Source organism: Burkholderia sp. ZZQ-2, assembly GCF_050768715.1.
In the GTDB taxonomy this organism is placed as follows: Bacteria; Pseudomonadota; Gammaproteobacteria; order Burkholderiales; family Burkholderiaceae; genus Burkholderia; species Burkholderia cepacia.
In genome coordinates, this window is the sequence record NZ_LDVA01000260.1 from 1 (window position 1) to 56,701 (window position 56,701).

51 protein-coding genes are annotated in these 56,701 nt (G+C 66.3%); 38 read left to right on the plus strand and 13 right to left on the minus strand.

Going from position 1 to position 56,701, the window contains the following annotated elements; all coding sequences use genetic code 11:
* Positions 1-8 precede the first annotated feature (8 nt).
* Entirely contained in the window at positions 9-914 is a 906-nt protein-coding gene (locus ABY44_RS18195) for a choline sulfate utilization transcriptional regulator (RefSeq protein WP_027789721.1), read from the minus strand.
* A gap of 263 nt (positions 915-1,177) precedes the next feature.
* On the opposite strand from ABY44_RS18195, the gene betC reads away from it, so the two are divergent.
* From betC to ABY44_RS18220, 5 genes are all read left to right on the plus strand, one after another.
* On the plus strand, positions 1,178-2,713 hold the full coding sequence (gene betC / locus ABY44_RS18200) for a choline-sulfatase (RefSeq protein ID WP_027789720.1): 1,536 nt from the start codon (positions 1,178-1,180) through the stop codon (positions 2,711-2,713).
* Positions 2,714-2,758: 45 nt separating this feature from the next.
* A complete protein-coding gene (gene choX / locus ABY44_RS18205) occupies positions 2,759-3,724 on the plus strand; it encodes a choline ABC transporter substrate-binding protein (protein WP_060173693.1) in 966 nt (321 codons plus the stop codon).
* Between the two features lie 260 nt (positions 3,725-3,984).
* Positions 3,985-5,124 carry a porin gene (locus ABY44_RS18210; RefSeq protein WP_027789718.1) on the plus strand — a complete coding sequence of 380 codons (1,140 nt, stop codon included), beginning with the start codon at positions 3,985-3,987 and terminating at the stop codon, positions 5,122-5,124.
* Positions 5,125-5,485: 361 nt separating this feature from the next.
* Positions 5,486-6,898: a cysteine--tRNA ligase gene (gene cysS, locus ABY44_RS18215; protein WP_060173692.1), complete on the plus strand. Its 1,413-nt coding sequence runs from the start codon at positions 5,486-5,488 to the stop codon at positions 6,896-6,898.
* Positions 6,899-7,148: 250 nt separating this feature from the next.
* Positions 7,149-8,399, plus strand: a complete 1,251-nt coding sequence (locus tag ABY44_RS18220) for an MFS transporter (RefSeq protein ID WP_060173731.1) — start codon at positions 7,149-7,151, stop codon at positions 8,397-8,399.
* A gap of 6 nt (positions 8,400-8,405) precedes the next feature.
* Here ABY44_RS18220 and ABY44_RS18225 read toward each other — a convergent pair whose 3' ends face one another.
* From ABY44_RS18225 to ABY44_RS18245, 5 genes are all read right to left on the minus strand, one after another.
* Positions 8,406-8,768, minus strand: coding sequence for a YbjQ family protein (locus tag ABY44_RS18225; RefSeq protein ID WP_027789715.1), 363 nt, complete (start codon positions 8,766-8,768; stop codon positions 8,406-8,408).
* Positions 8,769-8,943: 175 nt separating this feature from the next.
* Positions 8,944-10,197: a M20/M25/M40 family metallo-hydrolase gene (locus ABY44_RS18230; protein WP_060173691.1), complete on the minus strand. Its 1,254-nt coding sequence runs from the start codon at positions 10,195-10,197 to the stop codon at positions 8,944-8,946.
* Positions 10,198-10,276: 79 nt separating this feature from the next.
* The gene (locus ABY44_RS18235; protein WP_060173690.1) at positions 10,277-11,989 is read right to left on the minus strand and encodes a M36 family metallopeptidase; all 1,713 of its coding nucleotides are present in this window, start codon (positions 11,987-11,989) and stop codon (positions 10,277-10,279) included.
* Between the two features lie 497 nt (positions 11,990-12,486).
* Positions 12,487-13,431, minus strand: a complete 945-nt coding sequence (locus ABY44_RS18240) for a GlxA family transcriptional regulator (RefSeq protein WP_021161470.1) — start codon at positions 13,429-13,431, stop codon at positions 12,487-12,489.
* An 88-nt stretch (positions 13,432-13,519) separates the two neighbouring features.
* Complete coding sequence (locus ABY44_RS18245; RefSeq protein WP_060173689.1) at positions 13,520-14,482, minus strand: helix-turn-helix domain-containing protein; 963 nt, start codon at positions 14,480-14,482, stop codon at positions 13,520-13,522.
* A gap of 244 nt (positions 14,483-14,726) precedes the next feature.
* Here ABY44_RS18245 and ABY44_RS18250 point away from each other — a divergent pair, with 244 nt between their 5' ends.
* The 7 genes from ABY44_RS18250 to ABY44_RS18280 all read left to right on the plus strand — a co-directional run bounded on the left by ABY44_RS18250 (position 14,727) and on the right by ABY44_RS18280 (position 20,223).
* Positions 14,727-15,884 (plus strand): amine dehydrogenase large subunit, encoded by a 1,158-nt coding sequence (locus ABY44_RS18250; protein WP_060173688.1) that lies wholly within the window; start codon positions 14,727-14,729, stop codon positions 15,882-15,884.
* A 7-nt stretch (positions 15,885-15,891) separates the two neighbouring features.
* A complete protein-coding gene (locus tag ABY44_RS18255; protein ID WP_060173687.1) occupies positions 15,892-16,446 on the plus strand; it encodes a MauE/DoxX family redox-associated membrane protein in 555 nt (184 codons plus the stop codon).
* Positions 16,443-17,069: a methylamine dehydrogenase accessory protein MauD gene (gene mauD, locus ABY44_RS18260; RefSeq protein ID WP_021161465.1), complete on the plus strand. Its 627-nt coding sequence runs from the start codon at positions 16,443-16,445 to the stop codon at positions 17,067-17,069. Before ABY44_RS18255 ends, mauD begins: the two co-directional genes overlap by 4 nt.
* A 39-nt stretch (positions 17,070-17,108) precedes the next feature.
* Positions 17,109-17,645: a methylamine dehydrogenase light chain gene (locus ABY44_RS18265; RefSeq protein WP_027789707.1), complete on the plus strand. Its 537-nt coding sequence runs from the start codon at positions 17,109-17,111 to the stop codon at positions 17,643-17,645.
* A complete protein-coding gene (locus tag ABY44_RS18270) occupies positions 17,642-18,142 on the plus strand; it encodes a c-type cytochrome (protein ID WP_060173686.1) in 501 nt (166 codons plus the stop codon). The genes ABY44_RS18265 and ABY44_RS18270 overlap by 4 nt, the downstream gene beginning before the upstream one ends.
* Before the next feature lie 101 nt (positions 18,143-18,243).
* Positions 18,244-18,684 (plus strand): c-type cytochrome, encoded by a 441-nt coding sequence (locus tag ABY44_RS18275; protein WP_226160763.1) that lies wholly within the window; start codon positions 18,244-18,246, stop codon positions 18,682-18,684.
* Between the two features lie 33 nt (positions 18,685-18,717).
* Positions 18,718-20,223, plus strand: coding sequence for an aldehyde dehydrogenase family protein (locus tag ABY44_RS18280; protein WP_060173685.1), 1,506 nt, complete (start codon positions 18,718-18,720; stop codon positions 20,221-20,223).
* Between the two features lie 252 nt (positions 20,224-20,475).
* Here the strand turns inward: ABY44_RS18280 and ABY44_RS18285 are convergent, their stop codons facing one another.
* Entirely contained in the window at positions 20,476-20,919 is a 444-nt protein-coding gene (locus ABY44_RS18285; RefSeq protein WP_060173730.1) for a DMT family transporter, read from the minus strand.
* Positions 20,920-21,041: 122 nt separating this feature from the next.
* Here ABY44_RS18285 and ABY44_RS18290 point away from each other — a divergent pair, with 122 nt between their 5' ends.
* Positions 21,042-21,941, plus strand: coding sequence for a LysR family transcriptional regulator (locus tag ABY44_RS18290; RefSeq protein WP_060173684.1), 900 nt, complete (start codon positions 21,042-21,044; stop codon positions 21,939-21,941).
* An 87-nt stretch (positions 21,942-22,028) separates the two neighbouring features.
* Here the strand turns inward: ABY44_RS18290 and ABY44_RS18295 are convergent, their stop codons facing one another.
* Positions 22,029-23,612, minus strand: a complete 1,584-nt coding sequence (locus ABY44_RS18295) for an isocitrate lyase (RefSeq protein WP_021161457.1) — start codon at positions 23,610-23,612, stop codon at positions 22,029-22,031.
* Positions 23,613-24,223: 611 nt separating this feature from the next.
* On the opposite strand from ABY44_RS18295, the gene ABY44_RS18300 reads away from it, so the two are divergent.
* The 6 genes from ABY44_RS18300 to ABY44_RS18325 all read left to right on the plus strand — a co-directional run bounded on the left by ABY44_RS18300 (position 24,224) and on the right by ABY44_RS18325 (position 29,958).
* Complete coding sequence (locus ABY44_RS18300) at positions 24,224-25,177, plus strand: choline ABC transporter substrate-binding protein (protein ID WP_060173682.1); 954 nt, start codon at positions 24,224-24,226, stop codon at positions 25,175-25,177.
* 79 nt (positions 25,178-25,256) lie between these two features.
* Positions 25,257-26,186, plus strand: a complete 930-nt coding sequence (locus tag ABY44_RS18305; protein WP_021161454.1) for a 3-keto-5-aminohexanoate cleavage protein — start codon at positions 25,257-25,259, stop codon at positions 26,184-26,186.
* Between the two features lie 87 nt (positions 26,187-26,273).
* Complete coding sequence (locus ABY44_RS18310) at positions 26,274-27,239, plus strand: L-carnitine dehydrogenase (protein WP_021161453.1); 966 nt, start codon at positions 26,274-26,276, stop codon at positions 27,237-27,239.
* A 21-nt stretch (positions 27,240-27,260) separates the two neighbouring features.
* Positions 27,261-27,749: a thioesterase family protein gene (locus ABY44_RS18315; protein WP_021161452.1), complete on the plus strand. Its 489-nt coding sequence runs from the start codon at positions 27,261-27,263 to the stop codon at positions 27,747-27,749.
* Positions 27,750-27,782: 33 nt separating this feature from the next.
* The gene (locus ABY44_RS18320) at positions 27,783-28,739 is read left to right on the plus strand and encodes an alpha/beta hydrolase (protein WP_060173681.1); all 957 of its coding nucleotides are present in this window, start codon (positions 27,783-27,785) and stop codon (positions 28,737-28,739) included.
* 22 nt (positions 28,740-28,761) lie between these two features.
* Entirely contained in the window at positions 28,762-29,958 is a 1,197-nt protein-coding gene (locus tag ABY44_RS18325) for a TauD/TfdA family dioxygenase (protein ID WP_059698387.1), read from the plus strand.
* 200 nt (positions 29,959-30,158) lie between these two features.
* On the opposite strand, the gene ABY44_RS18330 is transcribed toward ABY44_RS18325, so the two are convergent.
* From ABY44_RS18330 to ABY44_RS18340, 3 genes are all read right to left on the minus strand, one after another.
* Positions 30,159-30,458 carry a DUF4148 domain-containing protein gene (locus ABY44_RS18330; protein ID WP_027789696.1) on the minus strand — a complete coding sequence of 100 codons (300 nt, stop codon included), beginning with the start codon at positions 30,456-30,458 and terminating at the stop codon, positions 30,159-30,161.
* 214 nt (positions 30,459-30,672) lie between these two features.
* Positions 30,673-31,659, minus strand: a complete 987-nt coding sequence (locus tag ABY44_RS18335; RefSeq protein ID WP_059698541.1) for an oxidoreductase — start codon at positions 31,657-31,659, stop codon at positions 30,673-30,675.
* Between the two features lie 170 nt (positions 31,660-31,829).
* Complete coding sequence (locus ABY44_RS18340; RefSeq protein WP_021161446.1) at positions 31,830-32,120, minus strand: DUF3331 domain-containing protein; 291 nt, start codon at positions 32,118-32,120, stop codon at positions 31,830-31,832.
* Positions 32,121-32,784: 664 nt separating this feature from the next.
* Here ABY44_RS18340 and ABY44_RS18345 point away from each other — a divergent pair.
* The 9 genes from ABY44_RS18345 to ABY44_RS18385 all read left to right on the plus strand — a co-directional run bounded on the left by ABY44_RS18345 (position 32,785) and on the right by ABY44_RS18385 (position 42,007).
* A complete protein-coding gene (locus ABY44_RS18345) occupies positions 32,785-33,549 on the plus strand; it encodes an SDR family oxidoreductase (protein ID WP_059649711.1) in 765 nt (254 codons plus the stop codon).
* A gap of 42 nt (positions 33,550-33,591) precedes the next feature.
* Positions 33,592-34,434: an ureidoglycolate lyase gene (locus tag ABY44_RS18350; protein WP_059489478.1), complete on the plus strand. Its 843-nt coding sequence runs from the start codon at positions 33,592-33,594 to the stop codon at positions 34,432-34,434.
* 23 nt (positions 34,435-34,457) lie between these two features.
* Entirely contained in the window at positions 34,458-35,735 is a 1,278-nt protein-coding gene (locus ABY44_RS18355) for an L-fuconate dehydratase (RefSeq protein ID WP_060173680.1), read from the plus strand.
* Positions 35,736-35,778: 43 nt separating this feature from the next.
* Positions 35,779-36,555 carry an SDR family oxidoreductase gene (locus ABY44_RS18360; protein WP_060173679.1) on the plus strand — a complete coding sequence of 259 codons (777 nt, stop codon included), beginning with the start codon at positions 35,779-35,781 and terminating at the stop codon, positions 36,553-36,555.
* Positions 36,556-36,567: 12 nt separating this feature from the next.
* On the plus strand, positions 36,568-38,106 hold the full coding sequence (locus tag ABY44_RS18365) for a sugar ABC transporter ATP-binding protein (protein ID WP_060173678.1): 1,539 nt from the start codon (positions 36,568-36,570) through the stop codon (positions 38,104-38,106).
* Between the two features lie 31 nt (positions 38,107-38,137).
* Complete coding sequence (locus ABY44_RS18370; RefSeq protein ID WP_027789689.1) at positions 38,138-39,175, plus strand: ABC transporter permease; 1,038 nt, start codon at positions 38,138-38,140, stop codon at positions 39,173-39,175.
* Between the two features lie 79 nt (positions 39,176-39,254).
* On the plus strand, positions 39,255-40,196 hold the full coding sequence (locus tag ABY44_RS18375) for an ABC transporter substrate-binding protein (RefSeq protein WP_021161439.1): 942 nt from the start codon (positions 39,255-39,257) through the stop codon (positions 40,194-40,196).
* An 84-nt stretch (positions 40,197-40,280) separates the two neighbouring features.
* Positions 40,281-41,171 carry an amidohydrolase family protein gene (locus ABY44_RS18380; RefSeq protein WP_060173677.1) on the plus strand — a complete coding sequence of 297 codons (891 nt, stop codon included), beginning with the start codon at positions 40,281-40,283 and terminating at the stop codon, positions 41,169-41,171.
* A gap of 68 nt (positions 41,172-41,239) precedes the next feature.
* Positions 41,240-42,007: a FadR/GntR family transcriptional regulator gene (locus tag ABY44_RS18385; protein WP_060173676.1), complete on the plus strand. Its 768-nt coding sequence runs from the start codon at positions 41,240-41,242 to the stop codon at positions 42,005-42,007.
* A gap of 23 nt (positions 42,008-42,030) precedes the next feature.
* On the opposite strand, the gene ABY44_RS18390 is transcribed toward ABY44_RS18385, so the two are convergent.
* Both ABY44_RS18390 and ABY44_RS18395 read right to left on the minus strand, forming a co-directional pair.
* Complete coding sequence (locus ABY44_RS18390; RefSeq protein WP_060086181.1) at positions 42,031-43,272, minus strand: NAD(P)/FAD-dependent oxidoreductase; 1,242 nt, start codon at positions 43,270-43,272, stop codon at positions 42,031-42,033.
* Positions 43,273-43,414: 142 nt separating this feature from the next.
* Positions 43,415-44,752, minus strand: coding sequence for a hypothetical protein (locus ABY44_RS18395; RefSeq protein ID WP_431641546.1), 1,338 nt, complete (start codon positions 44,750-44,752; stop codon positions 43,415-43,417).
* A 547-nt stretch (positions 44,753-45,299) separates the two neighbouring features.
* Here ABY44_RS18395 and ABY44_RS18400 point away from each other — a divergent pair.
* The 10 genes from ABY44_RS18400 to ABY44_RS18445 all read left to right on the plus strand — a co-directional run bounded on the left by ABY44_RS18400 (position 45,300) and on the right by ABY44_RS18445 (position 56,475).
* The gene (locus tag ABY44_RS18400; RefSeq protein WP_059698373.1) at positions 45,300-46,013 is read left to right on the plus strand and encodes a YfiR family protein; all 714 of its coding nucleotides are present in this window, start codon (positions 45,300-45,302) and stop codon (positions 46,011-46,013) included.
* 32 nt (positions 46,014-46,045) lie between these two features.
* On the plus strand, positions 46,046-47,278 hold the full coding sequence (locus ABY44_RS18405; protein WP_226186953.1) for a diguanylate cyclase domain-containing protein: 1,233 nt from the start codon (positions 46,046-46,048) through the stop codon (positions 47,276-47,278).
* 85 nt (positions 47,279-47,363) lie between these two features.
* Positions 47,364-47,873 carry an OmpA family protein gene (locus tag ABY44_RS18410; RefSeq protein ID WP_060173673.1) on the plus strand — a complete coding sequence of 170 codons (510 nt, stop codon included), beginning with the start codon at positions 47,364-47,366 and terminating at the stop codon, positions 47,871-47,873.
* A 133-nt stretch (positions 47,874-48,006) separates the two neighbouring features.
* Positions 48,007-48,276, plus strand: coding sequence for a hypothetical protein (locus ABY44_RS18415; protein ID WP_124535164.1), 270 nt, complete (start codon positions 48,007-48,009; stop codon positions 48,274-48,276).
* Complete coding sequence (locus ABY44_RS18420; RefSeq protein ID WP_431641548.1) at positions 48,273-50,411, plus strand: type VI secretion system Vgr family protein; 2,139 nt, start codon at positions 48,273-48,275, stop codon at positions 50,409-50,411. Before ABY44_RS18415 ends, ABY44_RS18420 begins: the two co-directional genes overlap by 4 nt.
* A gap of 17 nt (positions 50,412-50,428) precedes the next feature.
* On the plus strand, positions 50,429-50,887 hold the full coding sequence (locus tag ABY44_RS18425) for a DcrB-related protein (RefSeq protein WP_059497124.1): 459 nt from the start codon (positions 50,429-50,431) through the stop codon (positions 50,885-50,887).
* Complete coding sequence (locus ABY44_RS18430) at positions 50,884-55,200, plus strand: RHS repeat-associated core domain-containing protein (protein WP_230948919.1); 4,317 nt, start codon at positions 50,884-50,886, stop codon at positions 55,198-55,200. Before ABY44_RS18425 ends, ABY44_RS18430 begins: the two co-directional genes overlap by 4 nt.
* Positions 55,197-55,640 carry a hypothetical protein gene (locus ABY44_RS18435; RefSeq protein WP_155637963.1) on the plus strand — a complete coding sequence of 148 codons (444 nt, stop codon included), beginning with the start codon at positions 55,197-55,199 and terminating at the stop codon, positions 55,638-55,640. The genes ABY44_RS18430 and ABY44_RS18435 overlap by 4 nt, the downstream gene beginning before the upstream one ends.
* 599 nt (positions 55,641-56,239) lie before the next feature.
* Positions 56,240-56,380 carry an RHS domain-containing protein gene (locus ABY44_RS18440; protein WP_081072857.1) on the plus strand — a complete coding sequence of 47 codons (141 nt, stop codon included), beginning with the start codon at positions 56,240-56,242 and terminating at the stop codon, positions 56,378-56,380.
* Positions 56,335-56,475, plus strand: coding sequence for an RHS repeat-associated core domain-containing protein (locus ABY44_RS18445; RefSeq protein ID WP_119336944.1), 141 nt, complete (start codon positions 56,335-56,337; stop codon positions 56,473-56,475). The genes ABY44_RS18440 and ABY44_RS18445 overlap by 46 nt, the downstream gene beginning before the upstream one ends.
* The last annotated feature ends 226 nt before the right edge of the window (positions 56,476-56,701 follow it).

The following is a 56,701-nucleotide window of genomic DNA, read 5'->3' on the forward strand; positions in this document are numbered from 1 at the left end:
AAGGCCGTTCAGGCCGGCGCGCACGCGTCGAGCAGCCAGCGCCGGAACACGTGGGTCGCGTCCGGTTCGGGCCGCTGCGGCGGCCGTACGAGGAAGTAGCCGCGCGACGTGACGACCGGCGCGTCGAGGAGCTTCACGAGCTGCCCGGACGCGACGAGTTCGTCGACGAGCGGCGCCCAGCCGAGCGCAACGCCTTCGCCGAGCAGCGCCGCATGGATCACGAGCGCATAGCTGTTGAAAGTCACGCCGCGCGCGGCGGCTGCCGTGTCGAGGCCGTGCGCGTCGAACCAGCCGGACCACGACAGCCAGCGCTCGGGGCGCGTCGGCTGCACGTGCAGCAGCGGCAACGCGAGCAGGTGATCGGCCCGGGCGACGTGCGGGTGCGCGTCGCGGAACGCGGGCGAGCACACGGGCGTGACCGATTCCGGAAAGAGCCGCGCGGCCGTGCACGACGGCCAGTGGCCGTCGCCGAACAGGATCGCGATGTCGCCGTGGTCGCGCTGCGCGTCGTAATCCTGCGACGTGACGACCCGCACGTCGACATCCGGCATCACGCGCTTCAGCCCGGCCAGGCGCGGCATCAACCAGTAGGTGGCGAAGCCGAAGTCGGTGACGATCGTGAGTGCGCCGTGCTCGCGGCGCGCCCGCAGTGTCGCGGTGGCGCCGCGCAGCGTGTCGAGGCTCAGCCGCACTGCTTCGTACAGGCACTCGCCGTCGGCCGTCAGCGTGACGCCGCGCGGGCTGCGCTCGAACAGCGGCACGCCCAGTTCGGCCTCGAGCTGGAACACCTGCTGGCTCACGGCCGGCTGGGTGGAGCCGAGCTCGCGCGCGGCGGCCGTGAAGCTCGCGAGCCGGGCAGCCGATTCGAACGCGCGCAGCGCCTGCATCGACGGTAACGGTTCGGATTTCGACATAAGTCCCTCTAATGGCCCCATAAGGGCCGGACGCCTTCCCGCGCGAATTCGGGCGGGCGATAGTGCATCGGACGGTGCGGCACACGTGCTTCACGGGCTGCTTCACATTCCGCTCCACGGGTGGCACGTAACACATTCCGCGATTCTAGCCAGCGCGGCGTGCCCGCGCGGCACTTTCGTCGGGCCGCTTCCGTCATGCCGGACGTCTCGCTGCGCGAGCGGCGCGCCGTTCCATTCGAACACCGTTTTCCCCACGACTGCCGATGACGAATCCGACACCCAACATCCTGATCCTGATGGCCGACCAGCTTACGCCGTTCGCGCTGCCGGCCTACGGCAATCGCGTCGCGCGCACGCCGACGCTGGACCGTCTCGCCGCGCAAGGCGTGGTGTTCGACGCCGCCTACTGCGCGAGCCCGCTGTGCGCGCCGTCGCGCTTTTCGCTGCTGACCGGCAAGCTGCCGTCGGGGATCGGCGCCTACGATAACGCCGCCGAATTGCCGGCGCAAACGCTGACGTTCGCGCACTATCTGCGCGCAGGCGGCTACCGGACGATGCTGTCCGGCAAGATGCACTTCTGCGGGCCCGACCAGTTGCACGGCTTCGAGGAGCGGCTCACGACCGACATCTATCCGGCCGATTTCGGCTGGGTGCCCGACTGGGACAGCCCGGCGGAGCGGCCGAGTTGGTATCACAACATGAGTTCGGTACTCGACGCGGGCCCGTGCGTGCGCACCAACCAGCTCGATTTCGACGACGAGGTCACGTTCGCCGCGAAGCAGAAGCTGTACGACGTCGCGCGCGAGCGGGCGGCCGGGCACGATGCGCGGCCGTTCTGCATGGTCGTGTCGCTGACCCATCCGCACGACCCGTATGCGATCACGCGCGAATACTGGGATCTCTATCGCGACGACGAGATCGACCTGCCGGCCGTGCGCCTCGACGCGGCGGAAAGCGACCCGCATTCGCAGCGGCTGCGCTTCGTCTGCGAGAACGACCGCACGCCGCCCACCGACGAGCAGATCCGCGCCGCACGTCGCGCGTACTACGGCGCAACCTCGTACGTCGACACGCAGTTCGGCAGCGTGCTGGCCGCGCTCGAACAGTGCGGATTCGCCGACGACACGATCGTGATCGTCACGTCCGACCACGGCGACATGCTCGGCGAACGCGGGCTCTGGTACAAGATGACGTTCTTCGAGGGCGGTTGCCGCGTGCCGCTGATCGTGCATGCGCCGGGCCGCTTCGGCGCCGCGCGCGTGCGCGGGCCGGTGTCGCACGTCGACCTGCTGCCGACGCTCGTCGACCTGGCCGGCGCCGCCCCCGCCGGCGGCTGGCCGGACCCCGTCGACGGTGCAAGCCTCGTGCCGCACCTGAACGGCACGCCGGCGCACGAAGTTGCGCTCGGCGAATACCTCGCGGAAGGTGCGGTCGCGCCGGTCGTGATGATCCGCAGCGGCGACTGGAAGTACGTGCATTGCCCGGCCGATCCCGACCAGCTCTATCACCTTGGCGACGACCCGCGCGAGCTGACGAACCTCGCCGGCACGCCGGAAGCCGCGGACGTGCTGGCCGCGTTCCGTGCGCAAGCCGCGCAGCGCTGGAACCTGCCCGAACTGGACCGGCAGGTGCGCGCGAGCCAGCGGCGCCGGCGCTTCCATTACGCGGCGACGACGCAGGGCCGCATCCACGCGTGGGACTGGCAGCCGTTCACCGACGCGAGCCAGCGCTACATGCGCAATCACATCGAACTCGACACGCTCGAGGCGATGGCGCGCTTTCCGCGCATCGGGCGCTGAGCGCCCCGCATCGCGATCACTGACGAACGACGGAGGAAGCGGACGATGGAACGGCAATGCAATGCAGCAATCCGGATCGGCGCGGCGCTGGCCGCGGCCGCCTGCGTGATGACGACGCAGGCCGCGCACGCGGCCGACCCGCAGACGTGCGGCGACGTGAAGATGGCCGCGCCCGGCTGGACCGACATCGATGCGACGAACGCGATGGCGGGCGTCGTGCTGAAGGCGCTCGGCTATCGGCAGGACGTGGCGAACCTGTCGGTGCCGATCACGTACCAGGGGCTCAAGAAAGGGCAGGTCGACGTGTTCCTCGGCAACTGGATGCCCGCGCAGGCGCCGCTCGTGAAGCCGTTCGTCGACGAGAAGTCGATCGACGTGCTGCACGCGAACCTGAGCGGCGCGAAGTTCACGCTCGCGGTGCCCGACTACGTGGCCGCCGCCGGCGTGCATACATTCGCCGATCTCGCGCGCCATGTGGACCGCTTCGGCGGCAAGATCTACGGGATCGAGCCCGGCGCGCCCGCGAACCAGAACATCAAGCGGCTGCTGTCCGACCATGCGCTCGGGGCCGCGAACTGGTCGCTCGTCGAATCGAGCGAGACGGGCATGCTCACGCAGGTCGAGCGCGCGGTGCGCGACAAGCGGTGGATCGTGTTCCTGGCCTGGGAGCCGCATCTGATGAACACGAAGTTCCACCTGACCTACCTGTCGGGCGGCGATGCGTATTTCGGCCCGAACTACGGCGGCGCGACGGTCAATACGGTCACGCGCGCCGGGTTCGCCGGCCAGTGCGCGAACCTCGCGCGGCTGTTCCGGCAGATGACGTTCTCCGTCGACGTCGAGAACCGGATGATCGCCGACATGCTCGACCACAAGACGTCGCCCGCGCTCGCGGCGCAGCGTGCGCTGAAATCCGACCCGGCGCTGGTTGCCGGCTGGCTGGACGGCGTGACGACGGCGGCCGGCGCTCCGGGCCTGCCGGCGGTGCGCGCGGCCCTCGACGGGCACTGATTCCCTCCTTCCGGGCGGCCGGTTTCGACCGCGCCGCCCGTCTACGTGTTTTCCCGAGCGGGTCGCATCGTGACCATTTGGTGTCGCCTTCAGACGGGTGACGCGAAATATGGGTTTGTATTTTTCGCCAATGGCTGCGTTATTGCGGAAAACGAAATGCCGAAGCCAGCGGGCGTACCGAATTCGAATCCACCGGCGCATCGCAGCACGCGCCGGGACGAGATTCTTTCCATCGAACGGTTCAGGGAGGGTGGTCGACAATGAAGCACACCAAAGTTGCCGTAGCCGCCGCGCTTGCATGCGCGGCCTGCGTGCCTGCCATCGGGCATGCGCAGAGCAGTGTGACGCTGTACGGGATTCTCGACGCGGGCATCACGTACGTGAACAACACGGGCGGCTCGCACGTGGTCAAGTTCGACGACGGCGTCGCGTACGGAAACCGTTTCGGCCTGAAGGGCACGGAAGACCTCGGCGGCGGCCTGAAGGCCGTGTTCACCCTCGAGAGCGGCTTCCGCCTCGGCACCGGGCAGCTCGGCTTCGGCGGCGCCGAATTCGGCCGGCAGGCGTATGTCGGCCTGCAGAACGACTGGGGCACGCTGTCGTTCGGCAACCAGCTCGACATCACGAACGAACTCGTGTCGATCTACAACATCTCCGCGTGGGGCAGCGGTTATGCGATCCACCAGGGCGACTTCGACCGCTTCAACGGCGACCGCCTGCCGAATTCGGTGAAGTTCCTGTCGAACGACCTCAGCGGCTTCAAGTTCGGCGCGATGTACTCGTTCGGCAACGTCGCCGGCAACTTCCACCGCAACAGCGCATGGAGCGCGGGCGCGAGCTTCACGAAGGGCGACTTCTCGATCGGCGCCGCGTACACGCGCCTGAACAACCCGAACGGCATCTATGCGTTCGACCCGTACGCGATGATCGGCACGCACACGTTCCTCGGCCAGCAGACCGTCACCGTCGATCCGGCGACCGGCGCACGCACCGACCTGTTCGCGAACACGCCGATGAACGTCGACAGCCAGGGCACGTTCGGCATCGGCTCGAGCTACACGATCGGAAAGCTGACGCTCGACGCCAACTTCTCGTACACGACGATCAAGGGTTTCGGCCAGTCGTCGCACATGCAAGTGTATGAAGGCGGCGGCCTGTACCAGTTCACGCCGGCGCTGAGCCTGATCGCGGGCTATCAGCACACGCGCTTCGAAGGCCATCACTGGAACCAGGGCACGGCGGGCCTGCATTACCTGCTGTCGAAGCGTACCGACGTGTATATCTCCGGCGATTACCTGCGTGCGTCGCAAGGCGTCGATGCGGTGGTCGGCTACAGCTTCACGCCGTCGACGACGCAGACGCAGGCCGACGTGCGGATCGGGATGCGCCATTCGTTCTGAGCGGGGTGGTGTGAGGTTGTGACGTCTTCAGCGAGGTCTCTCTTTGGCGCGAACCGAGGTTCGCGCTTTTTTTTGCCCGACTGAGGTGAGCGGGCACGAGAGCCGTCCGGTCAAGGCCCGCTGCCGGGCGACTGCCCGACGGTATTGACCGGTGCCGTCTATAGACGCTAGCATCGTCCCCATGCTTGATCGCGCCCGTTTCCTCTCTTCGCTGCTCCGCGCATGTTGTCAGAACGTGCCAGGGGGAAGTTGCGTCCAGCGAACTCGCTGAACATTCAAGCAATCGCCTTCCGGCCGCCTGTGATGCAAGACAGGCGGCCTTTTTGTTTTTTGGGCCGACACCTTCGGACGGAGAAACTCGATGCCGCTTGCGCTGTATGACACCTGGTCGCGTACCGTACGCCCGTTCACGCCAATCCGGGCCGGGCAGGTCGGCATGTACTGCTGCGGCCCCACGGTCTACGACGACGCCCACATCGGCAACCTGAGAACCTACGTGTTCGAGGATCTCCTGCGCCGCGTACTGGTGCGCAACGGATACGAGGTGCGGCACGTCGTCAACATCACCGACGTCGGCCACCTGACTTCGGATGCGGACGAAGGCGAAGACAAGATGGAAAAGGGCAGCCGCCGGACCGGCGAATCGGCGTGGGCCATCGCTCGGCGCTACACCGACGCTTTCGTGCGGGACTGGCGCGCGCTCCACCTGCTCGAGCCGACGGTCTGGTGCCGCGCCACGGATCACATCGCCGAACAGATCGCGTTCATCGATACGCTCGACCGGGGCGGCTACGTCTATCGCACGGACGACGGCCTCTACTTCGACACCAGTCGGCAGGACGACTACGGTTATCTCGCGCGGCTAGACCGCGCGGGGTTGCAGGCGGGCAAGCGGGTCGCGCTGGGCGACAAGCGGAGCATCACGGATTTTGCGTTGTGGAAGTTCAGCCCGGCCGGCGTCAAGCGGCAGATGGAATGGGACAGCCCGTGGGGGCGCGGCTTTCCGGGCTGGCATATCGAATGCTCGGCGATGTCGGCGAAGTATCTCGGGACGTTGTTCGATATCCATTGCGGCGGCGAGGATCACATCGCCGTGCATCACAGCAACGAGATCGCGCAGACACGGGCGGCCCACGGCACGAACCTCGCGAATTACTGGATGCACGGGCACTTCCTGACGCTCGACGCCGATACGAAGATGTCGAAGTCGAGCGGCGATTTCGTTCGTCTGCAGACCTTGCAGAGCCGGAATATCGACCCGCTCGCGTACCGTTACCTGTGCCTGACGGCCCATTACCGGAGCAAGCTGCATTTCACGTGGGCGTCGCTCGATGCCGCTCACACCGCGCTGAACCGGCTTCGGCACCTGTATGCCGGATGGCCGGATGGAGGGCACGTCGATGCGGATTTCGCCGCGCGATTCGACGCCGAAGTGAACGAGGACCTGAATCTGCCCAGGGCGCTCGCGGTGCTCTGGGATCTGGTCAGGAGCAACCTGCCACCCGCGACGCTGAAAGCGACCGTGGACAGCTTCGACGCCGTGCTGGGCCTCGGTCTGCGCGCATGGAGGCCGGTTGCGCCCGACATTCCGGAACACGTTCGCGGGTTGCTTGCGGAACGCGAGCGCGCGAGAGCGGACAAGGACTGGGTGCAGGCTGACCGGATACGGGAAGCGTTGAGCCAGCAGGGTTGGCGAGTCGAGGACACCCCGGAAGGTCAACGCCTGTTCGGCATCGCCGGCGGCGCGACCGATGAGGGCGTTCCGCCCCGCTGAAGCCCGCGGCCGCCTGCATCGGAAGATCCCGTGCCCGAGCCGCCATCCGGCGGCCGCGATGGACGCGGCCGCCGGATGCGTCGCTCCCCGAGTCCGCACGATGTTGCCGGCCACGTCCCCGGCCCGTTTTGCGCGCTTGGCATATCATCGCGATTTCGCCGCGTCCGTACCGTTGTCGCGCGCATGCATCGGCGTGCGCAGTCGCTTTCCCGAACGGTGCCGGCGTGCCGCGCCGACCGCCGAGACCTCGATGACCGACTCCGTGCCCGATCCCAGTCCTTTATCCCCGTTGCCCGCCAACCTGTTCCGTCACGCACCGTTCCAGCGCTTCTGGGGCACGCGCGTGATGTCTTCCCTGGCTTTCCAGATCCTGTCGGTTGCAATCGGGTGGTACGTCTACGCGCTCACGCACAGCGCGTTCGCACTCGGTCTCGTCGGCCTCGCGCAGTTCGTGCCGATGTTCGCGCTGACGCTCGTCGTCGGGCAGGTGGCCGACCGTTACGACCGCCGGCGCATCGCGACGATCTGCCAGGCCGTCGAGGCGCTGGCCGCCGGCGTGTTCCTGCTCGGTGCCGCGCAAGGATGGCTGGCCGCGCCGGCCGTGTATGCGCTCGCGGCGATCGTCGGCACGGCCCGCGCGTTCGAGTCGCCGTCGGTGTCGTCGCTGCTGCCGGCCGTCGTGCCGCGCAGCGACCTGCCGCGCGCGACCGCGTTGTCGACCTCGGCGAACCAGGCCGCGCAGATTCTCGGGCCCGCGTTCGGCGGGCTGCTGTATGGCATCGGCGCGCCCGTCGCGTTCGGCACGAGTGTCGTCGCGTTCGCGGTCGCGGCGGTGTTGAGCGGTACGATTCCGCTGCGCGGCGCGCCGCCCGCGCGCGAACCGGTGACGCTCCGTTCGGTGTTTTCAGGCATCGCATTCATCCGGCGCGAACCGGCGATCCTCGGCGCGCTGTCGCTCGACCTGTTCGCGGTGCTGTTCGGCGGCGCGACCGCGCTGTTGCCGATCTACGCGCGCGACATCCTGCAGGTCGGGCCATGGGGGCTCGGCGCGTTGCGCGCGGCGCCGGCGGTCGGCGCGCTCGCGGGCACGCTGTGGCTCACGCGCTTTCCGCTCAGGGGCCGGCCCGGCCGCGCGATGTTCGGCGGCGTGATCGCATTCGGCATCGCGACGATCGTGTTCGGGCTGTCGAGGAATTTCGTGTTGTCGCTCGTCGCGCTGGCGGCGCTCGGCGCATCGGACGTGGTGAGCGTCGTCGTGCGCCTGTCGCTCGTGCAGCTGCGCACGCCCGACGACATGCTCGGCCGTGTGAGTGCCGTCAACTCGCTGTTCATCGGCACGTCGAATCAACTCGGCGAATTCGAATCGGGCGTGACGGCTGCATGGTGGGGCGCGCCGGCCGCGATCGTCGTCGGCGGCGCGGCGACGATCGCCGTTGCACTCACGTGGATGCGGCTGTTCCCGCAGCTCACGACCATGAAGTCGCTCGAGCGCGACGCGTGACGGACGTCACGCGTCCTGCGTCACGCGCACGGCCGTGCCGTAGCAGAGGACTTCCGTGACACCCGAGCCGATCTCGGTCGAGTCGTAACGCATCGCGACAATTGCGTTCGCGCCGAGCTTGCGTGCGTCGGCGAGCATCTTGTCGAAGGCCTGCTGGCGGGCTTTTTCGCACAGCGACGTGTAGAGCGTGATGTTGCCGCCGAAGATCGTCTGCAGCGATGCGCCGAACGAACCGACGATCGAGCGCGAGCGCACGACGATGCCCTGTGCGACGCCGAGCGAGCGAACGGTCGTGTGGCCGGGCAGGTCGAACGCGGTCGTGACACGGGCGGGCGACAGATCGTCGATGGAGCGGGAGAAATCGGTCATGGCGGGAAGCGTGTAGCGAAGTGGTCGAACGGGGATTCTATCCGGACGAAGCGGCGTACCCGGCTCGACGACGGGTCAACGCCGCGACCGCGGAGAACGCTTCGCGACGGAAGCGTATGCAAACCGCGAGCACACACTTCCGTCATTTCCGGACGAACAGCCCGGCCGCACGCCGTCAGGGCGTCACGGTCGCACTGCCGTTGCCGCCGAGATCGACCGCGTAGGCCAGCGCCAGCTTGCCGAACTTCAATGCGTGGTTCGCCTGCCGATCCGAATTCTCCAGCGTGTCGTTCACGGTATGGATATACGGACTATCGTTCTGATCGGCCTCGAACGGGAACGACGCCGGATACCCTTGCGCATTCCACGACGCATGATCCGAGCACGCATACCCGCACTGCGACGTGCCGATCGCGAGTTCCGGCAGGTAGGTCTTCGCCAGATTCGTCAGGTAGGTGTTCTGCGACGCGTTCGTGTAGTCGGTGATCAGGTAGATGTCCTTCGGGTCGCCCTTGTAGTTCGTCATGTCGAGCTGCAGCACGCCGACCACGTTCGCGTTTTGCGCACGAAACTGCTTCGCGATCGCCTTCGAGCCGAGCAGGCCGGCTTCCTCGGCCGCGTACCCGACGAACTTGATCGTCCGCTTCGGCCGGTAGTTGTTCGCCAGCAGCACGCGCAGCGCTTCGGTGAGGCTGGCGATGCCCGACGCATCGTCGTCCGCGCCGGGCGAGCGCGTGTTTTCCGTCGTGCGCCCGACCGTCGAATCGAGGTGGCCGCCCAGCACGACGGTGCCCGCGGCCGGATCGCTGCCGCGGATCGTCAGGATCACGGATTTCTGCGGAAAGCCCGTGTGCGCGAACTGCTCGACGGTGATGTCGGCGCGCGAACCGGCCAGCTGCTTCCACTGCAGCGCGAGCCAGTCCGACGCGGCGACGCCGTGCGACGTCGTGTAGTAGCGGTTCGTGAAGCCGGACAGCGACGTGATCGTGCCGACGATGTTGCTGGCCTGCAGCTGCTGGATCCACGTGTCGATCTGCGGCGCGTTCGAAACCTTGTACGTGGAAGCCGCGGCCTGCTTCGCGAGCGGCGTCGGCAACGGCTGAAGTGCCTGGCGCGCGTCGTCGAACGAGTCGTGCACGACATAGCCGGGCCCGTGGCCGCGCGTATGGTGGACGGCGTGGGCCAGTTCGCCGAGCCGCGAATCGTCGATTTCGACGACGTGCACGGTCTCGCGGCGCGACGCGCCGTCGGCCGCCTTGCCGGCGTCGAGGGTCGTGCTGTATTGCGCGGTGGCGCTTGCGTCGATGCGTTGCAACTGGCGGAACGCCGCGTCGCCGAGCGTGATCCATACCGGCGTCGCGTGCGCGGCGGCGGTCAGCAGCATGGCGCCCAGCGCGGCGCTCAGGCGGGTGAGTTTCAGAGTAGGCATGTTCGATCTCGTGAGGATGGCGATGTCGATGAAGGGAGCGCGTCACAGGTCGTGCGATGCGCCCCCGCCTGCTGCGGAATTACGACTTCTTCGGTACGGTCACGCCGTACGTGCAACTCTGGTTGTACGCGTTGCCGATCGCGGTGAGCTGCGCGCTGCTGTAGCCGAGCGCGGACGCGGCCGTCAGCACCGCCTGCGCGGCGGCCTTCTGGTTGGTCGAGCCGTTGGTCATCGACAGCCCCTTCAGGAACGCCTTGTCCATCGCCTGCGCACCGATCGCGTCGCGCGCGACGAGGTTGCACGAGGCCCAGTACTGGCCGGCCGTATGGATCTCCGCGCCGCGTGCCTGCGCATAGGTGCGCCCGACGTTCCAGTTGGTCACGCGGCCGCCCCAGAACTCGTTGTGGCCGTCCCAGTTGTAGACCCAGTGGTACTGCGCATCCGACGGGCTCCACTGGTTGAAGTCGCGGCTGTACGCGGCGGCGAGATAGTCGCCGGTGCCTTCCGACAGCCCTTCCTGCTGCGACAGGCCGCCGTTCGTCACCCAGTCGTGGATGCCGTGGCCGAGTTCGTGGATCACGACGTCCGCATCCTCCGCGTCGTCGACGCCGCCTTGCCCGAAGGTCAGCCGGCCGCTGCTCGACGAATACGACGAGTTGTCGTCGCCCGATTCGCCGTGCGGGTCGTACTGCACGCCGCCCGTGTACTGGTACGGCAGCGCCTTGATGCCGAGCGTCTGGTTCACGTAACGCAGGAACGTGTCGATGTGGTAGTACACGTTCACCGCCTCGAAATACAGGTTGCCGCGCGTGAATTCGAATGCGGGGGTCGACTGCACGGGGCACGCGTTGTCGCGCGGCGCGTCGAAATCGACGCATGCCGCATACGGGCCCGACAATGAATAACGCGCACCCGACTGCGCGAGATCCTTCAGCGTCACGCGCACGCGCGCGGCGGTGAGTTGCGACGAATCGACGTCGTTGCTGTCCTTGTAGCCCGTGCTGCCGTAGCTGCTTTTGGTCGGCGACAGCGGGTCGGGCCGGAACACGAAGCCCGTGCCGTCGGTCGCGTAGAACGCCTTGTCCTCGGCGCGCAGCACTTCGCCGCTGGCCGAGTCGATCAGCAGTTCCCAGTCGCCTTTCGGGCCGTCGTTCGGGCGACCGCGCACTTTCCACGCGGTATGCGTGCCGGCCTTGTCGACGAAGGCGACGAGCTGCGCATCCTGGTTCGTGAAGCCGCTCACGCCGAGATACGCGCGTGCGCGGTCGAGCGCCTGCTGCTGGTCGACGGCCTGCGCCTTGCCCGACTTCGCGACCACGCCGTTGATCGTGTTGCTCGCGACGTACAGGATGCGGCCGTCCTTCGCGACCGTCACCGCGATTTCGCTGCCGTACACGGGCAATCCGGCTGCCTGCTGCTGCAGGCGCACGACGGTGAACTCGGCGTCGCTGCGCTCCGACGTGACGACGAGGCTCGCGAGCGCGGTCGCGTCGAGCCCGAGTTGCGCGGCCTGCGACGCGACGAAGTCGCGGGCGGTGGCGGCGGGCGTCGCGGCGGCCTTCTTCGCGCGATAGGCGGGGTTGTACAGCGTGACGGCGACGCCGTCCGCGCGGAACTGCCCGGCGGCCGTATCCGACCTGGCGGCCGGTGGCGCGACGCCGCGTGTCAGGCTTTCGCGCAGGCTCGTTGCCTGCGGATTCGAGACTTTCGTATCGGCCGCGGTGCCGCCGACGATGCCGAAACCGAGCACGAGACCCAGGGCGAGCGGCAGTGCTTTGCGTGATGTCTGCATACGTGATCCTCATCTCAACGGTTGGACACGCCCGCGCGTTCGTGGCGCGCAGGCACGACACGGCCCGCGCGCCGGCTCGATGGAGCCGGTGCGGCGAAGCGGTGTTGGGAGCGTCGACTGACTAAGGAAACCTAAATGTCAGGTCGAAAAGAAACCGGCGGGAGTAGCGGGTGAAACGCGGGAGGAGGCGCGCGCGAAGCGGCGAGCGAAGAATCGAACGGCAGGCAGGTGCGGCGACGGCGAATCGAGCATCGTCATGTCATACCCCTCGGATCGAATCGATATCGGTGGTAGCCTGCCGAGATGCGGCATGCATGTCGTTAGGCTGCCTATCTAACTTTTTTTGGTATGTTACAGAATATTTTCAACGACATTCCAGTTTATTTTCGATGACCTCTTCAGTCCGTCGATCAATCGCCGGCATTGTTCAGCGAGCGGCGGGAAACGTTGCCGAAACGCGCAATTCCGTGCTGGATTGTGCTTGAAACCTGTGACGATCAGCGCGTCGCGCGGCGGTCGCTGCGCGGGCTCAGGCCGAATCGCGCGCGATACGTGCGCGAGAAATGCGACGGCGATTCGAACCCGCACGCGACGCACACCGACGTGATGCTCATGTCGGTCTGCTGCAGCAGTTCACGCGCGCGGTCGAGCCGCAGGTTCAGGTAGAAATGCGTCGGCGTGTCGTTCAGCGTCGCGCTGAACAGCCGTTCGAGCTGGCGCCGCGTGATCGACACCTCCTGCGCGAGCGCATCGGAGCCGAGCGGGTTTTCCATGTGCCGCTGCATCGTGCCGATCACCTGGATCAGCTTGCGGTTGTGCACGCCGTAGCGCGCGGCGATCTCGAGCCGCTGGCTGTCCGAGCGCTGCCGGATCCGGCTGACCACGAACTGCTCGGAGATCGCCGCCGCGAGATCGGCACCGTGCCGCCGCCCGATCAGGTCGAGCATCATGTCGATCGACGCGGTGCCGCCCGCGCACGTGATGCGCCGGTCGTCGATCTCGAACAGCTCTTGCGTCGCGTTCAGGCCGGGGTAGCGTTCCCGGAACGCGGCCAGTGCTTCCCAGTGCAGCGTGAGCGGCTGCGACGCGTCGAACAGCCCGGCTTCCGCGAGCACGAAGCTGCCCGTGTCGATGCCGCCGAGCGTTGCACCATGACGGTGCTGGCGGCGCAGCCAGTCGCCGATCGCGCGCGTGTAGCACACGAGCGGATCGAAGCCGGCGACGACGAACACCGTATCGACCGTTTCGACCTCCGCGCACGCGGCTTCGGCGGCGACCGGAATGCCGTTGCTCGCGGCGACGGGCGCGCCGTCGGCGCTGATCACGTGCCAGCGATAGAGCTCCGTGCGAAAGCGGTTCGCGACGCGCAGCGGTTCGACCGCGGACATGAAGCCGAGCGCGGAAAAGCCGGGCAGCAGCAGGAAGTGAAAATCCTCGGGCATCGGGGCAGGCAATGGAATCCGGTGGTCGTCGCGTGTCGCGCGGGGCGGGGAACGGTCAGCCGGAGATTATCGCGGGTTTTGCGCGGCCTCAGCGCGTTTTTGCGCCGCGCGCGGAACGGCGCGCGGTGGTCGACGGCAACTCGCCGAACTGCGCCTTGTAGGCGTTCGCGAAATGCCCGAGGTGGATGAAGCCCCAGCGTGCGGCCGCGTCGCTGATCGGCAGGTCGGCCTGCCGCGTGTCGAGCAGCATCCGCCGTACTTGCGACAGGCGCAGCGATCGCACGTAATGCAACGGGCTGGTCTGCACGACCGACTGGAAACTGTTCTGCATCGTGCGCCGGCTCACGCGCAATTGGGTGCACAGGCTCAGCACGTCGACCGGTGCTTCGGGATGGTCGATCACGTAGTCGTGCACGCGGCGCACGATGTCGGCGCGGCATGCATGCGTGAGACGGTTCGACGGCTCGGGAATCCGGTACGTGAGGAGATCGACGAGTACGTTGCCGATAGCGCCGCGCAGTTCGCGCTGCGCGCGTGCGTCGCGGAAGGTATCGGGTGCCGACAATACACGCTCGAGGTGCGTCGCGATCTGCACGCTCGCGCGCATCAGCACCGCGGTGGGCATGTCGACGACGCCGCGCCGCAACGTGGCTTCGTCGAGGCGGACGTCGGCCGCATCCTCGATCTGCTGCATCAGTTCGCCGTTGGCGACGACACCGATCAGCGACATGTCGTCGGGCGAGTGCAGCTCGAACGGGGTGCCGCCGCGCGCCAGCACCATCGTGCCGCGTTCGATGCGCGTCCCGCCGAATGCGAACGCACCCGAGCCGGTGAGCGGCATGCCGAACACCGTCTGGTCGTGCGGCAATCTTCCGCGCTGGATGATGCGAACGTTGGCGGCTTCCTGGAACAGCTGCACGCTGTCCAGCACCGCATGCTTGACCGCGCTGCGATACGCGCCGGAGCCGATCTGGTCGTAGCGCTGGTTCCAGCCGCGCAGCGCCTCGGCATGCCGGTCCGCGTTGTCGAACCTCTCGTGAAACACGAACACAGCGCCTCCGGGTGCGTCGATCAGGACCGCGCAAGATTAAACCGGCCGCGCGGTCGGCGCAATAAGGAGCAGCGCTATTCCGGGCGTATCTGCCAGAGGGTCGGAAGCCTTCGGCCGGCGTGCCTTTCAGGCGGTTTTCCAATATCCCGAATCGGCACGCACGCGGTGCCGGTCCGGGTGCTGACCGGATTTATTGTCGAACTACAGTCGCCCCACGTTACGTGATTCCCCAACTGGAGGCGACATGAGGACAAGGCGACGAACCGCGGTGCTCGCGGCGACGCTGGCGTTCGCGGCGGCATGGGCCGGCGGCGCGAATGCGACGGAAAAGCCGGAAGAACTGGTCGTGCAGAAGATGCCGCCCTGGCATCCGCACGAGGTCTATATCGTCGACATCTCGATGCCGTCGATGACCGACGGACGCATCTACGTGTACGACGCCGATGCGAAGAAGCTGCTCGGGCAGATCGACGGCGGCTTCGGCCCGGGCCTCGCGATCTCGCCGGACCGCAAGACGAGCTTCGTCGCGACGACGTACTTCTCGCGCGGCTCGCACGGCACGCGCACCGACGTCGTCGAGATCACCGACAACACGACGCTCGATCATGCGGGCGAGATCGTGATTCCGGCGAAGCATGCGCAGCACGTGCCGTCGCCGTACAATACCGCGTTCAGCGCGGACGGCAAGCGGCTGTACGTCGCGAACATCACGCCGGCCGCATCGGTGACGGTGATCGACGCGGTCTCGAAGAAGGTGCTGTCGGAGATCGACACGGCGGCCTGCGTGCTCGCGTATCCGTCGGGCAACGACCGTTTCACGGCGCTGTGTGAAAGCGGCAAGGCGCTGACCGTCGCGCTCGACGCGAACGGCAAGGAAACGAAGCGCACGATGTCGGATGCGTTCATCGACGTCGACAAGGATCCGGCGTTCGTGAACGCGTCGCGCTACAAGGGCGACTATCTGTTTACGACCTACGGCGGCAACGTGCGCAGCGCGGATTTCAGCGGCGACAAGCCCGTGTTCGGCAAGCCGTGGCCGCTGCTGACGGACGCCGAGCGCGCCGAAGGCTGGCGCCCGGGCGGCATGCAGCAGACGGCCGTGCAGGCGAAGCAGAACCGCTACTACGTGCTGATGCACAAGGGCGGCGACGGCTCGCACAAGGACCCCGGCACGCAGGTGTGGGTGGTCGACCTGAAGTCGAAGCAGCGTGTCGCGCGCTGGGATCTCGCGCAGCAGAAGATCGATCCTCTCGTGTCGATCCAGGTCAGCGAGGACGACAAGCCGCTGTTCTACGGGCTGACGGCGACCTCCGACCTCGTCGTGATGGATGCGCGCACGGGCAAGCTGCAGCACGTCGAGAAGCAGATCGGCAATACGTCGTCGCTGCTCGTCAACCCGTGAGGCCGCGATGACGCTCGATCCCGTACTTGCCACCAGCGCGCAGGCCGGCGCTGCCGTCGTCGTGCTGCTCGGCGCCTTCGCGAAGATGCGCCGGCCCGCCGCGTTTAGCCACGCACTCGCCGGCTACCGGCTGCTGCCCGACGCGCTGACCGCGCCCGTCGCGTTCGCGATTCCGCTCGCGGAAGCCGTCGGCGCGGCGGCACTGCTGTTTCCCGATACGCGCACGGCCGGCGCGATCGGCCTGATCGCGCTGCTCGTCGCCTTCGCGGCGGCAATCGCGATCAATCTCCTGCGCGGCCACACTGACATCGACTGCGGCTGTTCCGGCTTCGCGGCCGCGCGAGCAGATGCGCCGCGCGGCATCGGCTGGCTGCACGTCGGTCGCGCGTTGCTGCTCGCCGCGCTGGCCGCGACCGCGCTCGTCGAGCCGGGCGCGCGCGCGGTCGTGTGGTTCGACTACCTGACGCTGTTCTTCTCCGTGCTGCTGATCGTCTGCGCGCTGCTCACCGTCGACGTGCTGCTCGCCAACGTACCGCGCCTTTCCCACCTGAGGAATTCATGATGCAAACCGCTCTCACCGTTTCCACCGCCCTGCTGTGGGTGGCCGTCCTCGCGCTCGGCGCGATCTGTCTCGCGCTCGTGCGCCAGATCGGCATCCTGTACGAACGCATCATGCCGGCCGGCGCATTGATGATCGACAAGGGGCCGGCGGTCGGTGCGATCGCGCCGGCGTTCGAACTGACCGACATTCGCGGCTCGCAGGTGAAGGTCGGCGGCATCGATGCGTCGGGCAAGGCGACACTGCTGTTCTTCCTGTCGCCGACGTGCCCCGTCTGCAAGAAGCTGCTGCCGCTGCTGCCGTCGCTGCAGGCGAGCGAATCGACGCCGGTGAACATCGTGCTCGCGAGCGACGGCGATATCGACGAACACACGCGCTTCGCGCGCAAGCACGACCTCGGGCGCTTCCCGTACGTGCTGTCGCAGGAGCTCGGCCTCGCGTACCAGATCGGCAAGCTGCCGTATGCGGTGTTGCTCGACGAAACCGGCACGGTGCGTGCGAAGGGCCTCGTCAATACGCGCGAGCATCTCGAGAGCCTGTTCGAAGCGAAGGAGCGCGGCGTCGCATCGCTGCAGCAGTTCGTGCACGGCGATCACAGCCACGACGCGCACGCGCAGCACGCATGACCGGCCGACCCTCTTTCAACGTCAAGGGAGAACAACGACATGGGCCTGTTTGATTCATGGTTCGAGCGGTCGGCGCGCGGCGTCGCGCAGCACAGTTCGCGGCGCAGCGCGATGGCGAAGCTCGGCAAGGTGCTGGTGGGATCGGCGATGCTGCCGCTGCTGCCCGTCGATCGCACCGCGTATGCGGCCGAGGCGGCGTCGGGCGCATCCGGTGCCGCCGCCTCGGGGGCGAGCGACGACCCGATGAGCTGCGACTACTGGAAATACTGCGCGATCGACGGCTGGCTGTGCAGTTGTTGCGGCGGCACGTCGAGCAGTTGCCCGCCGGGCACGACGCCTTCGCCGATCACGTGGATCGGCACCTGCCGCAATCCGCACGACGGTTCGGACTACATCGTGTCGTACAACGATTGCTGCGGCAAGACGTCGTGCGGCAAGTGCTTCTGCAACCGCAACGAGCGCGAGAAGCCGCTGTACAAGCTGTCGTTGAACAACGACATCAACTGGTGCATGGCGAACGGCAATTCGAATTACCACTGTTCGGTTTCGGTTCTGTTGGGGGCGGCGAAGCAATGAAAGTGAAGCAAGCAGGAAAGATCGCAGTCGCGTGCATGACGGCCGTGGCGGCCTTCGCGTTGCCAGGCGCCGCCGGTGCGCAGGAAGCCGTGCATTACCCGGCCGGCAAGAGCCTGTTCGACGCGCAATGCGCGGTGTGCCATCAGGCGGGCGGGAAAGGGCAGGACGGCCTCGCGCCGCCGCTGACCGAGTATCCGGGCAAGTATGCGACGGCCGAGGCGGGGCGTTCGCAGCTGGTCGCGACACTGCTGCACGGGATGTTCGGCGAGATCAAGGTGCACGACAAGCGTTACAACTTCAAGATGCCGTCGTTTGCGAGCGCCAGCGACGACGACATCGCGCACGTGCTCAACTACGTCGTGTTCGATCTCAACGCGCAGCACGGCGACGCGAAGCCGTTCACGGCGGCCGACATCCGCGCGGCGCGCGCGAAGGCGATGGACGGCACGGCCGTTCATGCGCAACGCGAAGTCGTCATCAAGGGGCTCGGCCTGTGAAGGTTGCCCGTGCATCCCGTGTTTGCGACGTCGCGCCGCGCGCGCGGCGCGCGGCGGCATCGTGGTTCGGCAACCTGTCGCGCCACCTGTCGTCGCTGCTGATGCTTGCCGGGGCGGTCGTCGGCCTGATCGCGGCACCTGCGCATGCGGAAGGCACGGCCGACGCGGCGCTCGCGCGGCAGCACTGGGTGCTCAACTGCATGGGCTGCCACACGGCCACGGGCGGCGGTATCGCCGGCAAGGTGCCGCCGCTCGCGAACTCGCTCGGCTATTTCACGCATCTGCCGGCCGGGCGCGAGTACGTGATGCGCGTGCCCGGCGCATCGAACTCGGCACTGTCGGACCAGGACCTGGCCGACGTGCTCAACTGGGTACTCACGACCATGAACCGCGACGCGCTGCCGCGCGACTTCAAGCCCTATACGGCCGCCGAAGTCGCCGCGCACCGCCGTCCTGCCTATTCCGACGTCGCGACCGTGCGCGCCGGCCTCGTTCGCGCGTTGCAGGCACGCGGGGTCGACGGCGTCGTGGATCGCTACTGACCGACCGATTCAAGAAATCGAGGAAGAACGAAGATGGAGACAAACCAGAACTTTCCGCTGCTCGACGCCACGCGCGCGTTTCTCGCGAAGCCGAAGAAGATGCTGATCGGCGCCGAGTGGAGCGACGCTGCGTCGGGCCGCCGGCTCGACGTCGTGAATCCGGCCGACGGCTCCGTGCTCGCGCGTGTGCCCGAAGCGGACGAGCACGACGTGCAACAGGCCGTCGCGGCCGCGCGGCGCGCATTCGATGCGGGGCCGTGGCGTACCGCGAAGACCACCGACCGCGAGCGTCTGCTGCTGACGCTCGCCGACCTGATCGAAGCGAATGCGCGCGAGCTGGCCGAGATCGAGTCGCTCGACAACGGCAAGCCCGTGATGGTGGCGCAAGGGCTCGACGTCGCGATGGCCGCGCAGTGCTTCCGCTACATGGCCGGCTGGGCGACGAAGATCGAAGGCAGCGTGATCGACGCGGGCATGCCGTACATGCCGGACAGCGAGATCTTCACCTACACGCGCAAGGAGCCGGTCGGTGTGGTCGGCGCGATCATTCCGTGGAATTTCCCGCTGCTGATGGCAGCGTGGAAGCTCGCGCCCGCGCTGGCCACAGGCTGCACCGTGGTGTTGAAACCCGCGGAAGATACGCCGCTGAGTGCGTTGCGCCTGGGCGAGCTGATCCAGGCGGCCGGTTTCCCGGACGGCGTCGTCAATATCGTCACCGGCTACGGTCATACGGCCGGCGCCGCGCTGTCGCGCGATCCGCGCATCGACAAGATTGCGTTCACGGGCTCGACGCAGACAGGCAGGACGATCGGCCACGCGGCGCTCGACAACATGACGCGGATGTCGCTGGAACTCGGCGGCAAGTCGCCGGTGATCGTGCTGCCCGACGTCGATCCGGACAAGGCCGCACTGGGTGTGGCGAATGCGATCTTCTTCAACCAGGGGCAGGTGTGCACGGCCGGGTCGCGCGCGTACATCCACGCGAAGGTGTTCGACGACGTGATCGGGCGCGTCGCGAAGATCGCCGCGAGCCTGAAGATCGGCCCGGGGATGGATCCGTCGACGCAGATCGGCCCGCTCGTCTCGGCGAAGCAGCGCGAGCGCGTGTGCGGCTATATCGATTCGGGATTCGGCGAGGGCGCGCGCGCCGCGGCGGGCGGCCGCGCGATCGAGGGCCCGGGCTTCTTCGTCGAGCCGACCGTGCTGGTCGATACGACGCAGGCGATGCGCGTCGTGCGCGAGGAGATCTTCGGGCCGGTGCTCGTCGCGATGCCGTTCGACGACGTCGACACGGCCGCGCAGCTCGCCAACGACACGCCGTACGGCCTCGGCGCGAGCATCTGGTCGAACGACCTTTCCGCGATTCACAAGCTGATCCCGCGCATCGCCGCGGGCACGGTGTGGGTCAACTGCCACTCGCTGCTCGACAACGCGATGCCGTTCGGCGGGATGAAGCAGTCGGGTTTCGGCCGCGAACTCGGTCGCGCGGTGATCGACCAGTACACGGAAAGCAAGTCGGTGATGATGAACTACGCATGAGCGTAGCGGCGGGTGCGTGCGTTGCCGCCACGTCGGCCGCGCGCGCATGCCGCAGGCGGGCCCATCCGGATCGCGGCATCGCGGCCGGGCGCCGGCGGCGGGCTGAAGCCACGCGCTGATCCCGTTCGGCGCAGGCGCGCTCGACCTGAGGCATCCGCTCGATGCGGCACCGGGCGGTGCGCAAGGCCAGCCGGCCGGGTCGAAGCACGACATCCAAGCGCACGCGCGAATGCCACGAATACCACGAACGCGTCACGCACGAACCAGCACCACGCCGAGAATGAGGCACGCCGCACCGGCCAGGCGGATCGGGCTGGCCGAATGCTGCTGGATGCCGAGCACACCGAAATGGTCGAACACGAGCGCGCCGGTCATCTGCCCGACGACGATCAGCGCGAGCGTCGTCGCGGCGCCCAGTCGCGGCACCATCAGGATCGCGATGCCGACGAACACCGCGCCGAAGAATCCGCCGGTCCAGCTGAACCACGACCCCGCATCGGCGACGGTGCCGCTCAGGCGAGGATGCGGGGACAGGAGTGCGACGGCGAGCATCGCGGCCAGGCCGACGAGGTAGCTGACCGACCCGGCCCACCATGGCGAGCCGAGCTGCGCGCGGAGGTTGGCGTTGAGCACCTGTTGCAACGCCACGCTGATGCCGGCGGCGACGACCAGCAGATACGACAGGAGAGTAGTCACGAAGAGGGCAGCTCCGGCGATGTGGCCCGTGACGGCGGTTCCGGCACGGCAGGCTTCCATTCTGGGAAGCGCGACGGTATAACGCAAATATCAAATCGGGCGCTTATCCATCTCGTTTCGGCATGCCATCCCTGAGGCAAATTCAGTACTTCCTGACCGTGGCCGATCTCGGCGGCTTCACGCCGGCCGCGAGCGCGCTCCATGTCGCGCAGTCGGCGCTGAGCCGGCAGATCGGTCAACTGGAAGACGAACTGGGGTTCTCGCTGTTCGACCGGGAGCCGAGGGGCGTGCGGCTCACGGCGGCCGGCGCGATCTATCGCGATCGCGTCGCGTCGATTCCGGCGACCCTGGCTGCCGCGGCCGAGGAGGGCGCACGGTTGTCGCGCGGTGAGGCGGGCGTATTGCGGCTCCTGCATTCGAGCACCGTTCCCGTCGGCAGCCTGATGCCGGTGCTCGAGCGTTTCATGGGCGCGTGCCCGGGTGCGCGGATCGATCTCGACCGCGCGTCGTCCGAGGACCAGGTGCTGGAGATCGCGAACGGCAACGCCGATATCGGGATCGTTCGTGTGCCGGTGCTGCGCCGCGATTCGCGCGTGCGTTTCGTCGAGCTCGCGGCCGAGCGCTTGTGCGTGGCGGTGCCGGCCGATCACCCGCTGGCGGGCCGCCGGCGCACGGCGATCTCGCGGCTGCGGCACGAGCCGTTCGTATCGGCCGTGCATCGGGAGCGGGGCGGGCTGGCGCGCGTCGTGATCGACCTTTGCCTGAAACGGGGATTCGTGCCCGCGACCGCCCGGATCGTGTCGCCGAAGACGTCGATGCTGAATCTCGTCGCGGCCGGGCAGGGCGTGGCGATCGTGCCGGAACGGATGGCGAGCCTCGGTATCGACGGGGTCGTCTTCGTGCCGATCTCGGATGACGACGCAAAATCGGCGTGCGCGCTGGTGCTGCCGGTCGAGCCGACGGCGCTGGCGGACGCGTTCGTGCGCGTGATCGCAGCGGGAAGCACACGGGACGATGCCTGAAGGGCACCCCGTGCGTTATCCCGCCGGATAAAAAAAAACGCCAACCCGTCGAAACGGGCTGGCGTCGTGCTTCCGGTATGGCGACGATCAGAACTGGTTCATCGTGTTGTCCTTGCCTGCCGCCTTCAGCGCTGCTTCGCCGCTGAAGTATTCCTTGTGGTCGTCGCCGATGTCCGAGCCGGACATGTTCTGGTGCTTCACGCAGGCGATGCCCTGACGGATTTCCTTGCGCTGCACGCCGGCCACGTAGCCCAGCATGCCCTGGTCGCCGAAGTATTCCTTGGCCAGGTTGTCGGTCGACAGCGCGGCGGTGTGGTACGTCGGCAGCGTGATCAGGTGGTGGAAGATACCTGCTTCGCGCGATGCGTCCGCCTGGAACGTGCGGATCTTCTCGTCGGCCAGCGTGGCCAGTTCCGTCTCGTCGTACTCCACGCTCATCAGCTGCGCACGGTCGTATGCCGACACGTCCTTGCCTGCCGCCTTCATCGCGTCGTACGCCTGCTGACGGAAGTTCAGCGTCCAGTTGAACGACGGGCTGTTGTTGTACACCAGCTTCGCGTTCGGGATGACCTTGCGGATCTCGCTGACCATGCCGCCGATCTGCGCGATATGCGGTTTTTCGGTTTCGATCCACAGCAGGTCGGCGCCGTTCTGCAGCGACGTGATGCAGTCGAGCACGCAGCGCGCTTCGCCCGTGCCGGCGCGGAACTGGAACAGGTTGCTCGGCAGGCGCTTCGGACGCAGCAGCTTGCCGTCGCGCTTGATGACCACGTCACCGTTGCCCAGCTGGTCGGCCGACAGTTCTTCGCAGTCGAGGAACGCGTTGTACTGGTCGCCCAGGTCGCCCGGCGTGTTGGTCACGGCGATCTGCTTGGTCAGGCCGGCGCCCAGCGAGTCGGTACGGGCCACGATGATGCCGTCGTCCACGCCCAGTTCCAGGAACGCGTAGCGGATCGCGCGGATCTTGGCCAGGAAGTCCTCGTGCGGCACGGTGACCTTGCCGTCCTGGTGGCCGCACTGCTTCTCGTCGGACACCTGGTTTTCGATCTGGATGCAGCATGCGCCCGCTTCGATGAACTGCTTGGCCAGCAGGTACGTGGCTTCCGCGTTGCCGAAACCGGCGTCGATGTCGGCGATGATCGGCACGACGTGCGTGACGTGGTTGTCGATCTTGTCCTGGATCGCGGCCTTAGCTGCAGCGTCCTTGGCGGCATCGAGTTCGCGGAACAGGCCGCCCAGTTCACGGGCGTCGGCCTGGCGCAGGAACGTGTAGAGCTCGCGAATCAGCGCGCTGACCGAGGTCTTTTCGTGCATCGACTGGTCCGGCAGCGGGCCGAACTCGGAGCGCAGCGCGGCGACCATCCAGCCGGACAGGTACAGGTAGCGGCGTTCGGTGCTGTTGAAGTGCTTCTTGATGGAGATCATCTTCTGCTGGCCGATGAAGCCGTGCCAGCAACCCAGCGACTGCGTGTACTTGGACGGGTCGGCGTCGTAGGCGGCCATGTCGGCACGCATGATCTTCGCGGTGTACTTGGCGATGTCCAGGCCCGTCTTGAACTTGTTCTGGGCACGCATGCGGGCGGCGTACTCGGGGCTGATCGCATTCCACGCGCTGCCGTGGTTTTCCTTCAAACCGGCAACTGCCTTGATGTCGTCTTGATACTGGGCCATGTCAATCTCCTGGGAGCAAAGCGCGTTTGAGTAACTGGTTGAGCGTGCCCGCTACGTCTGTCGCAGCGAACTGCATGGGATAAATAGTAACGCCGCTCGTTGAGCTTTTGGTGATGTCTTATATAAGACATAAGACATTATTTTTTGTTGTTTTTCAATGAGTTACGTTGATGTTTTTGCGATGCAAAACAAGTTTTCAAGCGGCGAAAACGAGGCGGCGCGGGAAATCGGCGTGGATTCCGCAATACGAAACGCGCTTTCGGCTGCTGGAGGCCGGGCCAGCTTCACATGCGTCCATGACACCCGTTCGTCGGTGCGGCGTGCGCGTGCCGCGCCAGAAGCCGCACCGGCGCTCCGTTTCGTTCTGGCGGAGCCCTGAGCGGCGCGCCGCACGTGGACAAGCTGAATTCCCCCGCAATACGCGCAAGAACCCCGTCCAACAAGCCTCCCAAGAAACCTAGTGGTTTCCACTCATAGTCGCAAACAGTCAAGAACAGGTCGCCGCAGGTCTTCTCGCGACCAATATGGCTCGTTACTTTTACTCCCACGATGCAGGTCGGCGCACACCCCGCGCACCGGCTGCCACGAGTCCAACAGGGAGGAACCGAACCATGAAGTCGACGAAGATTGCCGCGCTTGCCGCGGCCGTGCTGGCGACCGGCGCGTTCACGCATGAGGCATGGGCCGAAACGGATGCCGCGACCTGCCGCACCGTGCGTTTCGCGGATATCGGCTGGACCGACATCACGTCGACCACGGCGCTCGCGTCGACCGTGTTCGAGGCGCTCGGCTACAAGCCGACCACGACGATCGCGTCGGTGCCGATCTCGTTCGCCGGCCTGAAGAGCAAGCAGCTCGACGTGTCGCTCGGCTACTGGTGGCCCGTGCAGCAGAAGCAGCTCCAGCCGTTCCTCGACAGCAAGTCGATCAACGTCGTCGAACCGCCGAACCTGTCCGGCGCGAAGGCGACGCTCGCGGTGCCGAGCTACGAATACCAGGCCGGCCTGAAGACCTTCGAGGACATCGCGAAGCACCGTGCGGAACTCGACGGCAAGATCTACGGGATCGAGCCGGGCAGCAGCGCGAACGCGACGATCCAGAAGATGATCGACACGAACCAGTACGGGCTCGGCGGCTTCAAGCTCGTCGAATCGAGCGAGGCCGGGATGCTGGTGACGGTCGAGCGCGCGATCCGCGAGAAGAAGTGGGTCGTGTTCCTCGGCTGGGAACCGCATCCGATGAACATCCAGCTGAGCATGAACTACCTGTCCGGCGGCGACGCGGCGTTCGGCCCGAACTACGGCGAAGCGCGCGTGTACACGCTGACGGCGCCCGACTTCATCGCGCGCTGCCCGAACGCGGGCAAGCTCGTCACGAACCTGCGCTTCTCGACGCAGCTCGAGAACCAGCTGATGCAGTCGGTGATGAACAAGACGAAGCCGGCCGAGGCCGCGAAGGCGTACCTGAAGAAGAACCCGCAGGTGCTCGATCCGTGGCTCGCGGGCGTCAAGACGTTCGACGGCAAGGACGGGCTGCCGGCCGTGAAGGCGTATCTCGGCCTGTGACGGCCCGCGCGCCGCTCGCGGCGCGCCCTGACGAAACACCCGCAATGCGACACAACCCGAGTCAAGCGAGGCAACCAGCATGAACCATGAAGTCATCATCACCTGCGCCGTCACCGGCGCGGGCGATACGGTCGGCAAGCATCCGGCGATTCCGGTCACGCCGAAGGAGATCGCGGCCGCCGCGATCGAGGCCGCGAAGGCCGGCGCGACCGTTGCGCACTGCCACGTGCGCGATCCGCAGACGGGGCGCGGCAGCCGCGACCCGAACCTGTACCGCGAAGTGGTCGACCGCATCCGCTCGGCCGACGTCGACGTGATCATCAACCTGACGGCCGGCATGGGCGGCGATCTCGAGATCGGCCCGGGCGAGGACCCGATGCGTTTCGGCAAGGGCACCGACCTGGTCGGCGGCCTCACGCGCCTCGCGCATGTCGAGGAGCTGCTGCCCGAAATCTGCACGCTCGACTGCGGCACGCTGAATTTCGGCGACGGCGACTACATCTACGTGTCGACGCCCGCGCAATTGCGCGCCGGCGCGAAGCGCATCCAGGAACTCGGCGTGAAGCCGGAGCTGGAAATCTTCGACACGGGCCATCTGTGGTTCGCGAAGCAGTTGCTGAAGGAAGGGCTGCTCGACGATCCGCCGCTGTTCCAGCTGTGCCTCGGCATTCCATGGGGCGCGCCGGCCGATACGGGCACGATGAAGGCGATGGTCGACAACCTGCCGCCGGGTGCGCACTGGGCGGGCTTCGGGATCGGCCGCATGCAGATGCCGATGGTCGCGCAGGCGATGCTGCTCGGCGGCCACGTGCGCGTCGGCCTCGAAGACAACATCTGGCTCGATCGCGGCGTGCACGCGACCAACGGCACGCTCGTCGAGCGCGCGAGAGAGATCGTCGAACGGCTCGGCGCCCGGGTGCTGACGCCGGCCGAAGGCCGCCGCAAGCTCGGCTTGCCCGCACGGGGCGAGCGTCCGCTCGAACGCCGAGCGGTCGCCGAGTTCGCGTGAGCGGTTGCGCCGACTGACCGACAAGACGCGGCGGCACGCCCAGCGCGGCCGCCCACCGATTTCCCCTGATTTGAAGGATGCGTTGACATGGCTGTGAAGACCGACATCAAGACGTTCGCCGCCATCGGCACCGGCGTGATCGGCAGCGGATGGATTTCCCGCGCGCTCGCGCATGGTCTCGACGTGGTCGTCTGGGACCCCGCGCCGGGCGCGGAGGAACGGCTGCGCGCGAACGTCGCGAATGCGTGGCCCGCGCTCGAGCGCGTCGGCCTCGCGCCCGGCGCCGATCCGGCGCGGCTACGTTTCGTGGAGACGATCGAGGCGTGCGTCGCCGATGCCGATTTCATCCAGGAAAGCGCGCCCGAGCGCGAGGCGCTGAAGCTCGAACTGCACGAGCAGATCAGCCGCGCGGCGAAACCCGACGCGATCATCGCGTCGTCGACGTCGGGCCTGCTGCCGACGGATTTCTACGCGCGGGCGACGCATCCGGAGCGCTGCGTGGTCGGCCACCCGTTCAATCCCGTCTACCTGCTGCCGCTCGTCGAGGTGCTCGGCGGCGCGCGCACGTCGCCGGAAGCGGTCGAAGGCGCGATGGAGATCTATCGCAAGCTCGGCATGCGGCCGTTGCACGTGCGCAAGGAAGTGCCGGGTTTCATCGCGGACCGGCTGCTCGAGGCGTTGTGGCGTGAGGCGCTGCACCTCGTCAACGAAGGCGTCGCGACGACCGGCGAGATCGACGACGCGATCCGCTTCGGCGCGGGCATCCGCTGGTCGTTCATGGGCACCTTCCTGACCTACACGCTCGCCGGCGGCGACGCGGGCATGCGACACTTCATGCAGCAGTTCGGCCCCGCGCTCGAACTGCCGTGGACGAAGCTGGTCGCGCCCACGCTCACCGATGCGCTGATCGACAGCGTCGTCGAAGGCACGACCGAACAGCAGGGCACGCGCAGCATCAAGGAACTCGAGCGCTATCGCGACGAGTGCATCACCGAGGTGCTGAAGTCGATCGCCGCGGTGAAGGCGCGGCACGGGATGCGATTCGAGGACTGAAGGACTAAAGGACTGAAGGCGATGACCGGCGATACCCCGCTGACGATATACCGCGACGTGGTGCGGCCCGAATGGGTCGACTACAACGGCCACCTGCGCGATGCGTTCTACCTGCTGATCTTCAGCTTCGCGACCGATGCGCTGCTGGATCGCATCGGCCTCGACGACGCCGCGCGTCGCGAGCGGGGCCGCTCGGTCTACACGCTCGAAGCGCACGTGAACTACCTGCACGAGATCAAGGAGGGCACGCAGGTGCGTGTCGATGCGCGCGTGCTGGCGCATGACGCGAAGCGGCTGCACCTGTATCTCGAGCTGTTCGCGGACGGGCATGACGACGCGGTATCGGCGAGCGAGCAGATGCTGCTGCACGTCGATACGCGCGACGGCGCGAAATCGGCGCCGTTCGACGACGACGTGGCCGCACGCGTGGCCGGGCTGCATGCATTGCAGCGCGATTGCGCGGCGCCCGCGTATGCGGGCCGCGTGATCGCGTTGCCGCCGCGCCGATAGCGGGCGCGAACCTTCAAGCGCGGAGCGCACACGATGCTCGAACCGGAAATCGCGGCGTTCGTCGCTGCCGTCGACGCGTGGTATCCGGCCGACGCGGCCGAACGTTTGCCGGCCGAGCAGCGCCGCCTCTACGACCGCTTCGCGGCCGAGTGGACGCCGGCCGCGCCGCCGGCCGGCATCGTGCAGCAGGACGCCGTCTGGCAGGCGCCCGACGGCCGCGCGATCGCGCTGCGGCGCTACACGTCCGCGCAGGGTGCGCCGCGCGGCACGGTGCTGTTCTTTCATGGCGGCGGCTTCGTCGTCGGCTCGCTCGACAGTCATGCGCTGATCACCGCGCAACTGGCGGCCGATACGGGGCTCGACGTGATCGCGGTCGACTACCGGCTGGCGCCCGAGCATCGCGCGCCGGCCGCGCTCGAAGATTGCCTGGCCGTCACGCGCGCCGCACGCGACGCGCGCTGGCCGTTCGGGCCGTGCGCGCCTCCGCTGACGCTCGCGGGCGACAGCGCGGGCGGCATGCTCGCGGCGGCCGTGGCCACCGCGTTGCGCGATGCGGGCGAAGGCGGTGTCGACGGCATCGCGCTCGTCTATCCGATGCTCGGGTTCGAACCGCAATCGCCCGCGCGCGAAACGGAAGCGCACGCACCGATGCTGACGCTCGACGACGTCCATCGCTATCGCGCGCTGTACTGGAACGGCGGCCTGTCCGATGCGCTGGGAGACGGCAATCCGCTGTTGCGCGCGTCGGTGCCGCTCGCGGCTGCGCGTTTCGACGGCCTGCCGCCCGTCCTCGCGATCGGCGCGGAACACGATCCGCTGCGCGACGATGCGCGCGTGTACGTCGAACGGATTCGCGCGGCCGGCGGTGCCGCGCACTACTGGATGGGAGAGGGGCTGGTGCACGGCTGCTGGCGCGCGCTCGGAACGAGCCCGCAGGCGGCGCGGATGCACCGGACGGTCGGCGGGTTTCTGCTCGCACCACACGCGTAGCGGGCGTTTCCGGGAGGCAATGATGCAGGCAGCGCAACACCGTATCGAGGACTGGCGGACGTTTTCGGTCGACGCGACCATTGCAGCGGTCGCGATTGGCGACTCAGCGGTGGACGTCGAGTGGAGCGACACGCGACGATCGCCGTTTCATTTCGACTGGCTGCGCGACAACTGCGCGTGCTCCGCATGCGTGCATGCCGTTACGCGTGAACAGGTGTTCGAGATCGCCGACGCGCGCGAGGATCTTGCCGCGCGCGCGGTGCACGTCGAAGCCGACGGCGCGCTGCATGTCGAGTGGAACGACGGACATCGCAGCGCGTGGTCGCCGGGATGGTTGCGCGCGCACGCGTACGACGACGCATCGCGCGCCGAGCGCCAGGCCGCGCACGGGCGGCACGTGTGGGCCGGCGACGATGCGACGGCCATCGGCGTGTTCGCGTGGCGCGACGTGATGGAGGACGACGGCGCATTGCTCGCATGGCTCGCCGCGTTGCAGCGCACCGGGCTGACGCTTGTCGAAGGCGTGCCGGCCGAGCGCGGCCGCGTCGACGAGATCGCGCGCCGCATCGGCCTGATCCGCGAGAGCAATTTCGGTGTGCTGTTCGACGTCGAATCGAAGCCGCGCCCGGACAGCAATGCGTATACGTCGCTGAACCTGCCGCCGCATACCGATCTGCCGACCCGCGAGCTGCAGCCGGGCGTCCAGTTCCTGCATTGCCTGGCGAACGATGCGACCGGCGGCGACAGCGTGTTCCTCGACGGCTTCGCGCTGGCGGATGCGCTGCGGCGCGAGCATCCGGCCGATTTCGAGCAACTCGCGTCGACGCCGTTCGAGTTCTGGAACAAGAGTGCGAACAGCGACTATCGCTGCTCGGCGCCGGTGATCGGGCTCGATGCGCGCGGCAACGTGACCGAGGTGCGCGTCGCGAACTTCCTGCGCGGGCCGCTCGATGCGCCGGCCGGCTCGGTCGCGGCCGTCTATCGCGCGTACCGGCGGTTCCTCGCGCTTGCGCGCGAGCCGCGCTTTCGCGTGCAGCGCCGGCTGCGGGCGGGCGACATGTGGGCGTTCGACAACCGGCGCGTGCTGCATGCGCGCACCGAGTTCGATCCGTCGACCGGCCGCCGGCATCTGCAGGGCTGCTACGTCGATCGCGACGAATTGCTGTCGCGGTGGCGCGTGCTGTCGCGTTCGGCGCCCGCCGCGGCTGCACCGCACTGACGGGCACGCGCGGCTTCATCCTGCCTGCACACCTGCCGTGCAGGATGAAAAAGCGCCCGGACGCGAGGCGCCCGGGCGAAGCCACCCGCTGTCGGGCGGCGGAGGTATGCGTTTCATAAAAAAGGACGAGCCCCGCAAGGGGGCTCGTCCTGATGTTTCTTCATCGCGCTGCGCGCGGCGCCCGTCGGGGGCGCATCGGCTTACTGGCCGAAGAAGATCGAGTCGCGAGCGTTCGACGACGTTGCGGCCGGGGCGCCCGAGTGGACGGCCGGAGCCGGTTGCGCGCCGTAGCCGCTGGTGTCGGCACCATGAACACGCGCTTCGGCGCTCTGGATGTCGTTCGGGTAGTACGGGCTCGACAGGCCCGGCTTGTAGCCGGCTTTTTCGAGCTGAACCAGTTCGTTCTTCACTTGCGCGCGGGTCACGGTGCTTTGGGCGAATGCGCCGAACGAAGCGGACAGGGCGGCAGCGGCAACGACTGCGGAAACGAGCGATTTCATGATGACCTCCGGTGTTTTATTGAGTTCGCTCTTGACACCATGTCTTAAGCGATTGATCGAATCTTAGTCATCGGAAGGTTCAGGGTAAACGCTGATTTTGACGATAGATTGTTTCCTGGGCAGTAACAGTGGCGCGCCGGCCCAGGCTTTCAACGGGCTTTCTTATCGGTTGGTGCAACAAGTATGAAGAATGTTGCGGAGGCCGACACGCCTTTCACCGCGCCTCGGCCGCCGTGTCGAACGGCCGGCCCGGCGAACGTCCGGCCGGCGCGCCCGAGCTGAGGAAGCGCACGCCCGTCGCGGCTTCCGAGGCTTCCCACAGCAACGCCGCCGATCCCGCGTCGCGGGCCGCGCGTGGCACGCTCGCGGGCGCCGGCAGCCCGCGCGACTCGAACCAGCCGGACGGCCCGATATACGCGCCGCCCGCGAGATCGGGCGCGGTCGCCGCATGAATCGCGGGCAGCGCCCCCTGGTCGGCCGGCTGCGCGAGATAACGGTTCGCGGCCCGCATCAGCGCGGCGCGCGCGGGCGAGCTGTCCATCGCCGGGCCCGCGAACTGCAGGTTGGTTGCCGCGTAGCCCGGGTGCGCGGCCACGCTGATCCCGGTGAACGCCGCGCGCTCGAAACGGCGCTGAAGTTCGATCGCGAACACGAGGTTCGCGAGCTTGCTGTCGCAATAGGCGAGATAACGGTTGTAGCGGCGCTCGGCGCGCAGGTCGTCGACGCGGATCCGGCCGCCGCGGTTGAGGCCGCTCGACATCGTCACGACCCGCGGCCGGCGCGCGGCGCGCAGCGCGGGCAGCAGATGGCCGGTCAGCGCGAAATGGCCGAGGTGGTTGGTGCCGAACTGCATCTCGAAGCCGTCGCGCGTATGGCGCAGCGGCAGGAACATCACGCCGGCGTTGTTGCAGAGGGTATCGACGCGGCCATGGCGTTCGGCCACATCGGCCGCGAAGCGTGCGATCGAGGCGAGATCGGCGAGGTCGAGCGCGTCGGCTTCGACGCGGGCATCGGGATGGAGCCGTCGGATCGCATCGGCGGCCTGCGCGGCGCGGGCTGCGTCGCGGCAGCCCATCACGACGGTCGCGCCTTTCGCGGCCAGTGTTTCCGCGAGTTGCCAGCCGAGCCCGCTGTTGGCACCGGTCACGACCGCGACCTTGCCGCCCTGCGCCGGGACGTGGCGCGCGCTCCATGCATGCATGTCTGCCTCCATCGGCGCGACCGGGTGGCCGCGGCACATAATCGTTACATCGAGTGGTGTAACGATAGTGCGCGTGGTCGTGGCAGACAAGCAGGGGAATTAGACCGGCGCTTCTAGGGCTTGCGCATCGTCGTGCGGCACCGCGTGCGGCGATGCGCGGCCGGCAGGATTTACCTGCCGCCGGCCAGCGCGAGCACTTCGGCGGCGGAGATCATCGCCGCCGCGTTCGCGGGCGCCGGGCGTTCGGCCGGGCGGAAGACTTCGTCGCCGCGCTGGATGACCTGGCGCGACAGCGCGCACGTGCCGGTGCGTTGCGCGAAGCGGCGGCGCCAGCGCTGTTCACCGTAGTGACAGCGGCCGGGCTCGACCCAGCGGACGACGAGCAGCGTATCGGAACGTTCGAGGATTTCGACGTGGACGTCGGCGGGATCGAGCACAGGCAGGGATTTGGAGGCCTTCATTTTGCCGTTTCCTAAAGCTCGTGCGGTTCGCCCGTGGCAGTGGATGTCACTACCCGATGGCGAATCCGTAGCGGTTTCCATGAGTGGTGCGCTAAATGTAAGCGTCTGTGACCGGAAAAAACATCCTGTCTGGCTCAAATTACCTTTTGCCGATTTAGAAACAATCCACGCTTATTTTCTTGGGAAAACCACAGACAAAAACGCCCCGGACATGAAGTCCGGGGCGGGAAATCGGCCTGCGCGCCGTGTCTGCTCGCCCAGTCACGGAGCCCATCGCCGGGGGACGGAGGTGCCCGCAGGGATCGAACGCGGGCGGGTGGCGATGGACCGGTAGCGCAGTCCGGTACGTCATGATGGCGCGTGCATCCCGTTGAGACCCTGACGCGAACATGACTTTTTCGCCAGTTTGGCGTGGCGCCGCGCCGGGCGCGTGTGGATAAACGGCTGGGCGGCCCGCCGGTATTGGGTGCGCGCGGATCTCGGGACAGGCTCCTGCGGGCCATCGAATGCCGAATTCTTGCTCGACCGCCCGATTTCCACGCCCGGGTAAATACTGAATCCCGATTTCGTGACAAACGCAAAGTCGACTCCTATGATTGGTTGGACCTTTAGTCCTTTGTGCCAATCGGCCGACGGGTGGCCGGTTTTTTCGGGAGAGTCGCTCATGAGATTGCAGGGCAAACGCGCGCTGGTGACGGCGGCCGGGCAGGGTATCGGCCGCGCGACCGCGCTGCGGTTCGCGAGCGAGGGCGCCGACGTGCTGGCGACCGACATCAACGAAGCCGCGCTCGTGCGGCTCGAGGCCGACGCCGAACGCGCGGGCAGCCGGCTGGCCACGCGGCGGCTCGACGTCACCGATGCGCAGGACGTCGCGGCGCTTGCCGCGAACGAGCGCGCGTTCGACGTGCTGTTCAACTGCGCGGGCTATGTCCACCACGGCTCGATCCTCGACTGCGACGACGACGCATGGGCGTTCTCGCTGAACCTGAACGTCACGTCGATGTACCGGCTGATTCGCGCGCTGCTGCCCGCGATGCTCGAAGCGGGCGGCGCGTCGATCATCAACATGGCGTCGGCTGCGTCGAGCGTGAAGGGCGTGCCGAACCGCTTCGTCTACGGCACGACCAAGGCGGCCGTGATCGGCTTGACCAAGGCGGTGGCCGCCGATTTCGTCGAGCGCGGCATCCGCTGCAACGCGATCTGTCCGGGCACGATCGAATCGCCGTCGCTGGAGCAGCGGATCGCGGACCAGGCGCGCATGCGCGACGTGTCGGCCGACGAGGTGCGCCGGGCGTTCGTCGCGCGCCAGCCGATCGGCCGCATCGGCACCGCGGACGAAGTGGCCGCGCTCGCGCTGTACCTCGCGTCCGACGAAGCGTCGTTCACGACCGGCGCGATCCACCTGATCGACGGCGGCTGGTCGAACTGACCGCGCCTTTCCCCGCTACTTTCCATTTCCGTTCAAGACGATATGAAACTGCTGAGATTTGGCGACAAGCACCATGAAAAACCGGGCCTGCTCGATGCGCAAGGCCACATCCGCGACCTGTCGGGCGTGATCGACGATCTCGCCGGCGATGCGCTGGCGCCGGCCTCGCTCGCGCGGTTGCGCGACATTCCGCCGTCGTCGCTGCCACTGGTCGAAGGCACGCCGCGGCTCGGCGCGTGCGTCGGCCGCGTCGGCAAGTTCATCTGCATCGGGCTCAACTATTCCGATCACGCGGCCGAATCGGGGATGGAAGTGCCGAAGGAACCCGTCGTGTTCGGCAAGTGGACGAGCGCGATCTCGGGGCCGAACGACGACGTCGAGATTCCGCGCGGCTCGGAGAAGACCGACTGGGAGGTCGAACTCGGCGTGGTGATCGGCCAGGGCGGTCGTTATATCGCGGAAGCCGACGCGCTGTCGCACGTGGCGGGCTACTGCGTCGTGAACGACGTGTCGGAGCGTGAATTCCAGCTCGAACGCGGCGGCACGTGGGACAAGGGCAAGGGCAACGACACGTTCGGGCCGCTCGGCCCGTGGCTCGTGACGGCCGACGAAGTGCCCGATCCGCATGCGCTGCGGCTGTGGCTCGACGTCGACGGCCACCGCTACCAGAACGGCACGACCGCGACGATGGTGTTCCGCGTGCCGCACCTGATCAGCTACCTGAGCCGCTTCATGAGCCTGCAACCGGGCGACGTGATCTCGACCGGCACGCCGCCGGGTGTCGGCCTCGGGCAGAAGCCGCCCGTCTACCTGCGCGCCGGGCAGGTGATCACGCTCGGTATCGACGGGCTCGGCGAGCAACGCCAGCGCACCGTGCAGGCCTGATTTCCTTTCGCGGACGATTCGTCATGCCTATCATTCGATCGATGCGCGTCCTCGACGTGCGCTTCCCGACCTCGCGCCAGCTCGACGGCTCCGATGCGATGAACCCGGACCCCGATTATTCGGCCGCATACGTCGTGCTCGAAACCGACCGCGACGGGCTCGAAGGTCACGGCCTCACGTTCACCATCGGGCGCGGCAACGAGATCTGCTGCGCTGCGATCGACGCGATGCGTCACCTCGTCGTCGGCCTCGACCTCGACTGGATTCGCGCGGACATGGGCCGCTTCTGGCGGCACGTCACGTCGGACAGCCAGTTGCGCTGGATCGGCCCCGACAAGGGGGCGATTCATCTGGCGACGGGGGCCGTCGTCAACGCGGTGTGGGATCTGTGGGCGAAAGCCGAACGCAAGCCGCTATGGCGGCTCGTTGCCGACCTGAGCCCCGAGGAACTGGTGCGCGCGATCGACTTCCGCTACCTGACGGACTGCCTGACGCCGGACGAAGCGCTCGACCTGCTGCGCAGGCAGGCGCCGGGCAAGGCCGAACGGATCGCGATTCTCGAGCGCGACGGCTACCCGTGCTACACGACGTCGGCCGGCTGGCTCGGCTACAGCGACGACAAGCTGCGGCGGCTGTGCCGCGAAGCCGTCGAAGCCGGGTTCGACCACGTGAAGCTGAAAGTCGGCGCGAACCTGGAAGACGATATCCGCCGCGTGACGATCGCGCGCGAAGTGATCGGCCCGGACCGCAAGCTGATGATCGACGCGAACCAGGTGTGGGAAGTGGACGAGGCGATCGACTGGGTGCGCGAGCTTGCGTTCGCGCGGCCGTGGTTCATCGAGGAGCCGACGAGCCCCGACGATGTCGAAGGGCATCGCACGATCCGCGAAGCGATCGCGCCCGTGCAGGTCGCGACCGGCGAGATGTGCCAGAACCGCGTCCTGTTCAAGCAGTTCATCGCGCGCGGCGCGATCGACGTCGTGCAGATCGATGCGTGCCGGCTCGGCGGCGTGAACGAGATTCTCGCGGTGATGCTGATGGCCGCGAAGTACGGGCTGCCCGTCTGCCCGCATGCAGGCGGCGTCGGGTTGTGCGAATACGTGCAGCATCTGTCGATGATCGACTACGTGTGCATTTCCGGCACGAAGGAAGGGCGCGTGACGGAGTACGTCGATCACCTGCACGAGCATTTCGTCGAACCGTGCATCGTGCGCGGCGCGGCCTACATGCCGCCGACGGCACCCGGTTTCTCGATCGAGATGAAACCCGAATCGCTGGAGCAATACCGGTTCCGGGACTGACACGCGTTGAGCGTGCCGACAACATGAACGACGGAGACGCGAAGTGGATCTGAATCTGCAACACAAGGTCGTGATCGTGACCGGCGGCGCGTCGGGCATCGGTGCCGCGATCTCGACGCGGCTTGCCGAAGAAGGCGCGATTCCGGTGGTGTTCGCGCGCCACGCGCCGGACGATGCGTTCTGGCGCGCACTCGTGCAGAAGCAGCCGCAGGCCGCGTGCATGTCGGTCGAGTTGCAGGACGACGCGCAGTGCCGCGACGCGGTTGCGCAGACCGTCGCGCGCTTCGGTCGTCTCGACGGCCTCGTCAACAACGCGGGCGTCAACGACGGCGTCGGGCTCGATGCCGGTCGCGATGCGTTCGTCGCGTCGCTCGAGCGCAACCTGATCCACTACTACGTGATGGCGCACTACTGCGTGCCGCACCTGAAGGCGACGCGCGGCGCGATCGTCAACCTCTCGTCGAAGACGGCCGTGACCGGCCAGGGCAACACGAGCGGCTATTGCGCGTCGAAGGGCGCGCAACTCGCGCTGACACGCGAATGGGCCGTCGCGTTGCGCGACGACGGCGTGCGCGTGAACGCGGTGATTCCGGCCGAGGTGATGACGCCGCTTTACCGCAACTGGCTCGCCGGTTTCGACGACCCCGACGCGAAGCTGGCGGGCATCGCGGGCAAGGTGCCGCTCGGCAAACGCTTCACGACGGCCGACGAGATCGCCGACACGGCCGTATTCCTGCTGTCGGCACGCGCATCGCACACGACGGGCCAGTGGCTGTTCGTCGACGGCGGTTATACGCATCTCGACCGTGCGATCAGCTGAGGGCAGCGCTCCATGCAACCCGACCCGAACCTGACTGCCGCGCCGCCGCTGATCGCATTGACCGGCATCGGCAAGCGCTTCCCGGGCGTGCAGGCGCTCGACGATTGCCGTTTCGACCTGCGGGCCGGCGAAGTGCATGCGCTGATGGGCGAGAACGGCGCCGGCAAGTCGACGCTGATGAAGATCCTCGCGGGCGTGTACCAGCGCGACGACGGCGAGATCCGGATGGACGGCCGCGCGGTGGAGATCGCCGATCCGCGCGCCGCGCAGGCGGTCGGGATCGGCATCATCCATCAGGAACTGAACCTGATGAACCACCTGAGCGTCGCGCAGAACATCTTCATCGGTCGCGAGCCGCGCGGCCGCTTCGGCGTGTTCGTCGACGAAGACACGCTGAATCGCGATGCCGCCGCGATCTTCCGGCGGATGCGGCTCGATCTCGACCCGCGCACGCCGGTCGGCCGGCTGACGGTTGCGAAGCAGCAGATGGTCGAGATCGCGAAGGCGCTGTCGTTCGACTCGCGCGTGCTGATCATGGACGAGCCGACTGCCGCGCTCAACAACGCGGAGATCGCCGAGCTGTTTCGCATCATCCGCGACCTGCGCGCGAACGGTGTCGGCATCGTCTATATCTCGCACAAGATGGACGAGCTGCGCCAGATCGCCGATCGCGTGACCGTGATGCGCGACGGCAAGTACGTCGCGACCGTGCCGATGGCGGATACGTCGATGGACGCGATCATCGCGATGATGGTCGGCCGCCAGCTCGCGACGGAATTCCGCACGCCGCCCGATACGTCCGCGAACGACGTCGCGCTCGAAGTGCGCGGGCTGTCGCGCGGCCGTGCGATCCGCGACGTCGGCTTCACGCTGCGGCGCGGCGAGATCCTCGGCTTCGCGGGGCTGATGGGCGCGGGCCGCACCGAAGTCGCGCGCGCGGTGTTCGGCGCCGACCCGATCGACGCCGGCGAGATCCGCGTGCACGGCAAGACCGTGACGATCCGCACGCCGGCCGATGCGGTGAAGCACGGCATCGGCTATCTGTCCGAGGATCGCAAGCACTTCGGGCTCGCGGTCGGGATGGACGTGCAGAACAACATCGCCATGTCGAGCATGCGCCGTTTCGTGCGCCGTGGCGTGTTTCTCGACGCGCGCGCGATGCGCGACACCGCACACGCGTATGTGCGGCAGCTCGCGATCCGCACGCCGTCGGTCGCGCAGCCCGCACGCCTTTTGTCGGGCGGCAACCAGCAGAAGATCGTGATCGCGAAGTGGCTGCTGCGCGACTGCGACATCCTGTTCTTCGACGAGCCGACGCGCGGCATCGACGTCGGCGCGAAGAGCGAGATCTACAAGCTGCTCGACGCGCTGGCCGCCGACGGCAAGGCGATCGTGATGATCTCGTCGGAACTGCCCGAGGTGCTGCGCATGAGCCACCGGATTCTCGTGATGTGCGAGGGGCGCGTGACCGGCGAGCTGCGCGCGGCCGACGCCACGCAGGAAAAGATCATGCAGCTCGCGACGCAGCGCGAGTCGACCGTGTTGTCCTGATTCAGACGCCGATCCATACGCCTATCCGATCATGTCCAACGATACGCATCCCGTTCCGCCCCTCGCGTCCGCCGATACGCCTGCCGGCGCATCGAGCCTGAAGTCGCGCTTCTTCAACCCCGCCGCGCGCCAGAAGCTACTCGCGTTCGCGAGCCTCGTGCTGCTGATCGTGTTCTTCAGCTTCGCGTCGCCGAACTTCCTTGAAGTCGACAACCTCGTCACGATCTTGCAGGCCACCGCCGTGAACGGCGTGCTGGCGGTCGCATGTACCTACGTGATCATCACGTCGGGCATCGACCTGTCGGTCGGCACGCTGATGACGTTCTGCGCGGTGATGGCCGGCGTCGTGCTGACGAAGTGGGGCATGCCGCTGCCGCTCGGGATCCTGGCCGCGCTGTTTTTCGGCGCGCTGTCGGGTTGCGTATCGGGCTTCGTGATCGCGAAGATGAAGGTGCCGCCGTTCATCGCGACGCTCGGCATGATGATGCTGCTCAAGGGGCTGTCGCTGGTGATTTCGGGCACGCGGCCGATCTACTTCAACGACACGCCGGGCTTCACGTCGATCGCGCAGGATTCGCTGATCGGCAACCTCATTCCCGCGCTGCCGATTCCGAATGCGGTGCTGATCCTGTTCCTCGTCGCGATCGGCGCATCGATCGTGCTGAACCGCACGATCTTCGGCCGTTACACGTTCGCGCTCGGCAGCAACGAGGAGGCGCTGCGGCTGTCCGGCGTGAACGTCGATGCGTGGAAGATCGCGGTGTACACGTTCAGCGGCGCGGTGTGCGGGATCGCCGGGCTGCTGATCGCGTCGCGGCTGAACTCCGCGCAGCCGGCGCTCGGGCAGGGCTACGAGCTCGATGCGATCGCGGCCGTCGTGATCGGCGGCACGTCGCTGTCGGGCGGCGCGGGCAGCATCGTCGGCACCATCATCGGCGCGTTCATCATGAGCGTGCTGACCAACGGCCTGCGCATCATGTCGGTCGCGCAGGAATGGCAGACGGTCGTGACGGGCGTGATCATCATCCTGGCCGTCTACGTCGACATCCTGCGCCGGCGGCGCCGCTGACACACGCATGCACGCAGGCATGTGCTTCACCGCCGGTTCCGGCCGGCGTTCCAGTCGATACGAAAAAAGGAGACGCGAAGTGATCAGGAGCAAGGTGTTGAACGCGATCGTCGGGCTGACGTTCGCCGTCGGCGTCACGGCCGGTGCGCACGCGCAGGAAGCCTACATCCCGCTGATCTCGAAGGGCTTCCAGCATCAGTTCTGGCAGGCCGTGAAATCGGGCGCGACGCAGGCCGCGAAGGACTACAAGGTGAAGGTGACGTTCGAAGGGCCGGAAACCGAGGCGATGGTCGACAAGCAGATCGACATGCTGTCGGCCGCGATCGCGAAGAAGCCGGCCGCGCTCGGCTTCGCGGCGCTCGACAGCAAGGCCGCGCTGCCGCTCCTGAAGAAGGCGCAGGCCGAGAAGATTCCGGTGATCGCATTCGACTCGGGCGTCGACAGCGACATCCCGGTGACGACCGCCGCGACCAACAACAAGGCCGCCGCCGCGCTGGCCGCCGACAAGCTCGCCGCGCTGATCGGCGACGAGGGCGAAGTGGCCGTGGTCGCGCACGACCAGACGAGCCGCACCGGCATCGACCGCCGCGACGGTTTTCTCGAGCGGATGAAAGCGGCGCACCCGAAGGTGCAGGTCGTGACCGTGCAGTACGGCGAAGGCGACCAGCTGAAGTCGACCGAGGTGACGAAGTCGATCCTACAGGGGTACCCGAAGCTCAAGGGGTTGTTCGGCACCAACGAAGGCTCGGCGATCGGCGTGGTCAACGGCGTGCGTGAAATGAAGCGCAAGGTCGTGATCGTCGGCTACGATTCGGGCAAGCAGCAGAAGGACGCGATCCGCAGCGGGCTGATGGCGGGCGCGATCACGCAGAACCCGATCGGGATCGGCTACAAGACGGTCGAGGCGGCCGTGAAGGCGATCAAGGGCGAGAAGCTGCCGAAGGTCATCGATACCGGTTTCTACTGGTACGACAAGACCAATATCGACGATCCGAAGATCGCGGCGGTGCTGTACGACTGAACGCCGTGCCACGGCGCCGCCGCGCGCGGCGCGTAGCGTGTGCGGCGGCGCGGGCGGGCGGCCGGAGCAGAACACGAGGACACCATGGGCGCAGTGCGTATCGATTCCCATCAGCACTTCTGGCGTTATCGCGCGGCCGACTATCCGTGGATCGGCCCCGGCATGGAGGTGCTCGCGCGCGACTACCTGCCCGACGCGTTGCGGCCGCTGATGCATGCGCAGGCGCTCGGCGCATCGATCGCGGTGCAGGCGCGCGCCGGGCGCGACGAGACCGCGTTCCTGCTCGATCTCGCCCGCGACGACGCGCACATCGCGGCGGTGGTCGGCTGGGAGGATCTTTCCGCGCCGCAGCTTGCCGAGCGCGTCGCCGAATGGCGCAGCCCGAAGCTGCGCGGCTTCCGGCACCAGCTGCAGGACGAAGCCGACGCCGGCGCGCTCGTCGCCGATCCCGGCTTCAACCGCGGCATCGCGTGGCTGCAGGCGAACGGTTACGTGTACGACGTGCTCGTGTTCGAGCGCCAGTTGCCGGATGTGCAGGCGTTCTGCGCGCGGCACGATGCGCACTGGCTCGTGCTCGATCACGCCGGCAAGCCCGCGCTGGCCGAATTCGAGCGCGACGAATCGGCACTCGCGCGCTGGCGCGCCGCGTTGCGCGAGCTGGGCGCGCTGCCGCACGTCGCGTGCAAGCTGTCAGGGCTCGTGACGGAAGCGGACTGGAAGCGCGGCCTGCGCGGGAAGGACGTCCGGCATATCGAGCAGTGCCTCGACGCGGCGCTCGACGCGTTCGGCCCGCAGCGGCTGATGTTCGGTTCGGACTGGCCGGTGTGCCTGCTGGCCGCGTCGTATGACGAAGTCGCATCGATCGTCGAGCGCTGGGCCGAATCGCGGCTGTCGGCGGCTGAGCGCAGCGCGCTGTGGGGCGGGACGGCGGCGCGTTGTTACGCGGTGCCGGGCGACGCGAAGCGCGGCATATAAAATAGGCGCGAACGGCCCGTGCGCTTCGCCGGGCCGTCCGAAATGCAACCGATCACCAGCATCAACGTATGTCCATCCAGCCGATCCAGAACCGCCGCCTGTACCAGCAGATCGCCGACAAGCTCAGTGCGATGATCGAGTCCGGCGATTTTCCGCCGGGCAGCTACCTGCCGCCCGAGCGCGAACTGGCCGAACAGTTCGGCGTGTCGCGCACGTCGGTGCGTGAAGCGCTGATCGCGCTCGAAGTGAGCGGGCTCGTCAGCGTGCGCGTCGGCGACGGCGTGAAGGTGCGCCACCCCGAAACGGCCGCCGCACCCGAACCCGCGCCCGACCTGGCAGCGAAGGCCGCGCCGTTCACGGTGATCGAGATCGATCCCGAACTCGGCATCGCACTCGATCTCGATACCGAAATCCCGCCGTTCGCGCTGTTGCAGGCGCGCCGGCTGATCGAGCCGGAAGCCGCGTCACTTGCCGCGAAGCACGGCTCCGACGAGCAGATCGAAGGCATCCACGAGGCGTTCCTGCGCAACCAGGAAGACAACCGCAGCGGTTCGCTCACGCATCCGGGCGACCGGCTGTTTCATATCCGCATCGCGGAAGCGAGCGACAACGCCGCGTATGCGCTGATGATCAAGCAGCTGCTCGCGCACAAGTACGACCTGATGTTCCAGCGGCTGCAGTCGCTGTACATGCCGAACGACATGCCGCACCGATCGGAACGGGAGCACCGCGCGATCCTCGACGCGATCCGCGCGCGCGACCCGGACGCCGCGCGCCGCGCGATGGCCGAGCACCTCGACGAAGTGATCCGCATCTTCGGGCGCGCGCTCGACTGAGCGCGCGTCGATGCGCTGCGCGGTCAGAAGCGATCCGCGCGATACGGCGCCGGATCGGTGAACGGCGCTTCGCCCGTCATCATCTCGGCCAGCAGGCGGCCCGTGACGGGGCCGAGCGTCAGCCCGTGATGGTTGTGCCCGAACGCGAACCACAGCCCGCGATGCGCGGGCGCGGGGCCGATCACCGGGCGCATGTCGGGCGTGCACGGCCGGAAGCCGAGCCACGGTTGCGGGTCGAGCCGCTCGCCGAAACCGAACACGGGGCGCGCGACGCGTTCCGCCCGTTCGAGCTGCACGCCGGTCGGCGGCACGCGGCGGCGCGCGATCTCGACGCCGGTCGTCAGCCGCAGCCCGCGCTTCATCGGTGCAATCACGTAGCCGTATTCGCGATCGACGATCGGCGCCGACGGCACGCCGCGCGCGGACGGCGCGTAATGCATGTGATAGCCGCGCTTCTCGCGCAGCGGGATCTTGTAGCCGAACTTGCCGAACACCGTGTCGGACCACGGGCCGAGCGCGACGACGACAGCCGGCGCGGCGGCCGTGCCGTCCTGCGTGTTCACTTGCCAGCCGGGCGAGCGTGCGTCGAGGCTCGCGGCGTCGCCGGTCAGCAGCGTGCCGCCGCCTTGCACGAACAGATGCGCATACGCTTTGACGAGCGCGGCCGGATCGACGACGCTTTTCGGATCGAGCCAGTGCAACGCGCCGCAGAAGCCGGGTGCGAGGCTCGGTTCGTGCGCGAGCAGCGCGGCGGCATCGAGCGGCGTGATGCCGAGCCCATGGCGGCGCGCGGTAAGGCCGGCCTCGGCCACGCCGCGTTCGAATGCGGCGGGCGTGCGGAACGCTTCCAGCCAGCCGTTCGCGCGGATCAGCTCGCCGGCACCGGCCCGTGCGATCAGCGCGTCGTGCTCGACGAGGCAGCGTTCGATCAGCGGCAGCATGTCGCGTGAAGCTGCCGCGTGGCGCAGCGGCGCCGATTCCCACCAGAAACGCGCGAGCCACGGCGCGAACGCGGGCAGCGACGCGCTGTGCCAGTAGAGATCGGTCGAGCGGTTCAGCGCGTAGCGCATCAGCGTGAACGGGCTGCGCGGGAACGGATACGGCTCGACCGACGAGCGCTCGATCAGCCCCGCGTTGCCGAAGCTTGTGCCTTCGCCGGGCGCGCCGCGATCGACGAGGGCGACCTTGCGTCCGCGATCCTGCAGGTGCAGTGCGACGGAGACGCCGACGATGCCGGCGCCGAGAACGATGACGTCGAAGTCCATCTGTGGTGGTGAGTGACGGTTAGCCGGGCGAGCGCGAGATCGTGGCGGTTGTTTCGCCCGAACGGGAATTCGTTCGAACTGCAAGCATACTCGCGACGGCGCGGGGCGTGTTGCGGGCTGCGAGTTGTCGGCCGCTCGCGCGTCAGATCTCGATTCCGTGTTCCAGGAGCCGGGTGCGCAGCTCCTCGCGATGATCGCGTGCAACCGTCGCCAGCAGGCGTGTTGCTTGCGGCGTGTCGAGCATCGCGCGCTGCGCCGCGCCGGGGCGCGTCCACATCGAGACAGGATTGCGCAGCCACGTTTGCAGGTCGCGCGCCAGCGCGTCGTCCGGATCGTCCGGTTGCTCATTGCGCGCGGCAATCAGCACGATGCACACGAGACTGTCCCACTGATCCCGTGAGCAGATCGCACGTGCGGCATGGCGATCGCCGTACTGTTCGAGCACCTGTTCGATTTGCGCGAGCGAGACGAATGCACCTTGCTCGCACAGGCGCACCGCGGTTTTGCGAATCCTGCGGGCGGGGTCCAGGAGCGCGCGCGCGGCCACCTCGTCCCGGATCGATGGCGACAGCCGAGCCAGCAGCACGAGTGCGTGCGCACGAACCGGGCTGCGCGCATCCGTCGAGAACCGCTCCATCGTCGCTATCGCGGCGGGCGCGCGCAGTTCGGCGAGCAACGACAGCGCCGCGCGAACCCGGGTACCGGACAACGTGCCCGTATCGAGCAGCGCAACGCAGCGGTCCGCGACATTCCGGCCGAGTTCGGTGAGCAATCGGGCCGCCGCGGCGCGCAAGCTGCTTTGCGAATCGAGCGTTGACCGCCACAGGAATGCCTCGGTGCCGTCGTCGATGCCTTGGTCGATCATGTAAGCGAGTGCGGCGCGGCGAACCGGGCCGAACGGGGAGTCGGCCGCGAGATCGATGCAGCGCATGCGGTCGCTTGCCGGCACGTCGTCGAGCATCGCCACCGCCCGTCGGGCGAGCACGATGTCGCCGGAGGTCAGGCCGTGCGTGACCAGTTCGGCAGCCGGCAGGATCCGGTGATCGAATGCCACGAGGCAAGCGATGCGCCGGAGCTGGAAGTCCGGGGCGTGCATCGCGTCGACGATCGTATCGACGCCGCCTGTCTGCACCAGCCGCTGTTCGAATGCGTGCAGCCATGGACCGTGATCTTCGCGCGTGGCCGATGTGAGCTGGCGCAACGACGGAAGCAGTGCGGCGAAGTACCTGGGCGGCACGGTCGCGAGCAGTGTGACGAGTGCGTTCGTCGCGGCGCGCCGCACTTCGGGCACCCAGTCGTTGATGCGTGCGGCAATCGGTTCGAGCAGTGCGCTGTCGCCAAGCTCGACCGCGCGGGCGATCGCCGCTTCGCGAACATAGCCCGAGTAATGACCGATCGCCTGCGTGAGCAGCGCGACGTCGCGGCTCGCGGCGATCTTCTGCAGCGCGTCGGCGAGCGGCATCGCCTGGCCTTGCTGCAAGTAGACCGTGTGCGAGGGCGCCGTGGACGGTGGCCGCGCGCCGAAAATCCTGGCGATGAGGTTCATTGGAATCAGCGAGGTGAGATGACGTGCAGTTTCGTCGGAAGAATCGACGGTGCCGGCCATTCTACGTCAGTGGCTTTCTCGGCAGCGGGCCGTCACCGGATGCGACGGCCCGCGTTCGAGCGAATGCCCGGCCGCGTGCGTCGCGTGCTCGCTACGCCATTGCGAACGGCGCATCGCAAGACATCCCGTTGCGGCCGGTCCGTTCGTACCGAGGCAATCCACGATGCAACCGGTGCGCCAATCCGCCGATCAATGCTTTGGTGCCGACACTGAATCGAAGACGATGTTCGCAGTCACGCGCAGCGTCGCGAGCAAGCCGCATTCAGCGTGCTTGCCCCCGCTTCCCAGCGGGTGTTTCCCACTGGTGGATCACGCGGATTTTTACCTAAGATGAAGCAATCGTGCGCGTGATACGGTGCCTGCTCGCGCACGGAGGGAGGCGGGAGGCAGCGCCGGAGCGACGCCAGCGGATGTTGCCATCATGGATGCGAAAGTGTGCGCGGCGGCTGCCGGTTTTGCGACGGCAACGACGCCAACGTGCGCGGCGGCGATCGCCGCGCGGAAGACGGGCCGGCCCGGCCGTACCGCTTCACTGCGCCACGCACTTCTCGCAATCGTTTGCGTTCTGGGGGCGGCGCCGGCCGTGCTCGCGGGGGTTCCCGCCGACGCGGACGGTCCGTCCGACACCATGCACATCGCCGCCGCCGCAAGCCCTGCCGATTCCGCGGCGACACCCGATCACGCCGTTTTGTCACACGACTCCGCCGTGCGTCAGGTCGTGCTCGGCATCGTCAGCTTCACGCGCTGGCCGACCATGCCCGTTCGTCTGCACCTGTGCGTCACCGGCCGCCCTGACTACGCGCGCGGCCTGACCGATACGCTGCAGGCCGGCTCGACGCTGCTCGACGTGCAGCACGTCCGCTTCGACGATCCGTCGCTCGGCATCGCGTGCGACGTCGTGTATCTCGGCACCTTGAACAACGACGAGAGAACGCGCGTCAGAAGCGCGCTGGCCGGCCATCCGGTCCTGACGATCGCGGAGCACGATCCGTCCTGCACCGCGGGCGGCATGTTCTGTCTCAATGTCGACGGCGATCGCGTGTCGTTCGACATCAATCTCGATGCGGTGGCGCGCAGCGGCGTGCGCGTGCATCCGAACGTGCTGAATCTCGCACGACGGCCGGGGGCGCCATGATGCGGCCCTTGCTCCACCTGCCCCCTTCGCGCATGCCGCGCCCCACGCTGCAAAGCGTGCTGCGCCGCGCGCACCTGCGCCTCGCGTTCGTCGCCGTCGCGATGGCGGCCGTGTCGTTGATCGTGGTCGCCGTGATCGCGTTGCGTGCGTATGCCGGCAACAACCTGAACCTGCTGGCCCGCTCGCTCGGTTATACGGTCGAGGCGGCGCTCGTGTTCGGTGATCGCGTCGCGGCGAACGAGGCGATCGGGATGATCGCGAGCGAGGAAGACGTCGCGCAGGTCGTCGTCACCGACAGCAACGGCCAGCCGTTCGCGACGTGGCAGTTGCCGGCCGGCAACGGGATCGCGCGGCTCGAGCGCATCGTGGCCGACGTCGCGCTGCCCGGGCCCGTGGCGGTGCCGGTCGTGCATGACGGCATCGTCGTCGGGCAGGTCGTCGTGCGCGGCCGCGGGCACCAGTTCTTCGGTTTCCTGCTCGGTGGCATCGGCGGCATTCTCGGTTGCCTGGCCGTCAGCGTGTTCGGCGCGTATGTGAGCTCGAAACGCCTGCTGCGCAACATCGTCGCACCGCTGCGTGCGCTCGCCGGCGTCGCGCACGCGGTGCGGCGCGAACGGGCATTCGCGCGGCGCGTCGAGCCGGCGGCGATCGCGGAACTGAACGAGCTCGGCGACGACTTCAATGCGCTGCTCGACGAATTCGAAGACTGGCAGAACACGCTGCGCGACGAAAACGCGTCGCTCGAACACAAGGCGACGCACGATGCGCTCACCGGGCTGCCCAATCGCGTGCAGTTCGAGTCGCGCCTGGCGCGCGCGCTCGGCGATGCGAATGCAACGGGCCAGCGAGTCGCGATCCTGTATCTCGACTGCGACCGCTTCAAGGAGATCAACGATTGTCTCGGTCACGATGCCGGCGACGCGGTGCTGATCGGCGTCGCGTCGCGGCTGCGCACGCAGGTGCGCGAGACCGATCTGGTCGCCCGCCTCGGCGGCGACGAATTTGCGGTGATGCTGGCGGGCGTGCCCGAAGCGGGCAGCGTGTGCCGGATCGCCGACGAGATATTGTCCGGCATGGCGCCGTCGATCGAGCTGTCCGACGGCCGCATGGTGGCCACCATGATGAGTGCCGGCGTAGCGCTGTATCCCGACCACGCATCGGACGCGAGCGGTTTGCTGCGCGCAGCGGATGCAGCGATGTACCGGGCCAAGCGCGCCCGGCCAGGCTCGTGGCAGCTGGCCGAAGGTGTCGCGGGACCGGTTTGATCGATTGCTTCGCGCTGCGGGCGAGGCCGCAGCCGCGGATGACAACAAGCGCGCCCGGCGCGGGCGCACTCGAAGGGGATGCGAAATGAACCACTCGTTTCCTGTGGGCATCGGGCGTGCGTGCGTCTGGGGCGCGCTGCTGCTGTGCATGGCGCTGGGCGGCTGCAAGACGCCGCCGCTTCATCGCGGGTTGACGCAGACGCAGGTCACGGCGCTCAAGTCGGCCGGTTTCCAGGAAACCCAGCAGGGTTTCGAATTCGGCTCGACCGGGCCGATCCTGTTCGATTTCGATCGCTACAACCTCAAGCCCGATGTGCGGCGGATCGTCGAGCGGATCGGGCGCACGCTCCATTCGGCCGGGATCAACGGGGTGCGGGTCTACGGTTATACGGACGAAGAGGGCGTGGACGACTACGACGTCGAGTTGTCGCGTCGGCGCGCCGAGGTGGTGGCGATCGAGCTTGTCGATCTCGGGCTGGACCCGAAGCGCATCGCGGTCGTCGGGAAAGGGAAGCTCGACCCGGTGGGCGACAACCGGACACCGGCGGGCCGCGCGCAGAACCGGCGGGCGGCGATCGTGGTTTCGCCGCGCTGAGGCTTCGTTTCGGCGGGGCGACGCGGCGCGTGCCGCGGAATGCCGGGTGTTCGCTCCCCGCGAGCAGCCGATCGTCATGCCCCTGACATGCTGACGTGGCGCATTACCGGGTGAAGCAGTCTTCGACGACCGGATGGCGCTGCTCGACGCATTCGAGCCGGGTTTTCACCTGCCCGGACGAAATCGCCCCCGCCGGCTCCTTGAATACTTCCTCGCCATGGGTGCGCCGAGGGCGATCCTGCCCCGGAATCCCGCTGCCAGCCTGGTTTCCCGATTTTCGGGGCGCGAGCGTAAACGTTTGCGAGTGGCTTCCGCGCTGTCGGAATTTGTCCTACATTATCGGGGCTTCGGGCCGGCCAGCCGGCCTACGGAACCTGAGATCATACGCAAGGAACAAGAATGAGTTTCGCTCCGAACGGGGGTATTCCCAATGGTTTGGGCGGCGGCGGGCTGGGCTCGTTGAGCGCGCTCGGCGGCCTGGCCGGCCCGGTTGCGTCGAGTGTCGCCGGCAGCCTCGGGCCGCTCGCGGGGCTGGCCGGGCACGTCGACACCGTCCAGCGCGCGATGCAACTCGCGCAGACCGGCTTCTCGCTGATGGACAAGACGCCCGGCGCGATCGCCGAGGCGATCAACGGCGCCGCCAACCCCGCGCGCCTGACCCAGCTCAACCGCTACGTGACGCTCGATACGCCGCTCGGCCCGGATGTGCTGCTGGTCAGCGCCGCCGTCGTCGACGAGCACGTGAACCGGTTGCCCGAGATCCACCTCGACCTGCTGTCCCATCGCCACGACCTGCGCCCGGAAGACCTGATCGGCCAGCAGGTCAAGATCCGGTTCGACCAGCAGGCGCGCCTGTCGACGCTCGAGCGCGTCGTCGCATCGGGTACCGGCGACAACGACCGCTACTTCGACGGCTACGTGGCGCCGTTCGACCGCGCGGGCAACCCCGGGAACGTCACGCAGTATCACCTGACGGCGGTGCCGTGGTTCTGGTTCCTGACGCGCTCGACCGACTGCCGGATCTTCCAGAACAAGACCGCGCAGGACATCCTCACCGAGATTTTCCAGGAGCACGGGTTTTCCGACTTCGTGTTCGATATCCGGACGAGCCAGAAGCCGCTCGAGTATGTCGTGATGTACCAGGAGAGCTACTACAACTTCTGCGCGCGGCTGATGGAGCAGGAGGGGCTCGTCTGGACGCACCGCTACGAGAAGGACAAGCACTTCCTGGTGATCGGCGATTCGAACCTGCTGTTCCGCCCGATCGACGGGCTCGCCACGGTGCCGTTCGCGGCGACCGAGGCGAGCGAGGACAGCGGGATCGACCAGTTGCACGAAGGCCGGCGCTTCGGCGTCGGCAAGGTCACGTTCCGCGACTTCAACCACCAGAACCCGTCGTCGCCGCTGATGCTAGTGGAGGCCGGGCCGCAGAACCTCAAGCATGCGCGGCTCGACGCGACCGAGCGGTTCGAGCACCAGTCGCTGTACGACCACGGCGATGACGGCAACCGTTACGCCCGCTTCGCGATGGAGGCCGAGGAGGCACAGGCCCACCGCTATACCGGCGGCGGCTACGCGTGGCGCATGACCACGGCGGGCGCGGTCACCGTGGCGAATCATCCGGTGCTCGAGAACAACCAGGAATACGTGATCCTGCACGTGCGTCACGAGGCGGTGAACGACTACACGCAGCACAGCGCGAAGCTGCCGTACCGCAACAGCTTCGCGCTGCTGCCGAAGAAGGTGCCGTATCGCGCGCCGCGCGGCACGCCGAAGCCGGTGATTCACGGCACGCAGTCGGCGATCGTCGTCGGGCCGAAGGGCGAGGAAATCTACACCAACGGCAGCGCGGTGAAGGTGCATTTTCCGTGGGACCGGCGCGGCAAGAAGGACGGCTCCGATTCGATGTGGGTGCGCGTGTCGCAACCGTGGGCCGGCGACGGCTGGGGCGCGGCCGCGATTCCGCGGATCAAGCAGGAGGTGCTCGTCGCGTTCAACCAGGGCGATCCGGACAACCCGGTGATCGTCGGTCGCGTGTTCAACGGCGAGCAAGGCAACCCGTATCACGGTGCGGCGGGCCAGACGATGGGGATCAAGAGCCAGACGCACAAGGGGCAGGGGTCGAACGAGATCCGCATGACCGACACGAACGGCATGCAGGAATTCTTCATGCACGCGCAGAAGGACATGAACACCGTCGTCGAGAACAACGAGACGCACAAGGTGCTGGGGCCGATGCGTACCGTGCTGGTGGCCACCGGCAGCGAAGAGAAGCAGATTCCGCAGGGCAACCTGACCGAGACGATCGCCGAGAAGCGCAGCACGACCGCGACCACCGTCGAGGTGACGACGCCGGCCAAGGACGGGGGCGGCGGCACGCAGGTTTACATGGCCGAGCGAGGCATCCTGCTGAAGGTGATGGACAGCTCGATCTCGCTCGCGCCGGAAGGCATTCGCCTCGAACACAAGGGCTCCGTGATCCTGATGACCGACGACGGCGTGATGGTCAACGGCAAGCGCATCGATCTCAACAAATAAAACGAACGAAACCAGCCATGCACTACGCAATTCATGAAGGCACCTTCGAACTGCCGGACGCGGCGCTTGATCGCACGGTCAACATCCTGATGATGAACGCCGGCCCCGGCGGCCTCAATCTCGTGATCGCTCGCGGGCGCTTGCGTGACGGGGAGAATCTCGACGCGTTCGTCGCGCGCGAATGGGAAGTGGCGTCGCGCGATGCCAGGATGCTGACCGAGAAAGCACGCCGGCCCGTGACGGTGGCGGGTCGTGCGGGCGTCCAGATCGACTCCACGCACGAACGGGACGGCCGGCTCTGGCATCAGGTGCAGACCATGTTTCCGTCGGACGACGCCGGCCGCGTGCTGGTGATGACGTTGACCAGCGCGGCACCGCTGACCGACGAGCAGCAGGCGATCGCCGACCGCATGCTGGCCAGTTTCCAGCCGCGCGCGGCGCGACCGACCCTGCTCGGGCCGGGTGACGCGTCGTGAGCGCGGAAAACTTCGCGGCCGCTCGCTTCGAAGATCCGATCCAGCACACGTCGTTTCTGGGTGAACTGGTCGGTACGGTCGGATCGGTAGTCGGCGGCGCCATCGTCGGCGCATTGGTGGCGGAGGCGATGGAGGGGCTGATATTCGCCGGCCTCGCCGCGCTCGAGATCGGCACGGCCGGGCTGGCGACGCCGCTCGTCATCGCGATCGGCGTCGGCGTGGCCGTTGGCTCGGGCGCGCTGATGGAAGCGAGCGGGATGAACGAGGCCATCGACGACGGCGCGAAGGCGCTGGCCAATTCGATGGTGCCGCCCGAGATCAAGGGCAAGATCGCGAGCGGATCGGGGAACGTTTACGTCAACAATAAGAAGGCGGCGCGGGCGGCGAAGCCGGGCGATCTCGATACCGTTGCGTGTACCGATCATCCTGGGCCGCAGATGATTGCCGATGGGTCGGGGAGTGTTTACATCAACGATCAACCGGCCGCGCGGGTCGGCGACAAGACCACTTGCGACGGGACGATTGCCGAAGGTTCGGACAACGTTTTCATCGGCGGCGGCACGCAGCGGGTGAGGGACGTGAAGTCGGCAACCCGGCTCGGATGGCTGGGGGCGGCGCTGGGTATTGCGCTCGCGGTTTGCGGGCGCGGGAAGATGAGCTGGGGGCAGTTCCTGAAGAGCAAGGTGCCGTGTCTTGCGGTGAATTTTGCGGCGGGTGCGTTCGGTACCTGGCTGGGTAGCCTGGCGAGGCCGTCGGCAGGGCATCCGGTCAACGTCATTACCGGCAGCAAGGTTCTCGACGGCACGGACGATACAGACTTCGTACTGCCCGGGCCGTTGCCGATCGTGTGGCAGCGTTTCTATAGCAGCCTCGATGATCGTGCCGACAGCCTGTTCGGGGCGGGATGGAGCGTGCCGATCAGCGTCGAACTGCGGCTCGCGCGTGCGCATGGCGAGGTTGAGTCGATCACTTACTGGGACGAGCAGGGGCGCGATATCGTGTTCCCGGCTGTGTCGCCGGGTGAGAGCCACTTCAGCGTGCCGGAAGGCATTTACCTGATCTGCACCGCGGGTGGCCACTATGTGGTCGAGACGGTCGATGGTGTGTATCGCGATTTCGGTCGTGCCCGGAGTGATGCGGGTAACGAAACGCTCAAGCTGTGGCGTCTCGAGGATCGCAACGGTAACTGGATCGAGGTGGAGCAGGAAGCGGCCGGTGAGGTCGTGCGGCCGGCACGACTGCATGACAGCGCTGGGCGTGTATTGGCGTTCACCTACGACAAGTCGCACGCTCGACGCATCGCCGCGATCGAGTTGGCCCGTGGCGTGGATGGTGAGCAACCCGACACGCTGGTGCGTTACGCGTACAACGATGCGGGCGAGCTGGTTGCCGTTACCGATCGCAGCGGCTATATCGCGCGACGTTTCGCGTACGAGCGTGGACTGATGGTTCAGCACACGTTGCGCGGTGGCTTGCAGTGTTTCTATGCGTGGGAGGGTGTTGGGCGCGATGCGCGTGTCGTGCGCCACTGGACCAACGACGGCGAAGCGTACACGTTCAATGCGGACCTCGCCGGGCGCACGGTGACGATTACCGACCAGATCGGCCGCGTGACGCAGTGGACGTGGAACGAGGATCAGCAGCCGACGAGTCATACGGATGCCGAAGGCCATGTGTGGCGGTTGGAGTGGAACGCGAAGCGGCAGTTGGTCAGTACGACTGATCCGGCAGGGAACACGACCCGCTTCGAATATGACGAGCGCGGGCGGCAGACGCAGCGCATAGACGCACTCGGTCAGGTTGAGCGCACCGAGTGGAATGGACACTACGACCTGCCCGTCGCGGAAACCGATCCGGCCAACTCGCGCTGGATCTACCGCTACGACGATCGCGGCAACCTGACGATGACGCGCGATCCGGCGGGCTTTGCGACCGAGTATCACCGGGATGAACGCGGATTGGTACACACGATCCGCGATGCGCGGGGCGGTTACAAGTTCCTCGAATGGAACGGCCGCGCACAGTTGACCTCGTACACGGATTGTTCCGGCAAGGTCACGCGGTTTGCATACGATGCGCGGGGTACGCTTGCGCGCGTGACCGACGCGATGGGCCAGTCCACCGTCTATGAAACGGATGCGATGGGACGTGTCACGGGGATCGGAACGGCTGACGGCGCGCGCCAGATGTTTCGATACGATGCGGCCGGGCGGCTCGTCGAGGTCGTTGATGCGAATCAGCGCAGCACGCGTTATGAACTCAATCCGCGCGGATTGCTGATAGCACGCACGGATGCGGCTGATCGTGTCGTGCGATTCGGGTACGACGATGCGTTCCGGCTCGCGAGTTTGACCAACGAGAATCGTGAGACGTATCGCTTCCAGTATGACCGTCGCGATCTGGTTTCTGCACAGATCGGACTGGATGGTCACAAGCGTACGTATGAATATGACGTGTGCGGCCAAGGCACGAGTGTCCGGGATGGACAGATTGAGACGCGATACGAGCGCGACGCGATCGGTCGACTGACGGCGAAGCAAGCTGCGCATGAGCGGTGTGAATATCTGTACGACAAGGCGAGCCGAATCACATCCGCCGAGTTGTACACGCTGGCTGCTCGCGGCCCGTCGCTGAAGAATCGGGTCAGCTTGAAATACGACGCTCGCGGTGAGGTCGTCGAGGAATACACGCCGACCGGCTGGCTCGCGCATACCTACGATGAACTCGGCAATCGCGTCAGCACCACGATCTCCGGCGAGCGCACGATCGACTGGCTGCATTACGGGTCGGGACATGTGCACCAGATTCGCGTTGACGGTGCTGCGGTCGCCGACATGGAACGCGATGATCTGCATCGCGAGGTGCTGAGAACGCAGGGCAAGCTGACCAGTCATTTCGGATATGACGCGGTAGGCCGTCGCGCGCGGCACGCTGCGCAGCGTGGTCATGCGGCCGATGATCTGCTTGCGAAGCAGTGGCAATACGATGCAGCGGGCGATGTGATCCAGAAGCGCGATCAGCGTTATGGCACGACGAACTATCGGTATGACCCGACTGGTCGTATTGAGCAGGCGGCGGGGCCGGGATTGCCGTCGGAGGTGTTTCGCTGGGATGCGGCGGCCAACCTGGTGTCGAGCGATCACCCGGGTGGCTACGTCGAGCACAACCGGCTCAAGATGTTCGAGGACAAGCGCTTCGAGTATGACGTTTATGGTCGGCTGGTTCGCAAGGTGAGTGGTCATGGGCCTGCTAAAGAGCTGGTTCTTGAATACGACGACTGGAACCAGCTCAAGACCGTCGTGACGAAGGACCGGCTTGGCATCGCGACGACACATTTCGAATACGATGCGTTTGGTCGACGGATCCGCAAGCTCAATGGCAGCTATGCGAGTACGGATTTCCTGTGGGACGGCATGCGGCTCGTGCAGGAGACGTATCACGACCGCCAGGGCGAGGAAGCGCTGACGTATTTGTATGAGGCTAATAGCTATGTGCCGCTTGCGCGGATCGATCAGGGGAGGGCTGCGGCTAACGATGCCGATTCGAGGGATGCGGTCTATTATTTCCACAACGATGTTTCGGGGCTGCCGGAGGAGTTAACCGACGCAGGTGGAGATCTGGTCTGGCAGGCCCGCTACAAGGTTTGGGGCAACGCGGTGCAGGAGGAGTGGGTTGCGAGGGAGCCGCAGCGCCTCATACCGGCATGGGGGGCGATGCAGGAAGCGACGCCGACGCCAGTTCATGTACCAAGGCCACAGAACCTGCGTTTCCAGGGGGAGTATCTGGACCGGGAGACAGGGCTGCACTACAACCTGTTTCGGTATTACGATCCCGATATTGGACGGTTCATTAGTCCAGACCCGATTGGATTGGTCGGCGGGACCAATCTCTATCAATACGCACCGAATCCCATCTCGTGGATCGATCCTTGGGGATTGTCATGTGGACCCACAAAGGCCGCGCGTCCGCAGAAAGTCGTCAACGATTTGAAAGATTTCAGAAGCCGTAATTTCCGTTTTGGCTCCGAGACTTTCAAGTTGGAGAAGAGCGGAATGAAACACATACTGGAGCGTCATCATCCAGAGTATTGGGATGGATCGGTTAAGGCTAAGCAAAGTTTCTTCGATTCGAAGATGTCTATTGATGATGTCAGTGATGCTATTGGTAGTGTCATGAAGCAAAATAGCGGCTTGCTAGAAGCGAAGGGTGCTCAGGGCATGTATCAGATAAAGGGTACATATGACGGTGCCGATTATGTGCTCGGTTTGAATAACGGAAGGGTTGGTCAATTCTATAAAGAGTATATGGAATGATAGTTGCAAATACTTATCTCAAAATCAAGAAGAAATTTGTGAATTTTTACGATTTCAATGGAAAAATCCCAGATCCTGACTACATTGAGGGTGCTATTGAGCTTTCTATAAATGGGGTTGAGATTATTAATAAGGAAATGTGGGATTATGTAGATCAATTGTGGGCGTATTTGGCGGAGGGCGTAATATGCGTTGCTAGGGGGGAGGGGTTTAAAACTTACTTTCCGGATCAACCTGTCGAGATAAGTTTCGGTATTCAGGGAAGTAAAGTGGTTGTTGCTGTGACCGTTCATGAAACTGTGAAGGTGGTTGTGGAGCGATCAGAGTTTGTCTCTGAAATGAGGCGGCTTGCAGTTGAGTTTTTTGAGGGTATGAAGGGTAAGGGTGATAGGTATAAAGATAATTCTGATCTTTATTTGAATAAATTGCGTTTGATATAAATTGATGGATTGTGAGTGTGATCTACTGTTCCCAGTTGCCTCGGTGGGTCACAATTGAAGGCGTCACGATTATCATGCGAAGGATGCGGCGAGAGGAAAACGCAGAGCGATGACTATTGTAAGTGCTCAATGTGAGTGAGATTGTGCAAGTTTATAATTATCTCATTGAGTTGATTGGGTGCATTCCATCGCTTCCGGGAAAGAGGTGATTTATGCAGATATTGATTCGTGGAGAGGCACTCCAGAAGAGGTAGGATTTTTCTACGTCGCGTGAGATTTCCTTAAAGATCCGGAGGATGATGAAATTTATCTGGGCGGAGAAGGTGTGGAGATGCCGAAGTCCGTTGGAAATTACAATCTGAGATTCTGGATTTTGGTAAATCAATTGGAGTGCCTTTTAAAGGGTAAGGTTGATTGGAATGGGGTGTAAAGTGGTTTGTCGATTAAATTAAATGTTGTCGAGAAGATTATGAATTTATGGTTTGATTGTTGGGTGTGAAATAATTTTCGCCATTCTTAACGATTTTCTAACTCGAATGTTATATGATGATTGCGCCCATTGACTGGGGCGTGGCGGCTGCGAACTAAGTTGATGCAAGATGCATTGTCTACTATTTCCGTTACGGCGCTTGGGGTTGCCGGAAGAATTGACTGACCCTGACGGGGAACTGATCTGGAAGACGCGCTATAAAATATGGGGCAACGCAGTAAAGGAAGAGTGGGTCGCACGGGCACCGTAAATGTGGCTCCCGTTTTCCGGTTTTACGACCCGGACATCGGGCGATTCATCGATCCGGACCCTATCGGGCTCGCCGGTGGGTACAACTTTTATTAACATGCGTCCCAATCCGTTCTCGTGGATTGACCCGTGGAGACGGTCGGGAATGCCGCTCGATGCTCCTGGGTACCCGCGTACGGTCTTTAAGAGCCTGGCCGAATAAGCATTACTTATGCTGGTCAATCAATCGATGGGCGCCTCTCTGAGCATGTGGGTATCCTTGAATTGTATTACTGCCCCTCGCTGAGCGAAATTCTGTTCAGGAGATCGTTGATCTAGTCGA

What these genes read in the sequence shown, in the direction of transcription:
- ABY44_RS18380 (WP_060173677.1), top strand. Translation starts at nt 40,281, where the DNA reads ATGGGCGCAGTGCGTATCGATTCCCATCAGCACTTCTGGCGTTATCGC.
- ABY44_RS18250 (WP_060173688.1), top strand. Translation starts at nt 14,727, where the DNA reads ATGAGGACAAGGCGACGAACCGCGGTGCTCGCGGCGACGCTGGCGTTC.
- ABY44_RS18355 (WP_060173680.1), top strand. Translation starts at nt 34,458, where the DNA reads ATGCCTATCATTCGATCGATGCGCGTCCTCGACGTGCGCTTCCCGACC.
- ABY44_RS18445 (WP_119336944.1), top strand. Translation starts at nt 56,335, where the DNA reads ATGGGGCAACGCAGTAAAGGAAGAGTGGGTCGCACGGGCACCGTAAAT.
- ABY44_RS18230 (WP_060173691.1), bottom strand. Translation starts at nt 10,197, where the DNA reads ATGCCTACTCTGAAACTCACCCGCCTGAGCGCCGCGCTGGGCGCCATG.
- ABY44_RS18240 (WP_021161470.1), bottom strand. Translation starts at nt 13,431, where the DNA reads ATGCCCGAGGATTTTCACTTCCTGCTGCTGCCCGGCTTTTCCGCGCTC.
- ABY44_RS18425 (WP_059497124.1), top strand. Translation starts at nt 50,429, where the DNA reads ATGCACTACGCAATTCATGAAGGCACCTTCGAACTGCCGGACGCGGCG.
- ABY44_RS18415 (WP_124535164.1), top strand. Translation starts at nt 48,007, where the DNA reads ATGGCGCTGCTCGACGCATTCGAGCCGGGTTTTCACCTGCCCGGACGA.
- ABY44_RS18310 (WP_021161453.1), top strand. Translation starts at nt 26,274, where the DNA reads ATGGCTGTGAAGACCGACATCAAGACGTTCGCCGCCATCGGCACCGGC.
- ABY44_RS18385 (WP_060173676.1), top strand. Translation starts at nt 41,240, where the DNA reads ATGTCCATCCAGCCGATCCAGAACCGCCGCCTGTACCAGCAGATCGCC.
- ABY44_RS18440 (WP_081072857.1), top strand. Translation starts at nt 56,240, where the DNA reads ATGCATTGTCTACTATTTCCGTTACGGCGCTTGGGGTTGCCGGAAGAA.
- ABY44_RS18235 (WP_060173690.1), bottom strand. Translation starts at nt 11,989, where the DNA reads ATGCAGACATCACGCAAAGCACTGCCGCTCGCCCTGGGTCTCGTGCTC.
- betC (WP_027789720.1), top strand. Translation starts at nt 1,178, where the DNA reads ATGACGAATCCGACACCCAACATCCTGATCCTGATGGCCGACCAGCTT.
- ABY44_RS18350 (WP_059489478.1), top strand. Translation starts at nt 33,592, where the DNA reads ATGAAACTGCTGAGATTTGGCGACAAGCACCATGAAAAACCGGGCCTG.
- ABY44_RS18265 (WP_027789707.1), top strand. Translation starts at nt 17,109, where the DNA reads ATGGGCCTGTTTGATTCATGGTTCGAGCGGTCGGCGCGCGGCGTCGCG.
- ABY44_RS18300 (WP_060173682.1), top strand. Translation starts at nt 24,224, where the DNA reads ATGAAGTCGACGAAGATTGCCGCGCTTGCCGCGGCCGTGCTGGCGACC.
- ABY44_RS18410 (WP_060173673.1), top strand. Translation starts at nt 47,364, where the DNA reads ATGAACCACTCGTTTCCTGTGGGCATCGGGCGTGCGTGCGTCTGGGGC.
- ABY44_RS18210 (WP_027789718.1), top strand. Translation starts at nt 3,985, where the DNA reads ATGAAGCACACCAAAGTTGCCGTAGCCGCCGCGCTTGCATGCGCGGCC.
- ABY44_RS18365 (WP_060173678.1), top strand. Translation starts at nt 36,568, where the DNA reads ATGCAACCCGACCCGAACCTGACTGCCGCGCCGCCGCTGATCGCATTG.
- ABY44_RS18270 (WP_060173686.1), top strand. Translation starts at nt 17,642, where the DNA reads ATGAAAGTGAAGCAAGCAGGAAAGATCGCAGTCGCGTGCATGACGGCC.
- ABY44_RS18290 (WP_060173684.1), top strand. Translation starts at nt 21,042, where the DNA reads ATGCCATCCCTGAGGCAAATTCAGTACTTCCTGACCGTGGCCGATCTC.
- ABY44_RS18275 (WP_226160763.1), top strand. Translation starts at nt 18,244, where the DNA reads ATGCTTGCCGGGGCGGTCGTCGGCCTGATCGCGGCACCTGCGCATGCG.
- ABY44_RS18420 (WP_431641548.1), top strand. Translation starts at nt 48,273, where the DNA reads ATGAGTTTCGCTCCGAACGGGGGTATTCCCAATGGTTTGGGCGGCGGC.
- ABY44_RS18345 (WP_059649711.1), top strand. Translation starts at nt 32,785, where the DNA reads ATGAGATTGCAGGGCAAACGCGCGCTGGTGACGGCGGCCGGGCAGGGT.
- ABY44_RS18405 (WP_226186953.1), top strand. Translation starts at nt 46,046, where the DNA reads ATGCCGCGCCCCACGCTGCAAAGCGTGCTGCGCCGCGCGCACCTGCGC.
- cysS (WP_060173692.1), top strand. Translation starts at nt 5,486, where the DNA reads ATGCCGCTTGCGCTGTATGACACCTGGTCGCGTACCGTACGCCCGTTC.
- mauD (WP_021161465.1), top strand. Translation starts at nt 16,443, where the DNA reads ATGATGCAAACCGCTCTCACCGTTTCCACCGCCCTGCTGTGGGTGGCC.
- ABY44_RS18225 (WP_027789715.1), bottom strand. Translation starts at nt 8,768, where the DNA reads ATGACCGATTTCTCCCGCTCCATCGACGATCTGTCGCCCGCCCGTGTC.
- ABY44_RS18255 (WP_060173687.1), top strand. Translation starts at nt 15,892, where the DNA reads ATGACGCTCGATCCCGTACTTGCCACCAGCGCGCAGGCCGGCGCTGCC.
- ABY44_RS18220 (WP_060173731.1), top strand. Translation starts at nt 7,149, where the DNA reads ATGACCGACTCCGTGCCCGATCCCAGTCCTTTATCCCCGTTGCCCGCC.
- ABY44_RS18435 (WP_155637963.1), top strand. Translation starts at nt 55,197, where the DNA reads ATGATAGTTGCAAATACTTATCTCAAAATCAAGAAGAAATTTGTGAAT.
- ABY44_RS18325 (WP_059698387.1), top strand. Translation starts at nt 28,762, where the DNA reads ATGCAGGCAGCGCAACACCGTATCGAGGACTGGCGGACGTTTTCGGTC.
- ABY44_RS18315 (WP_021161452.1), top strand. Translation starts at nt 27,261, where the DNA reads ATGACCGGCGATACCCCGCTGACGATATACCGCGACGTGGTGCGGCCC.
- ABY44_RS18295 (WP_021161457.1), bottom strand. Translation starts at nt 23,612, where the DNA reads ATGGCCCAGTATCAAGACGACATCAAGGCAGTTGCCGGTTTGAAGGAA.
- ABY44_RS18370 (WP_027789689.1), top strand. Translation starts at nt 38,138, where the DNA reads ATGTCCAACGATACGCATCCCGTTCCGCCCCTCGCGTCCGCCGATACG.
- ABY44_RS18400 (WP_059698373.1), top strand. Translation starts at nt 45,300, where the DNA reads ATGGATGCGAAAGTGTGCGCGGCGGCTGCCGGTTTTGCGACGGCAACG.
- ABY44_RS18305 (WP_021161454.1), top strand. Translation starts at nt 25,257, where the DNA reads ATGAACCATGAAGTCATCATCACCTGCGCCGTCACCGGCGCGGGCGAT.
- ABY44_RS18320 (WP_060173681.1), top strand. Translation starts at nt 27,783, where the DNA reads ATGCTCGAACCGGAAATCGCGGCGTTCGTCGCTGCCGTCGACGCGTGG.
- ABY44_RS18390 (WP_060086181.1), bottom strand. Translation starts at nt 43,272, where the DNA reads ATGGACTTCGACGTCATCGTTCTCGGCGCCGGCATCGTCGGCGTCTCC.
- ABY44_RS18280 (WP_060173685.1), top strand. Translation starts at nt 18,718, where the DNA reads ATGGAGACAAACCAGAACTTTCCGCTGCTCGACGCCACGCGCGCGTTT.
- ABY44_RS18335 (WP_059698541.1), bottom strand. Translation starts at nt 31,659, where the DNA reads ATGCATGCATGGAGCGCGCGCCACGTCCCGGCGCAGGGCGGCAAGGTC.
- ABY44_RS18195 (WP_027789721.1), bottom strand. Translation starts at nt 914, where the DNA reads ATGTCGAAATCCGAACCGTTACCGTCGATGCAGGCGCTGCGCGCGTTC.
- ABY44_RS18330 (WP_027789696.1), bottom strand. Translation starts at nt 30,458, where the DNA reads ATGAAATCGCTCGTTTCCGCAGTCGTTGCCGCTGCCGCCCTGTCCGCT.
- choX (WP_060173693.1), top strand. Translation starts at nt 2,759, where the DNA reads ATGGAACGGCAATGCAATGCAGCAATCCGGATCGGCGCGGCGCTGGCC.
- ABY44_RS18340 (WP_021161446.1), bottom strand. Translation starts at nt 32,120, where the DNA reads ATGAAGGCCTCCAAATCCCTGCCTGTGCTCGATCCCGCCGACGTCCAC.